Below are 57,671 nucleotides of genomic sequence, written 5' to 3'. Positions count from 1 at the left end.
TAGTACCCAACATTGTCTTCTATTCTTTGTTTATAGGACTTATTGCCATTCTTATGGCTACCAAGATCTACACGGTTCCCGAAAAAGCACCTATTTTCGCCACTGCATTTAGTACGTTGCTCGTACTTGTTGGTAGCACGTTGATGAGCTCCGGTGACATCGATAGCAACACTCTTATACGCATATTCCAATTAGTGTTAATTGGCATATATATGATTTTGGCTTCTCTATTCCTAGAAACACGGAATTGGAAGTTTCTACAAAATCAGCCTTAATTTTGTCTAACAAGGACGTCTCATGAAGTTAACCGATGATTTTTCAAAACAGGCGATAGACGCTGCCATCAAGATCGCAGCGATTGCCATGCTCGTGTATTGGTGTTTTTCGATTTTGCGCCCATTCATTCTTTTGGTGATATGGGGTGCGATCATTGCGACTGCGTTGTATCCAGTGGCGGTCGCAATTTCAAATAAAACCGGGGTGTCGAAAGGTAAAGCCAGTGCATTGCTGAGCTTTATTGGTGTGATTCTTCTATTTATTCCTTTGGCGGCGCTTTCTTCTGGTATCTACACCAGCGCGACTGACCTGATGACAGGGCTTCAAGATGGCACATTGTCATTGCCTAAACCGAAGGAGTCTTTGCAAGATATTCCATTAATAGGGGAAAAGGTTTATTCAACCTTGGTTGCAGCCTCCAACAATATTGAAGGCACTTTCATAAAGTATGCAGATGAAGTTAAACAGTTCGCGACGAAAGCCGCTTCTGTTCTTGGCTCTCTAGGTGGCGGCTTTATTCAGTTCATTATCTCTACCATCATTGCTGGTGCATTCATGAGTAATGCCGATAAATGCAAAACTGGTGTGACTCACTTAGTGGCGCGTTTAACGGGCGGCAAAGGTGAAGAATTGGTAGAGCTCTCTAAATCGACCGTGCGAAGTGTTGTGCAAGGTGTGATTGGTGTGGCTGTGATTCAATCCATGATGTCGGCAATCGGTTTGGTGATTGCAGGCGTTCCTGCGGCTGCGTTTTGGGCGCTAGCTGTGCTGCTCATTGCGATAATCCAACTGCCACCGATTCTTGCTCTATTACCTGCGATCATCTACATGTTCAGCGTTGAATCGACACTGGCGGCGAGCTTGTTCTTAGTGTGGTGTATTTTGGTGAGCGGCAGTGACGCTATCTTAAAGCCAGTATTGCTGAGCCGTGGCTCTCACATTCCAATGTTGGTAATTCTATTGGGTGCACTGGGCGGAATGGCGATGTCAGGCATCGTCGGTCTGTTTGTCGGTGCTGTGATACTGAGTTTAAGCTATGAGCTGACGATGGCGTGGCTTGGACTTGAAGAGAAAAACCAACAAGAAACTGAGAAAAAACCTGCAGAGGTCGAGGGAAAATAGATGAAGCCAGTCTCTAAAGACGACAACTTCTACTTCTTATTCTATGCACTGTTGGTGTTGTTTTTTGGTTGCGCGGTGATGCAGCAGTTTTATCCGCAAGGCCAGAAAACAATCCTATTTCTTATCATTATTACGTTGGCGAGTTCAATTGCCGGTATTCATAAAGAGCGAGCCTTGTATCGCTCTTGGTATGGGCTGTTATTGATTACGGCGCTCGTGTCTGGCGTGTTTTCATTTTTGGAAGGCTATAACCTGTCGATAGTGACGCTATCGGCGTTGGCTGTGTTCTTGTTTTCACACATTTACTCGGCGTTGAAGCAGGTGATGAAAGCCAAAACGGTGACACCCAATCACATCATCGGCTCCATCTGTATTTACTTGTTGCTAGGGTTTGCTTGGTCGACCATCTACTTGTTAATTTTAGAGATCTTTCCTAATGCCTTTAACGGGTTAGAAGAGCAAGTCTGGCTGACGAACTTGTTTAATGCGATGTACTTTAGCTTTATCACCTTGACTACGGTTGGTTACGGCGACATATCACCAGCTCTGCCTATTGCTCAATTCTTTGTGTTTATGGAATCCATTATCGGCAGCTTTTACTTAGCTATCATGGTGGCGAGTTTGGTGAGCATTCGACTTGCACAGTCTCAGTCCCAATAGAGTATTTACAAATAATAGAGCACATACAAACAAGCCCGGCAATCGCCGGGCTTGTTCTATTTTATGAGCTCAAAAGTCTCTTTAAGTTTGAACTCTGTGTGGGCGATGAACCTTAAGCTTCAGTGCCTTGAATCTTCTCTAATTCAGCGATAGTTGTTTGCGATACAAGCTGACCATCCATGTAATAGGTAACGTTTTGACCGTCTTTGATGCCCGTTAGAGTCGCTGTTTCACCAGATGTATAGATGATGTCCATTTGAATCGTGTTTTCGTCGATCTTAATCATCTCACCCGTTTCAATGGTGCGATTGTTAGAAATTGGGCCGACAGGGGCTTCTTTCAGGCTTGGGTCCAGCTCATCGTTCACTTTGAAGTGCGTGTCTGTTTTTGTATCAAATACGTGTGGTGAACCGCTGATAGGGTTTTTACCTGTCCAGAATTCAAGTGAGTTGAATACCACATAGTCTGCTGCGGTAGTAATACCGTATACAGGCGCTAATAAGAAGTTTACACCTGCACGGGCATAGCGGTTATCGACAACTTCAACGTTAAATTTCATCACTTTCCCTGTTACGGCGTTGCTGCCGATACAACCAGTTAGCGCAGAAGCCAAAACCGTTAGTCCTACAATTTTAAGTGCAATCTTTTTCATTTTAGTACCTGTATAAGTTAGAAGTCTGTTTTGTTGGAACAGGTGTAGTATGGTTTTTATTCGATGGTCAGTTTTACCATTTAGCGCCACTGACGATATAAAATGCACTCGGACTTTTGGCATCAAGCTAGGTATAAAACTGGGCACAAAAAAAGCGCGACCTAATAGGGCGCGCTTTGGGGTATTTAGATAAGTCGTAATGAAAATAACGACTCCCATATAGAATTACTTCATCACGTAGGTATAAGCCGATACGACAAGCCAGCGGAAAAATCGAAATAAAAGGGTAGTGGCTTTAAAGGCAAACTTGGCAATGGATACCATTGCTTCTGAACCAATGCTCACGCACTTATGCCAATCGGATTCTTTGTATTCTGAATAGGTCATCTGTTTTCTCATTTCTCGCGCTTGTCTTTCATATGTAAGTAACGACTCCTGTCTGGCGATATCCCCTGAGCGCGTAATGTACGAACTTTCTCCGATAGAGATTTACCATTTTATGCCAAGTGGGTTAATAACTAGCCAAAAGAGAAAGGGCTGAGAGAATTTAACGGCATAGCGAGGTGTAACTGTTCAAGTTACCGAAAAAACGAGGGTAATAGTGGTATGATCGCGGGCTCAGCACCATAAGTGATAAAGAATAGGAAACAGAATGACTCACCTTACCGAACAGCAAGAAGCTGCAATGGCGACGTTTAAAGAAAACTTACACCTTCCAAATGGTGGTTTTCATAAACTGATTATCGAGCTAAGTAAGGAGTATCAGCTGCCTTTCCAAAAGGTGCGTGCGGTTTTAAAGAAAGCTCAAAAAGATGTTGAACGACAAATACGAGAAGATTTTACCAGCGTTGATGACACAGTACTGAGCCAAGCGAATTGGGTAAACATCATTAAGTCGAAGCTTGTTGACTTAGCGGAAGAAAACCAAACGGTCATGGATAAGCTGCAACAAAACCTGAAGTATCAAAAAGTGTTGTCGGCAACCGAGGGTTCAATCGCAAGCGAAGACGAACGTGACGAGTTGATTGAAGAGTTGATTCAAGCTTATGAGCAAGAGGTGTTCAAACCGTTACTGGCGATGTTGCATACAACGAAGCTGTATTGGAAGTTAATGCTGGTGGATGAGACATGTAAGATGAATGAGGAGAATCGTGAGAAGTTCAGTGATTACCCTCAACACATGCAAGCTGCAGAACACTTATATACTCTTGATCAGAAGTTAAGGTCGATGCCGTTAACTTATTAGTCCATGAATGCACTGATAATGACTCAATGGTGATTTAGAGTTTGATATAAGTTGGTTTCAATAGAAGTACGATAACCTAGCTAGCGTTAGCCGCGTGTGAAATGCAAAAAGGGCTAGGTTTCAGATCTGTTTTACTTCTACTCTATTTTGTTCTGCTAGAGCGAATTGAGGGTGACATCTTTTACATCTTTGGGACTAGATGGTGTTTCTTTTGTAGCCTTTGGGAAATGCTATAGGAGTGTGAAATGTCCTAGGGTGTTTCCGTTGCCTGAAACGATAGTTCCGATGCTTTCTCGTTCATTAAATTCAAAGTCGATGAGATAGCTGTGATGTTGTAGCTTGGGCAATATGTGGCGGTGGAGTATATCGCTATTGAGCTGTCGAATCTCGGTGACCCATGAAATCTCTTCTTTGTGTAAATCTATTTTAATCTTGAGCATTTATTACCTTTTAGTTTATTGACTGTTTTTTCGCGTGATAGTTGGTACCAATGGGTTTGTCGTGTTGTTCTGCGTGACATAACTGTGCCTTGTGTTTATTACATTTGTATTTAAGTGCTCGATCTATTCTGACTTCGCTGACAAAAGAGCAAATGACGATAGATCGGTAGTAGGATCGAATTTAAAAGCTATTGAATGACTATCTGGGTGAAAGCTGACGCAGAGATGGTGTAACGAGGGAATCGAGAACTGTCTATGTGGAACTTGGACTTACTTTAGCATTAACAGCTCTATAGATTAGAGCCAGGTGGCGAACTATACGCCTAGTTTTCAAAATTACAACCCTATTTTCAATTAAATTCAAAAATATTTTTGGGTGATTTACCATCGGTTACTGAAGGTTAAATGAGCGAAGGTCAGGGATTTGACCATGATATCTGACTGAGTCTTGGCTTTTCAGCTGTTCGTATTCGTTGTCATTAGTGGGTTTAATTGATCAGCTAATTTGGTGATGATTAAGTCTCTGTTGTATATGATCTTTACATTGTAAATTACAATTCTTGACTCTGAGGTTGAGCGTTGTGATTCTGGGGTTCAGAGTTTTAATTGCAGGGTTTTCGGGCACTTTCCCCATCAGTTTATTCTTCAGATTGATGATCACTTTCCTCTTCGCGTCTTTTTGATATTTCTGATTCCTAATACCTCTCCTGACTACGCAAAATATGAATACTCACTTTTACATTTCTGAATAATAAAGTTGTTGTATCGCCAATTTAGTGCAAATATAATTGATAATAGTTCTCACTTGCGTTACAAGTTTGTTGTCAATCCAATGACAGACTTTAAATTATCGTTATTTAGCAGTTGTGTACGCCCCATGCTCGTCTATGAGTAATGTGACTTTCATTGTCATGAGTGGTGGTTTGTATCAATGGCAAAGGAAGAAACATGAAGAAAACAATCAATTCAGTTCGCCAGTTATTGAGCGGGCTTGCCATCGTTCTAGCATCATCATTCATGATGACCGCGCATGCGGAAACCGTCACCATTGAGCATGTGAAAGGCACAGCGCAGTTTACTGAAGTACCACAGCGAGTGGTGGTTCTAGGCCACGGTAGCTTAGACGTGCTCGATAAAATTGGTGTACAGCCAGTTGGCGCGCCTCATAGCTTGCTGCCTGATTACCTAGCTTCGTACAAAGATACGACGGCAAATACAGGCTCTTTAAGCGAACCTGATTTTGAAGCTATCTACATGTTGAAGCCTGACATCATCATCGCGGAAAACCGCATGCTTAAGGTTTACGACAAACTGGCACAAATTGCTCCTACTGTCATGTTTTCTATTGAAGGCGACAAGTACTGGGCTGATGCTCAGCAAAACTGGCGTGTGCTAGGCGACATCTTTGGTAAGCAAGCTGAAGTCGAAGCGATCATTAAAGAGACTCAAGCTTCTATCACAGCGGTAAACGACAAAGTAGCGTCTGACGAAACTTCAGCAATGATGCTAATGAACAACGGTAACAACATTGCGATGTTCAACAAAGGCAGCCGTTTCTCAATCATCTTTGATGACTTTGGTTTCGTGGAATCAAAGAGTGCAACCGTGGCTCCGATTAAAGGAACACACGGCAACCTAATCTCTTTTGAATACATAGCTGATGCAAAACCTGAAGTGCTTTACGTGCTTGACCGCGAAAAAGCGATTGGTAAATCAGAAGGACGCGCACAACAACTGTTTGATAACCCACTGGTTGCGGCAACACCTGCAGCGCAGCACGGCAATATCGTTTACCTTGATTCAAGTGCTTGGTATTTGGCTGGTGGCGGTGTGACGGCGATTCACAGAATGATTAGTGACATTGAACGTACGATTCAATAGTTACTAACCATCAGATTTTCGGGCTTATAAGAGTGTTCTTATAAGCCCTTTTTCACTTTTTTATACGGGCTACCCGAGACCTACCTTTAGTATTATTTCTATGTTGAAACCCATTGCAGCTGCTGTATTTCTTGTTGTGTTATGCGTTGCGTCATTGATGATTGGAGTCGCTGAAATCAGTTTTAGCGAGTTCTTCAATGGCAACCAACACGCCAATTCTATTTATATTGTTAGTCGGATTCCTCGACTACTCGCGATCGTGCTTGCCGGAGCGGGATTGAGTGTTTCTGGCTTGATCATGCAGCAAATCGTACAGAACAAGTTTGCCGCGCCTTCGACGATGGGCACCATTGACTGTGCGATGTTGGGTTACATTGTCGGCATTCTAGTGCTAGGCAATGCTGCGCAATGGAGCTACTTAGGCTTTATCTTCGCGTTTGCAGTGTTTGGCACCATGCTATTGGTTCGCTTCCTACAACACCTCAAGTTTAAGAACGCGGTATTGGTGCCTTTGATTGGCATTATGTATGGCAACGTTGTTTCGTCTCTAACAACCTTTATTGCTTATAAGTACGACTTAGTACAAACCATGTCGGCATGGACTATGGCGAACTTTGCGAGCGTGTTGCAGGGCAGCTATGAAATCCTTTATCTCGCGGTGCCTGCTTGTGTATTGGCTTACTATTTCGCGAGCCAGTTCAGTGCGGCGAGCATCGGTGAGAGCTTCGCGAAAAACATCGGTTTGAATTATCAGAAGATCGTCTTCATTGGTGTTGCGTTAGTGGCTATCAGTGCCTCCTCTGTGGTGATGATCGTTGGTGTTATCCCATTCCTTGGCCTTATCGTGCCGAATATCGTGTCGCTGATGATGGGCGATAACATGAAGAAGATTCTGCCTTGGACTGCCTACTGGGGGGTGATCTTGGTGTTGGCTTGTGACCTGCTAGCTCGAATCGTCATCTTCCCTTATGAGATTCCAATCTCGATGGTAATCAGCATCTTTGGTGGCATGATTTTTATTTACCTAATCATGAGAGACAAGTCGAATGCGTGATTCAGTAAAAATTGCGATTCTGGCTATCGCGTCTTTGGGTATGACAGCGCTATTCATCGGGCAGGGGCTGACGTGGGATAACTACGAGTTCTTCTTGTCTCTGCGCCTACCAAAATTGCTGTCGATTGTGTTGGCGGCGGTAGCGATCTCGGCGTCGTCATTGGTTTTCCAAACCATTACTAATAACCGAATTCTAACCCCCTCCATCTTGGGCTTTGACAGCTTGTATATGCTGGTACAAACGGTACTTCTGTTTGTGTTTGGCAGTGCTAGCTTCTGGGTGATTGACTCGATCGCAAACTTTTCGATGTCTGTGACTGTGATGATCTTGTTCTCGTTTGCTCTGTTCCATTTCTACTTTAAGAGCAAGCGAAACAACGTATTCACACTGCTGTTGATAGGCATCGTATGTGGCAGCGTATTCTCGAGTTTGTCTAACTTCTTGGCGATGTTGATTGACCCGAACGAGTTCGCGGTGCTGCAGAATGTGATGTTCGCAAGTTTCAATAACGTGAAAGGCGAGTTGGTTTACCTCTGCCTTATTCCTTTGGGTTTGAGCTTGCTTGGCCTTTGGTTGTTGGCGCCTAAGCTTGATGTACTTTGGCTTGGTGTTGATAACGCGACAAGCCTGGGTGTGAACACCAAGCGATTGACTCAGATTACCTTGGTGATTGTGTCAGTGATGGTCGCGGTGTCTACGGCTCTGGTTGGCCCTGTGCTGTTCTTTGGCTTGATCACCGTAAGCTTAGCTCGCCAGATATTCCGATCTTATCAGCATCGTGTGCTTATCATCGCAAGCAGCTTACTAGCGATCGTGCTATTGGTTTCTGGCCAATGGTTTATCGAAAAAGTGATGGCGTTTGAAACCACTGTGAGTGTGATTATTAACTTGGTCGGCGGTTTGTATTTTATGTTCTTGTTGTTACGCACCAGAATTCAGTAAAGGTAGTAAGTAGTGATTAAATTAACAGGTTTAACTAAGAAGTATGGCAAGTCACTCGTGGTGGATGATGCCAGTGCTATGTTCCCGAAAGGCGAAGTGACTTCTATCATTGGCCCAAATGGTGCGGGTAAAAGTACACTGCTTTCAATGGCGAGCCGCTTAACAGACAGCGACGCGGGTGAAGTGGTCATTGGCGATAAGTTACTGGCTGAGTGGGATACCAAAGAGCTAGCGAAGCACCTTGCCGTGTTAAGACAATCAAACAACATCAATATGCGATTTACGATTCGTGAGTTGGTCTGTTTTGGTCGCTTCCCACACTCTCAAGGTCGCTTGAAAGACGAAGATCATAAAATCGTCGATACAGCACTAGAACACCTTGGCATTACTGACATCCAAAATAAATACCTTGATGAGTTGAGTGGCGGTCAGCGTCAAATGGCGTTTATCGCGATGGTTGTGTCGCAAGATACGGATTATGTGTTCTTAGATGAGCCTCTGAATAACCTTGATATTAAACACTCGGTTGAAATCATGCAGACGTTGCGTCGTTTGGCGCATGAGTTCAATAAAGCGGTCGTTATCGTGATTCACGACATCAACTTCGCTTCTTGTTACTCAGATAACATTGTTGCGATGAAGAAAGGCAAAGTGGTTAAGTCGGGTAAGGTTTCGGAAGTGGTTGAAAAATCAGTGATGGAGTCTATCTACGAGATCCCATTTGAGATTCGTGAGTTCGATGGTGTTCGAATCTGTATGTATTATTCTGGTCGTTAGATTACTGAATAACTCGGTTGTTTTGCTTTCTAGCCGTTGAACGAAAAGAGCTCCCATATGAGGAGCTCTTTTTGTTTTCGGATAGTATCTGTGTTGTTAGTGAAATGTTGCAATGCAAAGGTAATTCCCCTTGTATAATAATAACTTAACTGACGTAATATTGACTGGTCGTACTTCTAATAACGCCAGTTTGAAGTCACTCGCAGATCTACTCTTCATTTTTGAAAATCAATTGCTTTTTTTTCTACTTAACCTCTGGAAACCGTTCTACACTAGGGTTATAACTGTTTGATTTGTATACGAGGTATCAATGAGTCGGAAACCCATAGTGTTAGTCGTGGATGACACCCCAAGTAACTTGGATGTGTTAACGGCAATACTCAAAGATACTTATCAAGTGAAAGTAGCGATTAACGGCACAATTGGTATCAAAATTGCGAAGATGGTGCCGCAGCCAGACCTTATCCTCCTTGATATCATGATGCCTGACATCGATGGTTACGAGGTGTGCCGCCAACTTAAAGCTCAGCCGAATACGGCTCACATTCCTATCATTTTCGTGACCGCCACAATTGGTCCAGAAGCCGAAGTAAAAGGACTCTCCTTGGGGGCTGTCGATTACCTAACCAAGCCGATAACCCCTGCAATTGCACTCCAGCGTGTGAAAACGCATATCGCACTTTATGACCAACAACGCGCGTTGTTTAGTCAGGTAAAAGAGAAAACTCAAGAGATCAATCTCGGTAAGCTAGAAACACTGAACATACTGGGTAGAGCTGCTGAATTTAAAGACAATGAAACAGGCATGCACGTTAAGCGTATGAGTCACTACTGTGAAGTGCTAGCTAAAGCCTTGGGAATGACTGACGAAGATGCCGAGACGTTGCGTGATGCAGCACCAATGCATGATATTGGCAAGATCGGTATTCCTGATAGCGTATTACTCAAGCCGGGTAAATTGGACGCCGACGAGTGGACAATTATGCAAAAGCATGTCGAATATGGTGTTGATATACTTGGTAGGCAGAGTGATTCCAAACTGATGCGTATGGCTATTCAGGTGGCGCAATATCATCACGAAAAATGGGATGGCAGTGGTTATCCAAACCAGATAGCTGGTGAAGGTATCCCATTGGTTGGAAGAATTGCGGCCGTTGCTGACGTATTTGATGCCCTGACCGCAGAGCGCCCTTATAAAAAAGCTTGGAGTATTGATGAGGCGCTGAACTTGTTTGAAGAACAGAAAGGCAAACATTTTGATCCAACTATCGTTGATGTGTTTTTTCTGAAGTTACCTGAGATTCTAGCAATTAAAGAGAAATTTAGAGATGAGTGATGGCTTGATGTTGTCGCTAAATCGTTTGGTTGTTTTTCTGGTCATTACACTTGTGGTGTGGCCGCTGCTAATGCGATCTACGAATGCTGCTGAGGTAACAGATACTGAGTTAAATCAGTGGTTGGGAAACCAACCAACGGTAACTTTTGTTGTCTTGGCCAACCATTATCCTTACTCATTCATCGATGATGATGGGCAGGTTTCTGGGATCATCAAAGATTGGACATTAGATCTTGAACAGCGTTTTGGTGTTCATGTTCGGTTTGTCACAGTTAACTCGCGTGTCGAGGCTAAAGCCGCGTTAGTCGACGGGCGAGGCGATGTATTTCCATTCCAACAGTTCGACCCAAGTGAAGGTGGCCGTTTTCTTGCGAGTGCTCCCTATATTCCTTATCAGGTCGCAGTGATTGTTCCCATCGACAACAAACTCGATGGAAACCTAGATCAAAATAATAAACGCCGTATTGCGATGGTTAATGAAAATATCGATTTGGAGCGAGCCGGTGTCAAATTGAGTTCTATTGAGCGAGTGGATTTTGATAACGTTATTGATGCAGTACGTGCGTTAGGGGCCGGGGATGTCGAAGGCATGGTCGGTGAACCTATCACCACTATGGATCTTGCGGAAAAGATTGGCGTTCATGATTTAGCGGTAAATTATGTTCTGGAGCATTGGAAAAGGTTTGAAGCATCAATGGTGATTCGAACCGATGAACCAGAACTGCTGACGCTAATCAACAAACAGATTGAAACCTTCGACGTTGATAACAAGAACCAGATTTTATCGAAGTGGCTAGACAGTTCCCCCTATCGAGTGCCGCTAAAAGGCGTGTTTGGCTTTGGTAACCCTCCGTATTTTTACCCAGACAGCACCGCAGTCGGGCTAGAGCACGACATTCTTCAGCGTGCACTGAATGACATGGGATATAAACTAGGTGACGTTGTCACACTTCCACCTAGCGCCGCTAAAAAAGCCATCGATAACAATAATTCTATAGCCTTTGTTTCTGGTGTTCAGTTTGATGATCCTAATGCGCACTTTTTAAGTGATAACGTTCTTAATATTGCGTTTGTTCCTGTTTCACTAACTCGCCGCAAACTCCAACTTCAATCCCAAAAAGACCTATCATTAGGGGCGTTATTGTTCGACGAAACATCCTCAATTAAAAACTCTGTTGAAGTTCTGAAGAGTAAGTTAGACATTGATCGTGTTGAAGATTACGAAGATCTTGAATCAGCATTCTCGCAGTTGAGGGCTCAAAATGTTGACTTGCTAATGGTTGAACGAAGAGTGCTAGAGTGGTTTATCACCAATACTCGTTTTATTGAAATGGCAGAGCTAACGCTACATGACGAGTATAAAGTTGAGTATCCGATCTATGTGGACTTTAAGAGTGAAGAAATCAGAGATAGCTTCAATGCCGCAATTAAAAGGCTTAAACAGGAGGATGACGGCTTAAACCAAATTATCGAGATGCAGGTTCAGAGTGATTTAAGCCTAGTCCTTAAAAAAGCGAATATTATCGCGCAAATATCTGCGTATTTTATCGTCAACGACCGCTTTGAAGAGTTGACGGAAGTGTTTGAAATTTTCGACACGGACAGTTCTTTTCAGGTGATCACCGCACAAGCGGATAACAATAGTCGCCCGATCAAATCTTGGTACATAGGCAACCTAGTTGATCAATATGGAGAGAAGAAAAATACCTCTCACTTTTCATCAGTCACCAAGGTGGCGAATTATAGGACCAAGGGAGGGAGTATCAACTCTGGTTCGATGACTTTCTACTTTGATGTTAATTCGTTAGTGCGGAACCATGTTTATTTTCCATCTGTCGAACAATTTAGTTCATTCGGAGATGCGGCGAAACGCTATATTACGGATGTTTATCAAGCGAGTAACTTGACTGGAGAGATCCTAAATCTAAGCCAAAAAGAGAGGGCGTGGATTAAAGATAATCCGGATGTACGTATAGGTATCGATCCGAATTCGTTACCTTATGAAGCGGTATCCAATACCGGTGAATACATCGGGATGATTGATGATTATCTAACGCTGATTGAACAAAAAACAGGGCTAAGTATTCAGCATGTTGACGTGGCGAATTGGTCTGAGACCCGAAGCTTGGTTGATCATCATGAAGTGGAACTGGTCTCAGCAGCTCAAGAGAATCGTTCGTTAGGAGATAACGTCAAAGCAGCTAAAAGCTTGTTTTCAAGTCGTTTGGCCATTGCATCGAGAAGAGACGTTAGTAGCTTGGTACTTGAAGAAGCTGATGGTTGGAAAATCGGTATATTGAAGAATGCGGCAAATACTAACGCGATTTTAGATAAGTACCCGAACGTTGAGTGGGTAGAGGTAGAATCCACGGCCGATGGGCTCAACCGATTGGATGATAAAACCTTAGACGGCATGGTCGACACTGTTGATGTCCTCAATTATCTCATTGATTCATTTGGTCATCGAGAGATTGGAATTGTCGGACGACTTGATTTTTTCCTTTCACCCACCTTACATGTCATCAAATCTGAGCCTTTGCTTTATTCGATTGTGAATAAGGCGATTGAGAGTATTTCTGCTGAAGAACATCAAAAGATATCGGCGAAGTGGGCGGCGCCAAAAGCGATAGAAAGAGTTAATTATCAATTGGTTTACACCATTTCGGTGTTCTCTCTGGTGATCCTTCTTCTTATTATTTTCTGGAATCGTAAATTAGCGAAGCAGATCAGTATTGCTAAGGAAGCGACCGAAGCTCTGGAAAAGGCGCAGAACCAACTCTACAACATGCTAAATAGCTCTCCAATTGCAGCTAGTGTGGTATTTGAAGAAGAGGTTCGTTACGCGAACGATACGGCAAAACGTTTGTTTGGCGTGGAAGATCAGGCGTTGTCTTCTATCGACGTTGCCGCTATCCATGACTCGCTGAGCGTTCATGATGGCGTGCATGAAGAGCTCGACCTTAACGGTAAAGTTGAAAATAGGGAGTTAGTACTCAGAAAGTCTGATGGAACCCGATTTGTTGCTTTGGTCAGTTACTATCTTTTTGAGATTGATGGTGAAGTCGCCACACTATTTTGGGCATTCGATATTTCAGAAATGAAGCGCCTTAACGAACAATTGGAAGAAGAGAAACAGAGAGCCGATTTGGCGAGCCAAGCTAAATCGGAATTCTTAGCCAATATGAGCCATGAGATAAGAACCCCAATGAACGCCATTATTGGCTTGTCTTATCTGGCGATTGGCGAAATATCTAATCCTGTCGCTCGAAATTACATTGAGAAAGTGCACCGTTCTGGCCATTCGTTACTCGGTATCATCAATGACATCCTTGATTTCTCAAAGATAGAAGCTGGACAACTTGTTATTGATAACGTCCCGTTTGATCCCGTAACGACCTTTAAAGATGTGATTGAACTAATGGAGTCGAAAGCAGCTGAGAAACAACTCAATTTGTCGATGGTCATCGACCCAGAGTTAGACACGCCACTGCAAGGCGATCCCTTGAGGTTGTTCCAAGTCATACTCAACCTTGTGGGCAACGCGATTAAGTTTACGGAACAAGGCAGCGTAGCATTAACGGTGGAGCATGTTGACTCGAACGACAGCAGCCTAACCATGAGAGTGAGTGTGATGGATACCGGGATAGGCATTTCGGATGAGAACCGTCACAAGCTGTTTGAAGCCTTTAGCCAAGCGGATACCACAACGACACGTCGGTTTGGCGGCACAGGGCTTGGGCTCAACATTAGCCAGAAATTAGTTCATGCGATGGGCAGTCAAATTACGGTAGAGAGTGTTTACGGGCAAGGCAGTGAGTTCTCCTTTGTACTGACATTGCCACGCTCAAGCTCGGATGCGTTAGCCGACTTCAAAGCTCAAGAGTTGCAACTGGATTATCAGATAGAGTTCAAAGGGCAAAGAGTGCTATTGGTTGAAGACAATGAGCTGAACCAAGATCTCGCCTTAGCATTTTTCAGTCGCTCTAAATTAAATGCCGATCTTGCTGAAAACGGAAAGGAAGCGCTGGAGTTAGCTAAAAACAACGACTACGAAATAATCTTCATGGATCTTCAAATGCCGATTATGGACGGCTTTGAAGCTACCCGTTTGATTCGTGAATTCGATATAGATGTACCGATTATTGCAATGTCAGCCAATGTTTTTGATGATGCGAAACAACGAGCGAGGGAGTCGGGCATCACGGACTTCTTGGATAAGCCTATTGTTATTGATAAAGCGATGTCTTTGATTACTCGATACATTGTTCCTGAGGTCTTAGTTGAAGGTCGAGCGCCATCAGACACCTCTTCAGATGCGATCCAGACAGGTGATTCTGGTGAGAGTGCGGAATTGAACTCCGATCCCCAAATTGAGCCGCCTGTTTTCTCTCAGTCGAGGTTTGAGCAACTGACTTATCATGATGTGAAGCTGCAAGCCAAAATGCTTGATAGGTTCTGCCAAGGATCGCCAGACATTATGTCGGATGCTTTTGATAACTTAGTACAAGGCGACTGGGAGACGTTAGAGCGTAATCTACATACCTTAAAAAGCATGGCAGCTTCGATTGGTGGATTGCGATTGGCAGAGTTACTCAGTGATTTAGAAAGCAAAGCGCATAACAAGGCGTGTGATGAAGCAGATCTTAAGCAAGGCGAACTTGGGTTAATCGAACTGATTAAAGCAGTTGAGATCAGCTTTGATGTGTCTGGTGTTGGGGGATTCAATACGACAAGTACTGAAGAAGCCGATGCGAGTCTTGCTGATACCTCTGATTCACCGAGCATCACGTCAGAACAGCATGCTCAGTTGCTATCACTGCTGGATGCTTATGATAACGATGCAACTCAATATGTGACTGAGTTACTGGCACAGTATCCACATTCTGTTGTTCTCAAAGATGTTCGAAGTGCGTTAGATAATTATGACTTTGAACGAGCAAAAGAGGGGCTTGGCGCTTCTGAGTAGTTGTCTTTTATAAATATCACTTCAACATTAAAGCCTTTAGCTCTTATAGCGAAATACCGAGCTAGCTAAAGGCTTTAAATCTATCTATACCGAACTAACGACTCACGTTCTGTTTGATTAGCTCAACAACCGTATCGTATCGGTGCGGCAGTTTTCGGTTTCGTTTTTGAACCAGATACAGCGTTTCCTCTACTTCTACCTTTGGCGGCACAACGTGTAGCTTGTCTCTATCTGGGAAGTGTTCAACCGCGCCAGCCGGTAACACGGTAAAACCTAATCCTTTTGATACGGGTAGCAAGATCTGGTGAAGCTGATTGATGTAGCCAGATCTTGGTATCTCATTAACGTTGATGTTCGCTAAGTCTTTATCTCCGCAAAGGTCGAAATACAAAGACAGATAGTGTGCAGAATCTGGGTGGGCAATCAGGCCAATGTCATTCAATACTTGCGGCGTTATCTCTAAATCAGCAAGGCTGTGGTGAACAATAAGACACAGTGCTTCTTTGCCGATGACTTGGCTTTGGTAGTAGCTGTCGTTCGGGGAATGCCTAACAATGCCGATATCGGTAGTGCCTTCGCTTAGGTCATTCAATATCTTTTTGTTTGGAGCGGCTTCTAAGTTAATGCTGAGCTCTTGGTGTTGCTGTTGAAGTTCAAGAAGCTTGGGATACAGACGCAAAGAGAGTGAGCCAGAGCAAGACAAGTGACATTGCCCAGCATAAGGGTTATCAAAACTCAGAGACTCAAAAAGATCTTCTTGGTCTTTCTCTAGTTTGATCGCATAGCGATACATAATCCGACCCTGTTCGGTCAGTTCGAAGCTCTTGTTTTCTCGAGATAGCAGGTCACAATTACAAGCTTGTTCAAGCTTCTTGATGTGTTGGCTGACTCCAGGTTGTGTCATATACAACTTTTCTGCCGTTTGGGTGAAATGGCCAACTTCAACCAGAGTCTTAAACGTATTGAGCCAAAGTGGATTAATCATACTCACCTTCAAATACTAAAGCCTATAAATAACAAAGCCAATAAATAACAGAAAATTATTATTATCTTAAGTAATGATAATTTCAACTCTAGCGTCTTAAGTAACGCTAATCAAAGTCATGTGGTGGTAGTACTTTATATTGGTCTATTGGTCTATTGGTCTATTGGTCGCTTTGTAGAGTTGCTATGAGTAACAAAGTGTTGCGACTTTGTTGAATTTTTGGTCTATTGACCAACTGTGCTCATATTTAGGAACGAAGATGAATAGAAATGTTTGGCTGCTTTCACTGTGTCAGGCCTTGTTGATGACGGGTAACATATTACTGATCTCTGTGATTGGTTTGATCGGTAAGCAGATTGCACCCAGTGTCAGCATGATCACCTTGCCGGTTGCACTGCAGTTTTTGGGTTTAATGGCAGCCACTATTCCAGCATCTTTAATTTCAGGCAAGTTAGGGAGAAAGAGAGGATTTAGCATTGGTAATGTGGTTGGCATTACAGGAGCTAGTCTTGCCACCTACGCACTGTCTCAGCAAAATTTCTATCTGTTTTGTTTCGCTACGTTCTTACTTGGGATAGGCATAGGTTTTGGCACGCTTTATCGTTTTGCTGCAATCGAGGTGTGTGATGAAAATGCCCGTCACCGAGCGATCTCTATCTCGATGGCTGGTGGCGTTTTAGCCGCGGTATTAGGGCCAAATTTGGCGATTATGTCGCAACAGTGGTCGCAAGATGGCTTGTACATTGGTGCTTTTGCTTCTTTGATTGGATTGAACATTCTTGCGTTACTCATCTTACAAACAATTCAGTTTCCAAAAGTCTCTTTTAATAGTCAGGCACCTAAATCCGATCCTCTCTGTGTGATAGTAAAAGCGCCTAACTTTATTGGCGCAGTGTTTGCTGCCATGGTCGCTTATGCGGTGATGAATATCCTGATGACAGCAACGCCATTGGCAATGATTGGTTGTGGCTTTGACTTTACCAAAGCAGCGGGCGTCATTGAGTGGCACGTATTGGGGATGTTTGTTCCTGCATTCTTTACTGGTTCACTTATCGAGAAGTTTGGCTCAAGAATGATGATCTTAGCGGGTGGGGTGCTGTTCGTTGTCTGTATCGCGATTAACATTCATGGCGAATCTATTTGGCACTTCAGAGCGGCTCTAGTTGTGCTTGGTGTCGGTTGGAACTTCATGTTTATCGCGGCAACAGGTTTGTTTAGTCAGTCCTACCAATCGCAGAATAAAGCTAAGGCACAAGCGTTTAATGAATTTATTGTCTTTGGCTGTGTGACGATTACCGCCATGCTCTCTGGCTGGCTAGAATCGACAGCAGGGTGGCAGAACCTCAATATCTACGTATTACCATTCGTGTTAGCTGTTATCTTGCTGTTCGCATTCAGTGCTCGTAAATCGCGTATTCAAAAGCAGCCTGTGTAATGGCTCATCGAATGGTGGTTCAGTAAATTTGTTACTGTGATTAAAACCCTAGTATCTCGAACTGCGACCAATAAAAAGCCCTACCAAATCGGTAGGGCTTTTGCTTACGGCTTAAATAATAACGTTTTCTTAAAACTGCTGTCGTGGCTTATATCCTGTGACAACAGTACTTAAGCTTGTGTTGTAAATACGCATGACAGAGCCAGCGATGATTTACAGGTCGACCAAAATTGTCTTAGTGGTAATCCCACCTTGGTCATCGATTATCTTCAGTGTCACCTCGTGCTTTCCGTATGAAGGGAAGATTGACGTGAATGTGCGACCTCGTTTCACCTTTCCGTTTGGAAGTGTCCACTCGGTATCAACAATACGACCATCGCTGTCTGAACTTGTAGACCACATGGTTACCCAGCGGCCCAAGTGAATGTACTTCGCGCTCGCTTCTGGAAGGGCGTTTGGAGATTCAACACTCACTACGGAGCTAAATGAAGCGGTAGCGCCTTTGTCGTCGACAACAGTCAAGTTCACCGTGTATTCGCCCGCTTGCTCGTAAGACCAAGTTGGTGCCACTTCGTTACTTGTTGTGCCGTTCCCAAAGTCCCATAGGTAACGGGCGATCTCACCGTCTTGGTCTGAGCTGAAGTTGTTTGCAGAAACAGTCAGACCAGTCACATTAAGCTCGAAGTTCGCAGTAGGAACGATGTTGTGTTGGCTTACTTTAGATAAGCGAACCACACCGTATTCGTTGTTATCACTCTGATTCACAATATCGACCGCTAAACCAAACTCCGTCAGGATGCGTCCTGAATCAGGCGCTTGAGGCGATGTGTAATCTTGGTCATCCGAGAAGCTAGCATTGCCAACCAAACTGGTATCTTCGAGTACATCGTTGTCGCTGTTTACAAGACGCATTGGAGTATGATCTTTGAGTGAAAACGCTGCGTCTCGAACTTGGTAGCGTGTTTGAGCCGCTTCACCAGAGTTTGCCCACACCATGGCATTTTGGTCTGCATCGACCACGCCTAACCAACCTTCACCAGGGTGTTTACCTACCCAGTTGTCGGTTAGTGATTCGTCGACGTACCAAATGATCAAGCCAGGGTCGAATGACATCAGTTGTCCCATGCGTTTGATGTTCGCTAGGCCTTCATCAACATCCATGTGGCTGCGCCATTGCAATAGATAGTAGTGCTGCGCTTGATGGAATCCATTACTCAGCTTGTAACCATTAAGGGCGAAGGTGGAGTTGCTTTCACCATCGTCTATTGAGGTCACTTCACCATCGACAACAACAGCAAGGTTATCTAAATAGAAGCCTTCCATTGCTAAGCCGCCATCGGTGATGTATTCAAAAGACAGTTCCACTTCTTGGCCTGCCCATTGTGAAACGTCGAACTCAGCGTCGACCCATCCGCCAGATTCGCCGCCAATAGCAGGAACGAGGTCCGTGTTGTATGGATCGTCCATTGAGGTAATGTTTCCTGCAATGGCTTGTCCGTTGATTAGCACGCGCGCAAAGTCGTAGTCTTTTTCAATCTCATACCAAGTTTTGAAAGACAGCAGTGCAGAATCACCCGCTGGGATCATCAACTTGCGAGTCATACTGTTTTTCAGATCATCGCCTTTTTGAGAGTGGAATGAATACTCGCCCTCAAAGGGTTTCAGACTTTCAATCTGCTTTTCAGGAAGATCCACTTTGATCATGTTAGGACGACTGTTATCCGTTGTTTGGAACAGCGTATACACTTGTGGATTGTCTTCTAGGTCATCAATCGAGAGCTGATCATCGTTAACCCAACGTCCGCCAATCGATTTCTGTAGGAAGTGTTTTGCCCAAGAGCTGAATGCCGTTGGTTGTGTACCACCAATTTGACCAGCCCAACTGCCCGAAGACATGATTGACCAGTAAGAAACCGGTTCGCCTCTGCCTGTGTATTGCGTGTCATACTCGTCTGGTAAGCCTAAATCATGACCATATTCGTGGGCACAAACACCTGCAGCCGCATCAATCGGTTGAATGGTGTAATCGAACGCCGCGTATTGGCCACCAAATCGATCTGGAAGCGAGCTAGAAGTACCTTCCAGTACATGAGTGCGACCAAGGTTGAATCGGTGAGACCAAATCGCATCAGGGCCTAACACGCCACCACCGGCTTCTTCGCCTACAGATGCATGAAACACCATCAGGTGGTCAATCACACCATCGGGTTCGCGGAAATTTCCGTCACCGTCGTAATCGTAACGATCTTCGATGTCGTAATCGGCAAGGTTGATACTCGGATCTTGAGCCAGTTGATTCAGCGCTTCACGAACCAGTTCTTGGGCGTTTAGGTCGTTGTCGGTGGTAGGGGAGTTGCCACCATAGAATGACGCAGGCTTAGAGGCGCGATACCAACCTGCCGCTTGACCTGAAACGCTGTAACTGTCGCCTGATTCGCTTTGGTAATATTGGCGCATCGAGATTAGGTTTTCGCCATTTGGCCCTGTGTAGCCAGAATTTGAAAACAACAACTCTTGATAATGTTCAGGGTTGTAGCTCTCGTAGAGCATCTGCGTGTGCTCTTCGGTCAACTTGTTGTCATCCCAGTTCAAATCAGGGAAATCGACCAATAGAGCGAGTACTTTATCGGTGCGCTTGGTGCCGACTTCTAAAGCAAAGACACTCGCTTTTTTAACGCCAGACCCTTTTTCTATGGCTTTGAGTATTTTTGCGCGTTGCTCAAGTGCTTTTTTTCCGAATTGAGCATCGCCTTTGAAACCGGAATTGATTTTATTTTTCAAGTAACGGTCAAGCGCATCGCGCTTTGCCGCATCGGTTGCATCTTGGTCGACTAAGCCTTGTCTAACTAGCATTTCAATGAGTTTGTCTTCATTAACTACGCCTAAATCAATAGGTGTTTTTGCATAACCACTGACGCTAAATAGAGTAAGCATTGCTGAAGCCAACAATGTTTTTCTCATCATTTTCATTATATTTCCTTTTTGTATTTCCATGTCGATATCAGTATCAACTTGCCTTATTCAGATCTGTTGTCCGAGTTTGGCCTAATACACTCTTGTGGTGCCTTATTTAACTGACGTGTGTTTGTTGTATGTTTTTTACTTTCTATCTCTTTTGTATTGGTTGTCTCTTTTCTATTTTTTGAATCAAACGGAGTGCTCTTCACTTTTTTAGCGTTGAGATAGATACGCAAAGCTTCTTGATTTTCCTCATAGGTTAAGCCTGAACAGATAACACCTCGTTTAATCAATGACTTCAGTAATAGTTCGTCGTTCTCAATAGTGGAAGCCTGTGACAGTGAGGAAAAAATTAGACCCATTAAAGCCATTGTTTTGTGTGACATTATTATATCAAGCCATCAGTTTTGATTATGTAACAAAATATATTTATAAATTTTACCAATCAAATGGATAATTATTACAATTAATTATTCGTTCCGGTTTCAACATTTAGAGTTAATATAAAATAAGGAGTGTTATTTATTCTATTGTCAGTTATTTAATGGGTTTTGTTGAATGAATAGTTGATAGTTTGGATGTTTAATAACATTGATTAGGTCGTGGTTATTATTCTGGAGGGCGCTTTATACAAGGCGTTGGGTTCTAACTAATAAGATGATTTTTTATTATCGGTGTTTTAAAATACGCATGTAATAACTGAGTCATTAGTAAATACCCATGCTCAAATTATTTTTACTCAAAATATCAATAATTAGGGTATTGAGAGTAACTTTCAGTGTTTAAATGACGTGAAATTTAACAATAGCAGAGCTGGTCGGGTTGTCACCGCCTGCTTGCTTAAAGCGAGTGAAACGGCTGAGAGAAGAGGGCGTGATTGTCGGTGGTGTGTCCATCATTAATCCAGAACTGACCGGCAGTAAGATGACTTTGGTTGTGTCCGTGGAAATGGAGCGTGATCGAGGGGATATTTACCAAATCTTTCGCCATCCTATTTCAAAGGCAGAAGAGGTCACGCAGTGCTATCAGATATCAGGCAGCTTTGATTTCATGCTGATTGTGACGGTCAAAGACATTCAAGCCTACGAAGACTTTGTGGAGCGAGTACTACGCAAAGATCTGAATATTCGTAAATTCCATACCTCTGTCTCAATGAGAACCGTGAAATTTACCACTGCCGTAAACTTAGATGAGTCGTGACTGTTGGCATGAGAAGATAGTGAAGTTATTAGCTTTGTGAGGTACTTAGCTAATATTTGTATAAATAGCAGGCATTTACACAAAATGTGACGTTCACATTTTGTCATAACTTTAATAATTGTATATATTCCTCGCCTAAAATAATAATTAACCTAAGTTAATATAATGACTGTCAGCTCATCTACTCAATCTCGTGAAACGCTCCTCAGCGAAAACGAACAACTTGTCTCTACCACTGATTTAAAAGGCGTGATTACGTACAGTAATGATGCTTTTTGTCGCATAGCGGAATACAGCCAACAAGAATTGCTAGGGCAACACCACAATATCGTAAGGCATAACGATATGCCGAAAGCCGCTTTTGCTGATATGTGGGTTAACCTAAAGCAAGGTAAAGCTTGGCGTGGCATCGTAAAAAACAAAACCAAATCTGGTGGGTTTTACTGGGTCGATGCTTATGTAACTCCAATTTACGACAATGGTAAGGTGAGTGGCTACCAATCTGTTCGTGTTAAGCCAAAGAATGAATGGATACAAGTTGCAGATAAGGCTTACCAAGGCCTCTTGAAGGCTGAAAAGTCGGGTCGCCAATGGTCATTAAAGATCAGTGACAGTGTTCGTTACGCCGTGTTGCTAGGCTCTTTGGCTGCGCCGTTAATTTCAAATCTCATTGAAGTAGGGCAAGTATCACAATGGTTGTTGAGCCTACTTCCTGTTTCAGCATTAGCACTGCTTTTCCGACAAGAGCTGATTGATACTCCACTGCAGTTGAAAAAGCTGCAATCTAAATTCGATAGTGTTAGTCGTCTTGTTTATTCAGGTAATAGTCAGTTCTCTATTGCCGATTTTCACTTAAAACTATTGTCTGCAAGAATCCACACCGTATTAGGTCGCATGACAGACTCAGCCAAGCCGTTACAAGATTTGGCTGACAACCTAAATGCGACGTCATTTGAAGTATCAGAAGCCTTAGATCAACAAACAAAAGACATTCTTCAAGTACGAGAGGCGACTGAAGAGGTTGAAGTCACCGCCAATGAGGTCTCTTCTCGCACAGAAGAAGCGCACCAGATTGTTGATGTGACTTTGCAAACCTGTGCTGGCGCTAAAGAAAGCATTAATCAAACTCATCAAAACTTAGAGAGCCTAGCTTCTCAGGCTGAAAAGGCGACTCAAACGACTTACCAACTGAGCGATCAAGCGCAGAGCGTAAGCAAGATAATGGAAGAGATTGGTGGAATCGCCGAACAAACCAACTTGTTGGCCCTGAACGCTGCGATTGAAGCGGCGAGAGCGGGCGAGCAAGGACGAGGCTTTGCCGTTGTTGCCGACGAAGTCCGTGCATTGTCGGGTCGAACCTCAAAGGCTACGGTTCAGATCAAAGAGAGCATCGATACCATGCTAACGACGATTGAAGGGTGGCAAAAAGATATTCTGGCGAACCGTAAGCAAACGGACGCATGTGGTGATGTTGCGAAGGTGAGTGCAGAGCGCTTGTCGGAAGTCGAAAACCTAATGCAATCCATGAATGAACTCATGCAGTCTGTTGAAAGTTCTGCTCATAAGCAACGTGAGCTGTCGAGTGAAGTCAATCTGCATATGCAGTCTATCGCCTCGACCGCAGAACAAAACTTAGTGGCAACGCATTCTGTGAAAGACCACTCCACAGAGCTAAAAGAACGAGTCAATGAGTTCTACCAACTGGCAAAGCGTTTCGAAGAAAAATAGCCGTTAGATTTAATCCGAATGAGAGAAAAGACAAAAAAAGCCCCGTATTTTCATGCGGGGCTTTCTGTATGCATCAACCCATTGAAGGGCGAGACAATGTATTCAAGATTAAGCTAGAAGCTCTTTCGCTGTGTTTACTACGTTTTCAGTAGTGAAACCGAACATCTTGAATAGCTCACCTGCAGGTGCAGACTCGCCGAACGTTGTCATACCGATGATCTTGCCACCGAAACCAACGTACTTGTACCAGAAGTCAGCGATGCCAGCTTCTACAGCGATACGTGCCGTTACGTCAGATGGAAGTACAGACTCACGGTACTGCGCGTCTTGTTTGTCGAACGCATCAGTAGCAGGCATAGAAACTACGCGTACTTTCTTACCTTCAGCCGTTAGCTCAGCAGCAGCGTTAACCGCTAGCTCAACTTCAGAACCCGTTGCGATAAGGATAAGCTCTGGCTTGCCTTCACAATCTTTCAGGATGTAACCACCCTTAGCGATGTTTGCTACTTGCTCAGCGTCACGATCTTGTTGTGCAAGGTTTTGACGAGAGAAGATAAGTGCAGAAGGACCATCTTTACGCTCGATTGCTAGTTTCCAAGCAACAGCAGACTCAACTTGGTCACATGGACGCCATGTGCTCATGTTTGGAGTTAGACGTAGAGAAGCGATCTGCTCAACTGGTTGGTGAGTTGGACCATCTTCGCCAAGACCGATAGAGTCATGCGTGTAAACTTGGATGTTCTGAGTTTTCATCAGAGCAGCCATACGCATAGCGTTACGCGCGTATTCCATGAACATTAGGAACGTTGCGCCGTATGGTACGAAACCACCGTGCAGAGCGATACCGTTCATGATAGCCGTCATACCGAATTCACGTACACCGTAGTGGATGTAGTTACCAGAGAAGTCGTTTGCTTCAAGAGACTTAGAACCAGACCACATAGTCAGGTTAGAAGGCGCAAGGTCAGCAGAGCCGCCCATGAATTCTGGTAGCATAGCACCGAACGCTTCTAGAGCATTTTGAGATGCTTTACGTGATGCGATGTTTGCTGGGTTAGCTTGAAGATCAGCGATGATTGCCGATGCTTTCTCTTCCCACTCAGCTGGTAGGTCACCGTTTACGCGGCGTTTGAATTCAGCTGCCAGCTCAGGGTATGCTGCTTCATAAGCTGCAAGTTTCTCGTTCCACGCTGCTTCCTTAGCTGCGCCTGCTTCTTTCGCATCCCACTCTGAGTAAACTTCCGACGGAATTTCAAAAGGACCGTGCTCCCAACCTAATTCTTTACGTGTTGCTGCAATTTCGTCAGCGCCTAGTGGTGCACCGTGACAGTCGTGTGTACCTGCTTTGTTTGGAGAACCAAAGCCAATCACTGTTTTAGTACAGATTAGAGTCGGACGAGGATCCGCTTTAGCTGCTTTGATAGCCGCGTTGATAGCGTCAGAATCGTGACCATCTACCGCTGGGATTACGTGCCAGCCGTAAGCTTCGAAACGCTTAGGTGTATCGTCAGAGAACCAACCTTCAACTTCGCCATCGATAGAGATACCGTTGTCATCCCAGAAAGCAACCAGCTTACCAAGACCAAGCGTACCTGCTAGAGAACATGCTTCGTGAGAAATACCTTCCATCAGACAGCCATCACCCATGAATGCATAAGTGTAGTGGTCTACGATGTCGTGGCCTTCTTTGTTGAACTGGGCAGCAAGCGCTTTCTCAGCCATTGCCATACCAACAGCGTTAGTGATGCCTTGACCTAGAGGACCAGTCGTTGTCTCGATACCAGGAGCGTAACCGTACTCTGGGTGACCTGGAGTCTTAGAATGCAGTTGACGGAAGTTTTTCAGGTCTTCAATTGAAAGCTCGTAACCTGCTAGGTGTAGCAGAGAGTAAATCAGCATTGAGCCGTGGCCGTTAGACAGGATAAAACGGTCGCGGTCAGCCCACTCTGGGTTTGCTGGGTTGTGGTTTAGGTGAGAACGCCAAAGTACTTCAGCGATGTCAGCCATACCCATAGGTGCGCCTGGGTGACCAGAGTTTGCTTGTTGTACGCCGTCCATGCTTAGAGCACGAATAGCGTTAGCTAGATGCTTTCTGTTTTGAGGAGATTGATTCATAAGAACTTCCGAATAAAAATTAAGAAAAACAAAATTGATAAAAGTAGGGGAACTGAACGTTCCCCTATTTGAATTTGGTAAGAGTGATTACAGCTTAGCTGCGATCATGTCTTCTAGTTTGCCTTGGTCAACGGCGAAGTTGCGGATGCCTTCAGCCAGTTTCTCAACAGCCATTGCATCTTGGTTGTGGTCCCATAGGAACTCAGCGTGAGTCATCGCTGCTGGACGCTCTTTAGTACCGTTAGAGTCGATAAGCTTCTCTACTACTTCGCCTTCTGCTGCTTCTAGGTCTGCTAGAAGTTGAGGAGCGATAGTTAGACGGTCACAACCAGCAAGTTCAAGGATCTCGCCGATGTTACGGAAGCTTGCGCCCATAACAACAGTTTTGTAGCCGTGGTCTTTGTAGTAGTTGTAGATATCTGAAACAGAGATTACGCCTGGATCTTCTGAAGCTTCGAAATCACGACCTTCTTTCGCTTTGTACCAGTCCATGATGCGACCAACGAAAGGAGAGATTAGGAATACGCCAGCTTCAGCACAAGCGCGAGCTTGAGCGAAAGAGAATAGAAGCGTTAGGTTACAGTTGATGCCTTCTTTCTCTAGGATTTCAGCAGCACGGATGCCTTCCCAAGTAGAAGCCAGTTTGATAAGGATGCGGTCATTAGTGATGCCAGCGTCGTTGTACATTTTGATAAGTTGACGAGCTTTAGCAACGCTGCCTTCCATGTCGTAAGAAAGACGAGCATCTACTTCAGTAGAGATACGGCCAGGTACAACTTTTAGGATTTCTTTACCGATGTTCACGTTAAGCATGTCGCAAGTATCTTGAACTTGCTGTGCTTTATCACCGCTTTGCGCTTTTGCGTATTCGATAGAAGCATCGATTAGAGGAGCGTACTCAGAAATTTGAGCAGCTTTAAGAATTAGAGATGGGTTAGTTGTTGCATCTTCAGGAGTGTACTTGCTGATAGCTTCGATATCGCCAGTGTCAGCTACAACAGTTGTTAGTTTACGAAGTTGCTCTAATTTATTGCTCATTTTGATCATCCTATGTATCGCATAACACCTCATTAATGGGAGAGGTGTGGGCATTTGCAAGCTAACTAATGAAGTTCTCAATGGTTGTACCAGTGAGCCAAACTTACATTAATTTAAATTTTTCTCCGAACGAACATTTGCACAGAACATTTGATCGCTCGATGAGTAAATGATGTAGCCATATTTATCCGATCTAGCCCCAAAGTCAACGGTAAATAGTACTGTATGGTGACTTCAGTCAAATATATTTCGCTCTAGTAATCATGGGCTATGCAAGCAAACGTTTAACGAGCAAAGTGAGGTGAATTAATCAACAACAAAACCATGGTTATGACTATGAGCAAATGTACCTTGCCGTTACATATGTTCGGGGTGTAAACTTGTGTATCACTTGCTTAAGCATCGAACATTTGTTCTTCAAGCAGGTAAAATAATTGTTAAATATTGGTTGAGTGGTATATGAGTAAGAATATCCAAGATGTTTCCGAAGAAAACACTGATCTCCTCACTGAAGTAGCGGTTGCTTATTATCAAGATGGTGCTACGCAAGAAGAGATATCTAAAAAGTACTCTATCTCCCGTGCAAAGGTTGGTCGAATGCTCAAGCAAGCCCGAGATGAGGGCATTGTTGAGATCACCGTGAAATATCACCCCGTCTTTAGTGCGAAGATCGAGCAACGTTTGATCGAACGATTTGGTGTAAAGCGTGCGCTTGTGGCACTAGACCAACCAAATGAGGAGAAGCAGCGATTACAGGTTGCTGGTTTAGTGTCTAACTACCTTACCAGTACACTGAAAAACGGCATGGTAGTGACAGTAGGACAAGGTCGAAACGTATCGTCTGTTGCTCATCACACTGGCGTCATTACGCCACGAGACTGCAAATTCGTGTGTGGTATCGGCGGTATTCACCCAAGAGGCGGTATGTTTAATGCCGACCATATATGCAGGCAGTTAGCCAAAAAGTACGGTGGATCTTCTGAAACCTTATACGCGCCCGCTTATGCCGAGAATAAAGCGCAAAAAACCGCATTCATGGAAAACAGCACCGTTAAGCAGACCCTCGATCTCGCTCGAAAAGCCGATGTCGCTTTGGTCGGTATCGGTGATATGAGCGAAAACAGCTATATGGTCGACTTAGGCTGGTTTACCGCAGGTGAGGTCGTTCAATCTCGTTTATTACAAGGTGTCGTCGGTGACTTTGCGGGTTATGACTTTTTCGATGTTCACGGTAAAACAGCAAACACAGTAATGAGTGACCGTGTGATTGGTTTGGCCTTGGAAGAATTTCGCCCAATAGCGGAAGTCATTGCCATTGCAGCGGAGAACAGTAAGCCATTAGCTCTATTAGGCGCACTAAGAACCGGTGTGGTCGATGTGATAGCGACCAGCGTAAGTAATGCTTTGACGGTACTTAACTTGGACGAACAACTTAGCGTGAATAAACCAAACAGCAGTGAATCGTAAGATACTTAAGCTTCGTTGAATTCACTATTTGAGTAATCATGGAAATTCCCCTGATGAAACCAGTGCAATAAGGGGGATAACTATTAGACATGACTCGAATAGTGAATTTGTTCAGCGGTTGAAAGAATTATCACTCTTTAATGTTAAGCCACACTAAAGGAGATAATTATGAAACTGTCATTTATCACACGCGCTATTTCTAGCAACAGTGACCAATCAAGTTCTATCTTTAAATCTAATTCCGTCATTGCGCTTAGCTTAATCACCACGGCTTGTATGCTCACACCTGAGGCACATGCCGATGATAAAGTCGTCGCAGGGTATTTTGCGGATTGGCAATATCTGAATAAAGACAACCCTTATACCGTTGACGACATACCTGCAGACAAGCTCTCACATATTATTTACGCCTTCTTGAGCATGTGTGGTCCTCATAGCGGTGCTGGTGAGCCCGTCCAAAAACAAATTCAGCAGCAATGTGCAGACAAACAACCATATACCGCGATTATTGTGGATAAAGAAGCTGCGTTAGAAGTCGATTTCGGAGACGTGGGTGTTGATGCCGCCTATAAAGGTCACTTTGCCCAGTTAGCTCAACTGAAGGCCGACAATCAAAATATCAAAATTTTGCCCTCATTTGGAGGGTGGACAATGTCTGAACCTTTCCATGTGATGGCGAAAGATCCTCAAGCCATTGCGCACTTTTCAAAAACTGCTGTTGAATTGATCCAAAAATACGACTTCTTTGATGGTATTGATCTTGATTGGGAATACCCAGGAGGCGGCGGCTTAACCACTTCGCCTTGGAACCCAGAGACGAAACTAACGGATGAGCAAAAAGCGCTAGAGCGTGAAGCTTTTACTCTTTTAGTAAAAACAATCAGAAGTGATTTGGACGCTCTATCAAAGACGACTCAAAGAGATTACGAGCTTTCAACGGCTGTCGGTGTTGGTGCTAAGGCAGCTCAAATTGACTGGAACGCAGCTAGCCCATATCTGACGAACATGTTTGCGATGACGTATGACTTCCTCGGAGGCTGGGGAACTCAAACAGGTCACACAACAAACTTACATGCCACCGAGCGTAGTTGGTGGGGAATGGGAGCTGATGTCTTCATTAATCAGATGATAGAGCAAGGTATTCCTAGCGAGAAGCTCGTGATCGGGGCGGCTTTTTATGGTCGAGGTTGGCAAGGGACAAAAGACTTTGCTGGAGAGCTGCCTAAAGGTGACCTAGTTTCTGAACAAGGGGCGCAGTTTGGTACCGGTGAAAACGGTTACTTCATGTTTTGGGATCTTATGAATAACTACAGCAGTAAACAAGGTTATGAGTATAAGTATGATGAGCAAGCTCAAGCACCTTATTTGTGGAACCCAGATAAAAAAGTATTCATATCTTTTGAAGATCAGCGTTCTATTAAAGCAAAGGCAGAATGGGCGAAGAAATCAGACCTAGGCGGCATTTTTACTTGGGAATTATCAGGAGATCCTTCCGGGCAGTTGATCGATGTTATGCATAGTGAAATGAATAAATAACTGAACAGAAAATACCTAGAAAATAAGGTAGGTGTTTAGCCGCCTACCTTATTTAGCTCGTCTATTTAACTCACGTTCTTAAACAGAACATTCCGCGTGCTCGGTCACTTTCTTGTTTAGGTGAGTAGCCAGCTCATCATAAGGAATAGGGCGAGAGAAGTAATAGCCTTGCATTAAGTCACATCCACATGCCTTTAGAATTGCGAAGTGTTCGTTTGATTCTACGCCTTCTGCTAATACCACCATGCCGAAGTTCTTACCGATTGCGATGATGTTTTGCACCATGGTGAGTGACTGCTGATCGACAGCAATGTTCTCAATAAAGCTCTTATCGATTTTAAGTTCATCGATAGGCAGTGCTTTCAACATACTTAGTGATGAATAACCTGTCCCGAAATCATCTAAAGAGATCTTTATATTTTTCTCTTTGAGGGCTTCAAAAGTCGGTTTCACCAAAGTCACATCTTCAATGAACAAGCTCTCGGTAATTTCTAGCGTTACACAGCTAGGAGAGAGTTGATACTTTTCTAGTGTCGCGAACAAGTGCTCAGAGAAGGATTGATGAGAAAACTGACGCACTGATATGTTGATCGACAGCCCGATTTTTTGTTCTGTTTTTCGGTGCAAGTGGGCGATCTGCATAATGCTGGACTCAATAATAAAAGTCCCCAGTTTTTGCATTAAACCCGTGTTCTCTGCTATCGGTATAAAGACATCTGGCGGAACAAAACCCAATTCCTCATCAATCCAGCGCACGAGTGCTTCTACACCATGAATACTTTCATTTGCACGAACCAGCGGTTGGAAAACCATGAACAGCGTTTGTTTCTCGATAGCGATGCGTAGCCTTTGTTCTACTTTCATTTTGTAGAGATGAGCATCTTGCATTTCCGTTGTGAAAATACTGTACGAGTTTTGCTGCTGTTTCGCTTTGTACATTGAAATATCGGCAGAACGTAACAGGCTATCCAGATCTTTTCCGTGTTCTGGGAAACGCGCTACGCCGATGCTGCAACCTAACAAAAACTGAGCGCTTTCAACTTCATAAGGTTGAGAAAGCACTTCAATAATGCGCTTGGCGAGTCGTTTAATTTCAGCTTCATTCGACAAGGGCGTCAAGAACAAAAACTCATCACTGGATTCACGTACCAATAGGCTGAGGCGAGATCGGAACCTCATCAAACGCAAAGCGATATGTTTGAGAACCTTATCTCCAAAGTCATGCCCGTGGGTGTCATTGACGCATTTAAAGTTATCGATATCGATAAACAACAGCGAAAACGGCTCTGACTCATCGTCAATCCATTTACCAATGTTTCTACGCATGTACAAACGGTTTGGCAGAGAGGTTAAAGGGTCATGGTTCGCCTGATAAATGAGTTGGCTACGAGTCCGTTGTTCATTCTTGGCAATCGACTTAACCAAAAAGTAGAAACCAAACTGAAGAAAAATAAAGGCAACGAAAAGAATGCTGAACTCTTGTATGAATATACTATCGACGTGAGTTAGATCCGTACGTCCTACCACCCATAATTTGTAGTTTGGGATGTACTTCGCGCTCATCAAAGAGTGGTACTCTTCATCGTCGACGACAAAAGAATAGGTTTCTTGCCCATTCATCGCTTCTTGTACGCTAATTCCGAAGTGGTCGGTAAAGATACTTGCAATACGCTGTATGACATCTTTGCCGACTGGAGAGGAATAGGCACTCTCAGATTCAATATCACTTGAATAAAACTGGCGATAGCTGTCTTTTCTGATCAGGCTTAGTGTATTGAAACTTCCGGCGTGAGCATTATTTTCAAATACGATCGTTGCGTCTAATCGTAGCCCTGCGGTCATTACTGCATCGGTTTTCTTGCCATCGATTGAAATGGATTTTCTCAGCGGGATGACTAAGCTATTCAACGAATCTTGAAAATAGGTACGGCCAAGCACCATGCTACTGCTTGATAGGGCGTCTAGGAAGGAGCCTCTGGTTGGCGCGTATTGCAGCAAGTTCCTTTGATTCGCAAGTTCGAGATTTGAGCTAATCGAGAGGTAATCACCGTCGGTGTTCAACAAGCCAAACGCTGCTATCGCAGGGTGGGTCTCAAGTAGCTTGTCTAATATTGGCCTAATCTGGATAGATGCAGTACGTGTGAAATCAGACTGTTGAGCCAGTTGATGGCCAACCACTTCTAACAAGGCTTCTTGACTGGTCAGCAGCGAGTTGACGGAGCTAGAAAAAAGCTCAACCTGAATGTGTTGCTGCTCTATGAAGTCGTCTCTGTTTGCTTTCCAGTTTGTTATTGCCAACGCGGCGAAAAGTATCAGGGTCAGTAGTACGACAAACGCGTACAGCGACCAGATATTTTGCTTAAATAGAGCCATGAGATGCCTTTGTTGGTTACTACTTTTAACAGACTGCAAGTGACAAACTATTGGGTTGTCAGCGCGATTCATGCAACGAAAAATACAAACATCAATGATGAAAGTATTAATGATTAAATAGTGTAACGACTACGAGCAGAGATTCTTGAGTGAAAAATTAGTATTCATAACGTCGATAACGATTAGTTTATGATTAATCACGAATTATGGTTAGCAAGTTGATGTGGGTTACAAATCAAACGGCGTGAATCGAGTCTTGGTCTCAAATGAACATAGCGTTAACTGCGACATAGAGGCTTACTTCATGAGACGTGGGGCCATCATTATCAGTAAGCTCTTTATGCATGCGCAGTATATTCTAATAGTTGCATTAAGCGAAGTTGAATTACTTTTTAGTCACGGCGATAGGGAGTTTGTCGTTAGCACCCCATTCCGTCCATGAACCATCGTAAACACCCATTTCACCGTTATAGCCAGCGAGTTTAGCGGCTAATAATATGATGCAAGCTGTTACGCCAGAGCCACAGCTAAAGAACATAGGTTGAGAAGGCGTTAATTCTAGCGTTGAAAAGATATCAATAAGCTCTTCTTGGGACTTTAACTTGCCGTTTTTGAGTACTTGGGCAAATGGTAGGCAAATAGAATTCGGTATATGGCCACTACGCAAGCCTTCACGTGGTTCAGGAACTTCTGAATCGAAACGAGCTTGAGAACGAGCATCTACAATGTTTGCGCTCTTGTCAGTTGAGTAACCTTCAATCTGCTGAGCACTGACAAAGTAGTTGTCTTGAATATGGCCTTCAAAATTGCCCGCTTTTACTTCGGTGCGATAGTCAGTCTCGGTCGCGTAACCGGCTTCGATCCAAGCTGGCAAACCGCCATCTAAGATGAATACGTCGTTGTGTCCCATTGCCATAAACATCCACCACGCACGAGGAGAAGCGAAGGTTCCGGAGTTATCGTAAACCACAATCGTACTGTCTTGATTGATGCCAATTTCTTTTGCGCGAGTGTTGAAGTGTTTTTCGCTCGGAAACATGTGAGGAAGCAGAGTGTGCTTGTTACAAAAGTCTTTGTCGTAGTCAAAACGAATAGCACCAGGAATCATTTGTCCTTTGATCTTTTCTGACTCGCTTGGAATTTGAAACTCGATGCTGGCGTCGAGGATGATGATATTGTCTTCTGCTAGCAAACGTTGTTGAAGTTGTTGTGGTGAGATGAGTGGCTGATTCATTATTGTTATATCCATTCTTGTTGTTTTAGCGATTCTTACTGTTTTAGCGAATACAGTGGTAGAGCGATTACTGTTGCTTTTGCGAATACAGTTGCTTTACGAATACCGTTGTTGCATCGATGGCTACTGTGCAGCTCGACAGTGGATGAACTGATAACTGCTTTGTCCGGTTATTTGATTGTTTAATGTATCAAGCGCGACCACAGAATCAATAGGGCAGTCTGTGGTAGGAGCAATAGAGAGCCGAAATACGTCATTATCTTTTGTCTGAACCGTCAGATAACGCCTGTGCCCATCTAAGGATTGAGTAAGCGTGTTCGAAATTACTTTGGCTTGAATACGTTGCCCCGTCTCTGATGTTAGCGGGAAATAGGCAAGGGCAACTAACACGCCTACGCCACACATTAAGATAAATAGACCTATTTTTAACTGTTTCATGAGAGTAAGTCTTTGAAGGTTATGTTGAAAATATAAGTGAGGTTGGTGGTAAAGTGAATGCTACTCGCTAAGAAAGCTGAATTAACTGCTCTTCGACGAAAATAAAAAAGTGAGCATTTCTGCTCACTTCCTACTTACAAACAATCCATTTTGACTCTGTTTCGTCAGAGATCTCGCTAACGACAAGTTACCTGCTGTTAAACAATTTACTGCCAGACAATCTGAGAGTCGCCGCTAGAAACCACTTGTTGTAATGGAGGTTGACCATCGTAAAACCAAATCTCTATCAAGAGTGCGTCATGGTTTACTGGTGCTGCAAAGTTGGAGGCGAACACACCGTTATCTAGTGGGCCCGCAATGACCTTGCTGGAGTAATCCGGCTTCAAGGTTGAGTCATCTCTTGTACTAAAGCGGCTATAAACGGTCACAAAAGAACGGTCTGTCGAAATGCTGCTGATGTCAATGTTGAGATCAAACTGTTCAACAGAGTTGTAGTCAAATCCATCAGGTACCACCAAATCACTCATCGTATAGCTCTGCGCTGCTACCGCACTTGTCGCGGGAGACGGCGAAGGCGTTGCTGTTACCGGAGTCGTTGCTGTTACCGGATTCGACGGAGTTGCAGGTGTCGAGGGTGTAGATGGTGATGCCGTAGATGTACTTCCGCCCCCACCGCCGCCTCCACAGCCGGCTAATACTAATGGCGCTGCAGCTAAAATAACGGCTAGTGACTTCTTGATGTTCCAAGTGCTTTGTACAGACATACGTTTTTCCTCAAAGAGATTGCGACTTGAATCAACGCAATGATTGTCTCGATATTGTTTAGTGTGAATAGTCATAACGTCTCTCCTTATGGTTCGTAACGTTGGTTGTCTGCAGGTGATTGGTACCATGTTTGGTTCGTTTCACCGCCGGATTCTGCGTATTCTTTAAACTCTGGGTAAGCGGTAACAATATCGACGTACTCTAAAGGCCACTCCCATTCGTCATCCGAAGTCACTATTAGTGCCCAAGGGTGGTTTTCTACTGTTTTGAAGTATTTACCTGTTGATGGATTACTGTCATCGACGCCTAAACCAGCTTCAAAGAGGTTAGTGGTATCAAATGCTTCGGTTGGAGCTTGGTCTGGCAAGTGAACCTCCCAGCTGCGTCCTGGATGTAGAGGTAGGTTTTCACCGTGATAATAACCAGGCGTTGCGAAAATGAACGGGTCGTAAGGCATATCGGTCCAGCTGCCAGTACTCACACCGTCACCGGCTAAAGTAATACCAATTTGGAACGAGAACTGCTCATCTTCTTTACATCCATTACTGGTGCGGTAGAAGGTACAGCCAGTGCTGATTTTTTCTGTCAGGTCATTGGCGATAACAAAGATTGCTTCGCTACGTCCATCTTCTAGGTCAAGGTCAGTGAATACGCCGTTGTGTTTCATGTAAGAGCTACCACTACTCACCAAGCTCGGGTCGAGGTTAGGAAGTCGAACAGCAAAACCATTTCTGTACGATGCCCCGACAGCAGCTAGGCGGCCGTCGATAGTTGATTTAACGACTTTTCCATCTTTAAGGATTTCAGTAATACGATACATAAGAACAGCATCGTTCATGTCGTAGTCAGCTTTATAAGGCCAGTTATCTTCGTACGCGAGCGTTGCGTAACCAGAAGCACTTGGGAAGTAACGAGCAGTGGCACCATCGTTAAGAACATCGACTTGAATATCGACCACCTCACCAGAGGTTGAACCGCCAAAGTAACTTAGGTTGGTTTGTTGACTGAATCTAAAGCGAGCCCACGTCGTACCGGTCAGAGCGTTGATATCGACATTTAGGAACAGATCGTTTTCACCCGCATCTAACAGGTAATCGGTAAATACTTGCTCGTTGGCGCCATCGAAACTGCCATCTTGGTTCCAATCTATCCAAGCCGAAAGGTAACCGGTTGTTGAAGCCTCAATCACCACTTTTGAATCAAGACCAGCTTCAAGTGCGGTTACAAAACCGATACCACCGTTCGCCCACTCATCATCAATACCCACGCTTTCATCCGATTGCGGTGTTACGTAGCCGTCAAGATCGGCGTCGGGCGCGTCTGTACCTAACCAAGTCACGCCATCTAGTTCATGTCGAGGACCGTTACTTGCTAATAACGTTAGATAGGTATCTGGAGCGTCACCGAAGTCGATGTTGGAATCTTCATCTACGACAGGCGCATTCGCACAGCGAGCACCATCATTTTGATTCGAAGAAGGGCCATTCGATACGAACTCTACAGCAGGAACGACACCTGCAGCGATGTTTGCAGCGTTATCTGGGGATAGGTTGATACGGTAGATCTTACCGTCTTGATTTCGAGATACGTAATAGTAGCCGTTTACATCAAAATAACCTGCGCCAAACGTCCCTGTTTCTCCGGTATCACCAATATAGGTTTCTGCACCTGTAGTTGGGTTGAAGCTGTACAAGCCACCCGAGTTATTGTCGATACCATATAAAGAGCCATCACTTGGATGAAAGGCGAAATCAGTCAGTTTTACAGTTGCAGGGCTGCCCGCGATTTTGTTGACCGTGACGGTCGCATTCGGATCAGAGTCTAAAGGAGAGAGGTCAACAGTAAATAGTCCCTTACCTGTACGATACAAGTAGTAAACATGGTCATAGACGTCGCCGACATAGAAAGTGTGATCGGTTGGTAAGCCACTGGTATTGATAACTTCAGCTTGGAAATCCTGTCCAAGGCGCACCAAGCGTTTGTTGGTGGTGTCATAGCCATAAATATATCTGTCTTGAAAGTCGAAACCAACACCATTGATATTGGCATTCATACCCGTATCGTCTTCTAACAGAGTGGTTGAGCCGGTCACTAGGTTAACCCCCCAAACTTGCACTGGGGTGGATTGAAAAAGGTATGCCTTACTAGGGCAGGTATCGAATGGCGCTGCGTTGGCGACCAATGGCGCACTTATTAGCAAACTTAACGTTGTGATTCTCATATCTACATCCTTGTGATGGAAGGTACAAATATAGTTACAAGTTATGTGCCAAATTTAACGCGTTGATTTTTAACGATTATATTTTGTGGTGCTGATTTTTTTATTGTATTCTCAAAATGAGAACTCAAATGAAACTAATCTCTCATAGAGTATTTCAAATTGATAAAGCGAGTTGAGATGCTGACGTTGAGATATAAAAAAGCCCCAACATATAGTCAAGGCTTAAGTTTTCGATAAGAGGGGATATGATTTAGCTTATCCACACACCGAACAATTAGGCATCTTCATTAAATTCATTTCACGCCAGCTGTGAGACATGGCATCGAGAATCAAAAGCTTGCCTTGCTTTGGTTGTCCAAACCCGGCAATAACCTTGATAGCTTCCAAAGCCTGAGCCGCGCCAACCATGCCAACAACAGGTGCCATCACACCGGCTTCAACACAGCTTAGAGCAGCGTTGCCGAATAGAGCGCTCAAGCACTGGTAGCAAGGTGCATTTTCATCTTGATAAGTGAATACGCTAATCTGACCTTCCATGCGAATCGCAGCGCCCGATACTAGAGGCGTTTTTGATGCGTAACATAAGCGGTTCAACTGATTGCGCGTTTCGACGTTGTCACTGGCATCAAGAACAAGCGAGTGTGCTTCAATTAACTTGCCAAGTGCCTCGTCATCAAGCCTGTGTTCGACAGTTTCAATCGTCAGATGCGGGTTCAATACCTGCAAAGATTCAGCGGCAGAATCGACCTTCTTCTTACCAATATCAGTATCGGTGTGAAGTACTTGTCGCTGCAAATTTGAAAGCTCGACAACATCGTCGTCGATCAGCATTAGTTTACCAATGCCCGCAGTCGCAAGGTATTGAGCAGAGGCACAGCCTAAACCACCCGCACCTAACACTAAGATTGAACTCTGTTTCAGCGCTTCTTGACCTTCAAAATCAAACTGTTTGAGAATGATCTGGCGATTGTAACGAAGCATCTCTGCGTCAGACAGTATTTCCATCAGCAAGCCTCGTTAGTAAAGCGTGGAGTTAAACAGTTGAATCTGAACCGTTTCACCGACTTCAACACGGCCACGTTCGCGCTCTAGTACCACAAAGCAGTTTGCTAAGCTCATTGAGCGGAAAGCGCCAGAGCTTTGGTTACCTGTTGTTTCTACTACAAACTTACCGTTTTCAATCGAGTAGATGCCACGTTGGTAATCAGTACGGCCTGGGCCTTTTTTGAATGCAGATTTAGTGATAGCAGGAATCGACTCTGGTGCTGTCCATGCTGTGTGACCAGCTAATTTAGCCAGCATAGGCTGAACTAACACATACATAGTCATCATTGCAGACACTGGGTTACCCGGTAGGCCACAGAACCAAGCGTTGTCTAGCTCACCAAATGCGAATGGTTTACCTGGTTTGATTGCTAGTTTCCAAAAGCCGATTTCGCCAAGCTCTTCAAGAATGTCTTTGGTGTAATCAGCTTCGCCGACACTTACGCCACCAGAAGTGACAACTACGTCTGCCAGTTCTTGCGCTTTTACAAAGGTTTCTTTAAGCGTTGCAGGGCAATCAGGAATAATACCTAGGTCAATTGCTTCGCAACCAAACGCTTCAATCAGTGGTTTGATACCGTAGCGGTTGCTGTCGTAGATCTGACCATCTTCAAGAGGCTGACCTAATGGCTTGAGCTCATCGCCAGTAGAGAAGAAAGCGACTTTAGGTTTGTGTGCCACAGTTACATGACTCACACCGAGCGAAGCAATCATTGGAATGTCACGAGGTGTTAAACGTTCGCCACGGCTAAGAACGATATCGCCTTGCTTGATGTCGTCACCGGTAGGGCGAATGTTATTGTTCAGCTTGATGTCGTCTTGCTGAATCTCAATGCCAGCGTCAGTTTCAGCCGTGTTTTCTTGCATGATTACGACGTCACAACCTTCCGGGATCTTTGCGCCAGTCATAATGCGAATACAGGTGTTTGCTGGCCATTCACCTTCAAAAGGTTGACCTGCAAAGGACTTGCCCGCTAAAGGCAGCACTTTACTGTTCTCTAGGTCTGCTAAGCGCAGTGCATAGCCGTCCATTGCTGAGTTATCAAAAGGAGGGACGAAAATAGGGGATAGAATATCTTCAGCAAGTACGTAACCCAATGCTTCTGCTAATGGCAGTGATAAGGTCGTTTGAATAGGTTGAATTGGTGATAGCAGCTTATCTAGTGCTTCTTCAATTGGCATCAAGCCCGGAGCGTCGCAACAGCCCATAATTGAAATCCTTTGATCGTTATTATTTTGATTTGGCGGTTGGCAATAGGGATTCAATAGTTATCAAATCATGATGGTTCGCCAACGAAATTCTAGCCACTCTAGCACAGTTTAAGCCCCGTAAATAATGACCTCCCTTAAAATATGGGTGTATTTATTCAAAATTCCGAGTATCCTTGTTTGCCATCCAGAAGGGGTAATAAAAGAGGAAGTTCAATGTCAGGTCTTAGCGAATCAGCGAAGTTGGTTAAAGATGCGCTAGCAAGCCGTGGTTTAGAGACACCAATGAGTCCAAACCAGGTTAGCCGAGAAGAGAAAAAGGAACGAATCGAACACCATATGCGTGAGATTCTCACTCTCCTTGAACTTGATCTTACGGACGATAGTCTGGAAGAAACACCGCAACGTATTGCTAAAATGTACGTGGATGAAATTTTCTCTGGTTTGGATTACGCCAATTTCCCTAAAATTACGGTAATCGAAAACAAGATGGGCGTTCGTGAGATGGTACGAGTAAAAGACATTACCGTGACCAGTACTTGTGAGCACCACTTAGTGACGATTGATGGTAAGACTGCGGTCGCTTATATCCCTCGTGGGAAAATCATCGGCCTTTCAAAGATTAACCGTATTGTTCGATTCTTTGCTCAGCGTCCACAAGTTCAAGAGCGTATGACTCAGCAGATCCTTGTTGCATTGCAAACGCTACTCGAAACCGATGACGTTGCTGTCACCATGGATGCGGTTCACTACTGCGTGAAATCTCGCGGTGTAATGGATGCAACCAGCGAAACGACAACAACAGCTCTAGGCGGTATCTTCAGATCAAACCCAGCAACGCGCCACGAGTTCTTACACGGCCTGCGTTGATTCACTGCATTATTAGATGAATTCAATTTAGCCTCTGTAAATTGATGTTCATTGAAATATATTCTAAGCCTCGCTTTATGCGGGGCTTTTTTACGCCTGTAATGAAGTCAACTGTAATGGCTGAGAATGCTGTTATTCCCTAAAGTGAAGAATGAACGTAATAGGGAATCTGTTGCGGCCAAGCAGAAAAAGCACGCTCTATATCTTAACGTTTGTTGAAAGCATATAGAGCGTAACTAGAATCAGTCGCTGGTGGGAGTGCTTAAGAAAGGTTAAACAAACGCTTTAAGTGGTGAACAATACCTGATGGCTTGTTCTCGGCTTGATAGATGTTCAAACCATCGTAAAAACTGGCCATGAACTCTACGCGAATCTCATCATCACTGCTTCTCGATATACGAGACAATAGCGTAGCGGCTACAGCTGCGTGATCATTGGCTAGGCTGTAATCCATTCCTAGTCGTCCTTGAATGAACAACCACAAATGCGTGACTAGTTTTAACTGTTGAGCGTTAGAGTTTTGAAACTTGTCACTGTGCTCAGTGCCAACAGTATTATCGAATACATTTTGCATCGTCTCATTCGCTTCTTTATAGCTTTCAAAGCGATAGCTTGCATCGATATGTTCCTTGGTTAGCAAGCCAAGCAACGTCTGACGTGCAGAGTTCTCCGGCTTGTTCTCGCAAGCGTGTTTAAACAAAGCGTGGTTTTCATCAATAAATGACGACAGCTCTTTCTCGTAGCCTGTCGAGAGCGCTTTGACTGAACCTAAACCTGCTTCTTTTAAACACTGGTGAAGCTTGGTTCTAGCTTGTTGTTTGGCTTTGATTTCTTGCTGCGCGTCGGCTTGCTGCTTGGCTTCTTCTTGCAGGCTAGCTTCTGTTTGCGAACTATTCGGGGTTGGACGCTCAGTCATTACTCTGTAGCTCTTCCCACGTTACTTCTGCCGATTGAGTATCGCTGTTAATGAAAGCAGAGTTACCCGTCAGCATGACTGAAAGATCCATCGTACGTTGTGTCATCGCTGCTAGCTGCTCAATACCATCGTTGTCTAGACGAACGATCTGAGCTTTTAGGTAGCCGAATTTACCTTTGTTCTGCTCCCACCAAACGTTTGATTTAGTGTTGAAGCTGAATACGCGTACTGATTTAGATAGGCGAGTTGCCTTCTTAACACGCTCTGGATCAGGTTCGCCTACATCAACCCATTCTAGGATTTGATCGTCTAACGACTTCTGCCATAAATCGGGTTCTTCAATGCTAGACAACCCTTTAGTGAACTCAAGTTCAGGAGATGCATTGATACAGAAAGCCATGATTCGAGCCATCATTCGCTGTTCTGTTTCAGAAGGGTGTTGTGCAACCGTTAGATTGAAAGAGTCGTAATAGTCGCGATTCATATCGGTTAAAGAGATACGAAACTTGTAGATTGTCGGTTTAAGAGCCATTGAGAGGGTGTCTTAGGTAGAAATAGTGAAGGGGAATATTACCTTAAATCTCTGAATAGCGGGTAAAAAAATAGCCAGCAGAGGCTGGCTATTTTTAGAAAGCTTTAAAATACCAGATTAAAGTACTTTGATGCTGTCAGCTTGTGGGCCTTTTTGACCTTGAGATACTACGAACTCAACTTTTTGGCCTTCAGCAAGAGTTTTGAAACCGTCGCCAGTGATAGCAGAGAAGTGTGCGAATACGTCTGGGCCGTTTTCTTGTTGAATGAAGCCGAAGCCTTTAGTTTCGTTGAACCATTTTACTGTACCAGTAACTGTGTTAGACATGATGATATCCTAAAATTAAATTTTTATTTTGAGCCAATTGTGGCACTGATAGCGCGGAAAAGTTTATTGCTATTGCGTACAACACAACGGGGTTACTAGTAATCCAACGAAATGTTTATATACAAAGAACTTTCTTTCTAGCCGGAGTGAAGTCTAAATCAAATCAGGGGATAGTCAATCGAATCCATAGTGAAAGGTTGCAGAAACTTGGGGGTAGTCAAACTTTGCATTCCTTAAATATCATGGAGTTACAGTTGTATGGTGATTTGTTGTAGTTTTTGTGAAAAAGGTGGTCGAAATTGATGACGAATTTGGAGTAATTGCACTGTTTTAGCGCATTCATTTTTGAAAATTTAAAGCCGCTAACCGGGCGTTGAGCACACTTTTAACGGCTTATATTTATAAATGTCGTTGTAACGTAAATGCCTTTAATTGAACGATGTATCGGCTACTTTTTCAAGCGGTACAGGTTGCCATTATCGGTGCTGAAGAAGATGTCGCCGTTTGGTGAAGCTTCGATGTCTCTTATCCTTTCGCCCAAGTCCTCTAAAATGCGTTCTTCCTCGATTGCCTCACCTTGTTCATTGACTGTCACAATATTGATGTGAGTAAGTTTTAGTGCGCCAGCCAGCAGCTTACCTTTCAGTTCTGGGTATTTGTCTCCTTGGTAAACAATCAAGCTGCCCGGCGCGATCGAAGGGACATAGACTTTTGTAGGCGTTTCAATACCATCTTTGGTTTCAAATTCGCCAACGCTGATAGGGCCCCAATACTCTTTTCCGTGTGAGGTGACAGGCCACCCATAGTTGGCACCCGCTTTTATTAGGTTAATTTCATCACCACCGCGAGGGCCGTGTTCAATCGACCAAAGCTTTTGAGTCGGGAAATCGTAATACAGACCTTGTGGATTACGATGGCCAAAGCTCCAAATTTCATTGAGCACTTTGTTGTTATCCGTGAATGGGTTATCGCTTGGTGTGCTTCCATCGGCATTCAGTCGTAATATTGATCCGGCGTGAGTCATGGTGTCTTGGCCGTTGTCTCGATCACCACGGTCGCCGATTGAAAAATACAGGTGGCTATCATCAAAGGTGATACGGCTACCAAAGTGACGTCCGGTGTCCGTTCTAGATTTAGATACAAACACATCTGTCCAATTGGTGACTTCATTATTGCTGTAATTAGCAGAAGCCAGTGTCGTTACGCCTTCACTATCGACGTCTTTACTGTAAGTGACGTAGAACTTTCCGTTTTCAAAAGGGGAGAGTGCGATATCCAATAATCCACCTTGGCCTTTCGCCCATACATTGGGCAGCCTGAACAGTGTGTTTTGATCGCCTGTTTTTAAATCGACATGTTTAATGACGCCTGATTTTTCTGTGACTAACATGGACTTATCGTTGACATAAGCCAGTCCCCAAGGGATCACGAGTCCGTCGGTGATCTTCTCTGCCTGCCATGCAAAGGCTGACGTTATAGGACCAGAGGCAAGCAGCGCCAAAGCACATGAAAAAATACGGTGATGAGTGTTCATTGAAATCCCTTGATTATGAGCATCTAGTGTTAGTCTAGCGCTTGTGACCGATTGGCGGAAAGCCGAGGTTGCTGAAAAGTGACTATTCACATATTTAGTTGAACGCCTATTGTATGATTATACAAGCTCACGTATGTTTACTGTGCCTTTCTCTATTTGATCCCGTCGGAGCATTATGAACAACTCACCAGCAGCATTTTCGCTATTTTCTCAGTTTTTATGTTGTGAGTTAGATACGCACGATTTTTCTTCGAACGGACCTATTAAACGATGAGTCGTGGATTTGATTTTAAATCGATCTTACTTGCGTGCTTGGTCATCAGTATCGGCCAGCTCAGTATGGGCTTGGTGTTTCCTTCTTTGCCTTGGATCGCAAAAGATTTTGATGTCTCGCTAGAGCAAGCCCAGCTTTTGGTGAGTGTGTATTTATTAGGCTTTGGCCCTTCCCAGTTTATTTATGGCCCTATTTCCGATGCTTTAGGACGCAAGAAGGTACTGCTAAGCGGTTTGTTGATTGCCATGCTTGGGTTATTGATGATCATCTTCTTCAGCCATTCGTTTACTAGCATGGTGATGGGGCGATTCCTGCAAGGCTTAGGAACCGGTTGTTGCGCGGTACTTGCTCGTGCTTCTACGCGAGACAGATTCAGTGGGGCAGACTTGCCTTTGGCGATGTCTTACATTGCTATGGTTGCGTCTATAACACCTTTGATCGCGCCCGTTATCGGTGGATTCATTAACTTCCACTTCGGTTGGAGCATGGTGTTCATCTCACTACTTGGCTATGTCTCATTGGCTTGGGGTGTATTGGCGTTCAAGTTTAAAGAAACTGTCACTCAGGTTTCGACGATCCCTTCACCGAATAAAATGGTTTCTCAATATAAAGAGCTACTCACTTCTCGTTATTTTATGAGCTTTGCGAGTATCGGTTGGCTTAACTTTAGCTTGATGATCACCACTGTGTCGGTGATGCCATTTATCATGCAAAACCAGATTGGTATGACGTCAGATGAATACGCGATGTGGGCGGTGATTCCAGCATTAGGCATGCTTGGCGGAACAGGCTTATGTAACCGTATTCGCCCTATGCTGGGTAACAAGAAAACTCTGTTATGCACACCTGTATTACATGTGGCTGCGGCGTTGTGGCTTTTCTTTTGTCCACTTGAGCCACTTTATTTAATGCTTGGCCAGTTCTTGATGATTCTTGGCAATGGTATAGCGTTACCTTGTGCTCAGGCGTTGGTGATGTTGCCTTATAAGAAGAACGCTGGCGCGGCTGCTGCGATGTCTGGCGGAGGGCAGATGGTGGTGTCTTCAATGGTGAGCATGGGGCTGGTTCAGTTAGGACTAGGAGAAGCGTGGCATCTATCGCTTGTCATCATGTTGTTCACACTGATTACCCTGTTTAATATTTTACGTGGTTTCAGTAGTCGAGAAGCGAGAGAGTCCCAGCTCAGTTAGTTGCTTAGGTAATTAGCTAGCTGCCTGGCTAGTAGGAACGAGAAGGCCATTGAAATGATGAATTTCAATGGCCTTTTTAATGTTCAGCGCTTTGGTTTAAGTTACCAGAATATATGCTATTTTCTGACTGCTTAGGGCAAGTGGTAGTGTTCCGAGCGCAGCTTGCGGCAGGGACGTTAGTTTCCATTATTGCTGGCAGCTACTTTATCTTCTTGCTACTGAAATCTCGAAGAACATAGGTTTTGCTCATGACCGAAAGCCATTGCTAATCAAAGCTACTGGCAATCAAAGCCATTGGCGATAAAAGCTACGGATGAAAAGCAGTGAATGGAGCGATCCATCACTGCTTTTTTGTTGATGTCGTTTGTGTAAAGGGAAAGACGTTAAGCAACACAGGTCTCGCTTCTTAATGTGCAAGTTTGGCATATGTTAATAAAATGTATAACCTAAAGGTCTGACCACTGATAAGGTAGCCACCATGCCAAACCTCGATCGTATTACTTGTTCTATCGATGAAAACCAAATTGCGACGGTTGTGTTGAATCGACCCGATAAGCTCAATGCTATTGATATGGCAATGTTTCAAGGCGTGAATAACATGGTGACTCAGCTGAAAAAGAACACCGAGATTCGTGCCGTAATAGTAAAAGGTGAGGGTTCTGATTTTTGTTCAGGGCTTGATGTTAAGTCCCTATTAACCAGTAAATCTGGGGCGATGAAGCTCTTGTTTAAATGGCTACCGACATTGCCTAACGCTGCACAACGCTTTTCATTGGGTTGGCGAGATATTCCATGCCCTGTCATTTTTGCGATTCATGGTCGTTGTTGGGGAGGCGGCCTGCAATTGGTCAGTGGGGGTGATTTTAGAATTGCTAGCCCGGATGCGAACTTCTCTATATTGGAAGCAAAGTGGGGTCTGATTCCAGACATGGGAGGCGCTATCGCTTTTAGAGAGCTGATGCGTAAAGATCACACCCTTGAAATGGCGATGACGGCCAAAGTGATCGACTGTGAAACCGCTAAAGAATATGGGTTGGTGACCAAGATTGCCGAAGATCCTTACGCTGAAGCCTATGCGTTGGCACTTGAGTGTGCGAATCGGTCGCCAGATGTCGTCGCTGCTAATAAGAAACTCTACAACAAGATTTGGTGGTCAAGCCCCGGAATGGCTGTGTTCTACGAAACTTGGTATCAGATCAAAGTAGGGTTAGGTAAGAACCGAGCGATAGCAGCACAGCGTGAAATTCATCCTGACAAGCCACGCTCTTACTTAGCAAGAAAGTTCAAATAATGTTTGTACAGGAATAATCGATATTCCCTTTGTTTATGGGGCTTTGCGGTAACCTTAGAGCAATTTAATGTCTAAGGCTAAATGAGCGCTCTGATGAACAAAACTTTTACTTACTCTCTAGCTGCCACTGCAATTTTTACGAGCTCAAATGCATTCGCAAGTGGCCTGTTTTTGCAAGAAGCTGTCGTTGCCAACGCTGGTACTACTGGTGCTGGCGACGGTGTTTACACTCGATCTGCAGCGGCGATGTGGACAAACCCTGCCACTATGTCTCACATGGGCGAAAGCAAAACGACCATCAACACCATGGCATTCGATCTTGAAATGAAGTATCAAGATAACGGTGGTAATCCAGATGGTAAAGCTCATTCCGTAATGCCGTCATTTGGTGCCTTCCACGCTCATCAAGTCACAGACAAATTACACCTTGGTATCGCGCTTGGCGCTGTTGGCGGCTCTAGCCTTGATTACGGCAGTGATTGGGCGGGTGCTGCACTTCTAGAAGATATCACTCTTACTGCAATGCAAGTGAACCCATCACTGAGTTATAAGCTGAATGACCAATGGTCAGTAGGCGCGGGTGTGCAATTCAGTTGGGCTGCATTCCAACAAACAACGTCAATGCTTACTGCGAAGCAAGATACTGACTGGGCATACGGCTATAACCTTGGCGTAATGTACACACCGACAGATAAACTTAAGCTGGGCGCAAGTTACCGTTCTAAGCTAGAGCATAAGTTTAACAATGATGTAAATGGTGTTATTAACCAAGGCGTATTGAATTCATTATCAACTGATATTGCTTTACCTGAAATCATCGATGTCAGTGCGAGCTATGCTTTGAACTCTCAACTTGACCTGCTTGCTAGTATTCAGTTCCATCGTTGGAGTGAATGGGATACAACCGTTCTTGATTTTGGAATAGCAGGAAGTCCAATTAATGGTGTTCCGATTGAGCGTGACTGGGATGACGTTTGGAAATTTGCGGTAGGTGCGGATTATCAATTGAATTCAGACTGGCGTTTGAAAGCTGGCTTCTCTTACGAAACTTCTCCGCAAGACGATCCGTCAATGCAATGGGTTGACCTTCCTGTGGGTGAACAGTACCGCTACTCAGTTGGCGCATCTACCTACTGGGACGACATCTTAATTGATGTGTTCTATGAATACGCTGATATGGGTTCAGTTGAGATGGATCGATATGGTCGATTTGGTCAAGTTAATCTGTTGAATGGTTCGTTCGATGGCCGTATCCACTTTGTTGGTGTTAGCGCGACCTTCTAATGACATTACGTAATCTACTAATCATTACTTTAGTGTCTTTATTTTCAACGGGTGCTTTTGCTGAAGAGAAGCACCCTGATGATCCGACTAAAATCGTAACCAAAGCTGGCGTTGCTTATAACGAAGATCTGCAGTTCTCTGGGTCTATTGGGCTTGATGAAGCACGAATGATCAATGCTCGTGTTAACGCAGATGGCGAAGAATGGCGAATAGGCGGCTCATGGCTGTTGCCTATGGGTATTGTTAACTTCAACTTTAGCCGTTCTGAATATGACAACGATGCTTATAAGAACAACTACAGTATTGGCACATTTATACCACTGAGCTATTTCGATATTGAGCCGTTCGGTTGGCAAATCTTCCCTATGGCTGGTTACAGCTATAATGACGGCGAAGTAGCGGTTTTCGATGATGATAATGTTGGTTCTGACTATGTATTGATGTCGAGCTCAACACACGGTGGCTACATTGGTGCGTTTGGTTTAAAAACGATTACTGATGAATGGTCTATCATGGGCTTCGGTGGCGGTTCAATGGGGTCTGATGATTATTCAGGGTATTGGGCAGGCGTCGGTGCTAGCTACATGTTGAGTGACGCTCAATCATTCAACTTCTTCACTATTTTTGCTGAGGACGATTTCGGTGAAAATAACAGTGTTGGCGCGTCTTACACCTATGAGTTCAAATAACTGTTAGCAGGCAGAAATTCGCAGGTGGACACCTCTCGTAAGAACCATTGACTTAGTCCAGATTAAATTGAACAAAGTCGCTTATTAAAACTTAGCGACTTTCTTTTGTTACCATTTCTCCAATCTTTTTTATCTCTTTTTGATGCTTTCTATATCTTTCTCACATGAGAGTGCCGCTCTCTTAATCTAGATTAAGTTTTCGCTGCCTTATTCTCTGTAGTATCCGCCTGAATCAGTGCCCATGCTTAATGGGTAACTTGCGTAACACGATTTTGAGAGGAAGACACTTGAGCACTTTGTTTACAGAAACCCACATTGGCAAGATGACACTAAAGAATCGCTTCATGAGAAGTGCAACGTGGGAAAATATGGCCACCGAAGATGGGCATATGACAGATAAACTGTACGCTATCTATGAAGAGTTGGCTCAAGGTGAAGTCGGCCTGATCGTGACGGGCTACGCGAACATTGTTGAAGAAGAAAAGCCGAATGCGGGCATGATGGGCATGTATAACGACTCATTCATTGAAGAGTATCAGAAGCTGACTCAATTGGTTCATGACAATGACTCTAAAATCGTCATGCAATTGGCATACGGTGGCACAAAGACCACGCATGATCTTGGCGAGCGAGTGATCTACGCACCAAGTGAGGTTCCAGAAAAAGGAACTCAAACACTAGGCAAAGCGATGACCAAAGACGAGATCGACTACATTGTTGATGCCTTTGCTCAAGCGTCATTAAGAGCACAGAAGTCAGGTTTTGATGGCGTTGAAATTCATGCCGCTCACACTTACCTGATTAACCAATTTCTAAGCCCTTATTACAACCAACGTGAAGATGAATACGGCGGTAGCTTAGAAAACCGCATGAGATTCTTGTTAGAGATCTATACCGCGACGCGCAAGCTGGTGGGTGATGATTTCCCTATCTTAGTTAAACTCACTGCATCTGAGTTTTTTGAAGGTGGTGTCACCTTTGACGAAACACGTATTGTTTGTAAAAAGCTTGAACAAATGGGCGTGGATGGCATTGTCGTGTCAGGTAATATTCATGGTAAAGCAGACACTATGATTGGCGAGTCGCACGATGGCTTTACCATTCAAGCTGAAGGCTATTTCCATGAGTATGGTCACGCGATCAGCCAAGACGTTAATATCCCAGTGATCACGGTAGGTGGTCTAACGGATTTTGATGCTATCGAAGCGATTGCAAACAACACGGGCATTGAGTACTTCGCGCTTTCAAGACCGCTGCTTTCTGAACCCCATTTAGTTAAGCGTTGGAAGGAAGGGGATAGAAGCCCTGTTGAATGCGAACGGTGCTCTAAGTGTCGTACTAAGCGCGGTAACTTCTGCGTGGTGAATAAAGATAGAAAAGTACAGCTTGCACGCATGTAGTCGCTGAGCCCAGCTCCAAGCGAGCTCCGAAGTTTATAGCTGAGTCTAAGTTTGAGCCTGTGTAATCGCGCAGGCTCTTGTTCATGCCGTATTCCACGAAACGATATTTGAAACCTTATTAATCACATCTTCCTGTCAAATTGGTGCGACTAAACAGATACACTACGCCTGTAAATTATCCAACCAAGTTATCGATAAAAACTAGACAAACTTTGAAATTACTTCCTCTTCTTAAGCAACCTCGAATCCACTGACACCTCTTTAGTTTTAGCGACTTTGCTATGATTTAAGCGTGATACTTATTATTCATCCCAGTGAACCGTGTGTTTATAGGGCATTAGTTTGTGCACCTTGTTGCATCGTCGAGCATTTTGATAGTTAACGAATAAAACTTAATAGATCATTCAGAGGTAAAAATGCAAAAGAAGCATTGGTCCAAATTCGAGTTGCTGCATGAAGTCGTAACCAACCCCAATATTCATGTAAAAGGTCAACACAGTTATTACAGCGATTGCTGGGATAATGGTTTTGAACAATCGGTAGTGCGTTATTTACACGGCGACGACGTCAGCCGCCAGTGGGAGCCTCGATGGAAAATCGACGAACTCTATATCGGCGATTATGTCTGTATTGGCGCAGAGGTTGTGATTTTAATGGGTGGCAACCATACCCACAGAGTTGATTGGTTTTTACTGTATCCATTTATGGATGTTATCGACGACGCCTACATTGGCAAAGGTGATACTCACATTGAAGATGGAGCTTGGTTAGGCATGCGAGCGATGGTGATGCCCGGTGTGACGATTGGCGAAGGCGCCGTAGTTGCAGCGAATAGTGTGGTGACAAAAGACGTCGCTCCCTACAGCATTGTCGGTGGTTCTCCAGCTAAAGTCGTTAAACACCGCTTTGGTGAGTCCGTTATTGACGAACTCATTTCATTCAAAATATACGAGTGGCCAGAAGAGATGTTTGAAGCGTTGAGACCGTATTTATGTAACTCAGACTTTTCAAAGTTAAAGCAGGCGATAACGGATTACGACGATTGTTTGTAAGGAGCGCTTGTAAGGAGCGTTTTTAAGGTACGGGTATAGCCATAGATTTGTGTAGAAAGATCTGTGTCATATTTATATTGAAAAACACGTTAAATCAGTTCGTTACCTTGCAATACTCAACATGGTGTACCAATCTTATTTCATAAGCATGGATAAGGATTGTGTATGCCCGCAAGTTCAATGAAAAACAAAGGGGTGGTGGGGAAAGTCCTACTGCCTTCTTTACTCATAAATCTTCTCTCTCTCGCCGTTCCGTTAACGGTTTTACAAATTTACGATCGTATTTTACCTAACCAAAGTTACGGTACTGCCACTTTGTTGTTGGCGGGTGCAGCGTTGGCTGTTGCCATGGAAGCATTAATCCGGTTTGTGCGTACTTGGCTTTTGTCAGCCGCGGCCAGCAATACCGAGAAAGCGACCTATCAAACTTTGGTTGAAAGAGTAACAACGGCTTCATCAGGCCATCTCCGCAACATTGGTGTTGGCGGCGTGGAAGAGGGGCTTGGTTCTGTATCCAAAGTCAAAGATTGGTATTCCGGTGGTGTGATTGCAGGCTTTATTGATTTGCCTTTTGCCTTGATCTTCTTGGGCTTGGTGGCTTACATCGGCGGTGAGCTGGTGGCGATACCTTTGGCAGTTTGGCTGATTACTCTTGGAATCGTTTGGTTATCTTCTATTCGCGTAAAAAGCTTAAGTGAAGAGGCTTCCCAAGATGAGCAGGAGCGAAAAGCGTTCTTGATTTTACTGAGCCAAACCATTCAGGGAATCAAACGCCAGGCCGTTGAGTCTCGAATCTTCAATCAGTTTAAATCCCTCAATAATGTTCGCTCTCAGTCTAAAGCGAGAGAAGAAGAACAGAACGCCTTCGCCCAAGAATGTATTCAGCTTGCTGCATTAGCCACGTCAGTTTTACTCGTGATTACGGGGAGCTTGTGGGTGTTGGATGGTCAGTTAACTACTGGTGGCTTGGCGGCATGTTCTATCTTATCGGGCAGAGCCGTCGCACCTTTAAGTGCTTTGGTGGGAGTTCGAATTAAGCTTAATTCAATACACAGTGCTAATCAGGCAATAGAAAAATTGAGTGACTTGTCACTATCGGACTCTTCAGATTCTGAGCAAGCTGAGAACCACTTATCTGACTTTGAGACGTTGGAAATCAAGCAAGCGACCGTTGAAAGATACGGTGAACTCTCTCATGCAGATGTCACACTGAATAAAGGTGAGTTGGTATTGTTAGAGAGTGAGGATCGCCACACTAACAGTCATTTATTGTCGTCGATTGCAGGTATTGATGATCTAAAAGCGGGTGAGTGTTTCATTAACGGAGCTGCAGTTTCAATCGCATCCGTAACCAATATTGTGGCCTACTGTGGCGTTAAAGGGCAGTTGGTGTCGGGTACTATTCTCGACAACTTGTGCGGGTTTGACCCTGAGAAAACGCAAAGCGCCAGTGACTATGCAAAGCGTTTGGGTTTAACCAAAGAGATTACTCGATTACCCGATGGACTAGAGACACAAATTGGCCATACGAGTGCTTCTTTGTTGAGTATGGGTAACGTGAAAATGCTCAATATCGCGGCTCAATTGGCAAGTGATAAACCCATAATCATGTTGGAAAGGCCGGATTCTTCACTTGATTTAGACGCCCTTGGGAATCTAGCTAAGGTGTTGGAAGAAGAAGTAACGGCAGGACGCACGATACTGATGGTGAGCTACCATTCGAAGCTTCGCGAATTGGCTAATCGAATCATTACAGTGGAAAGTCGAGCTATTACGGTCGACAGCGAGAGCAATCAGGAGGCCGTCGTATGAATCGTTTAGATATTGGTAACCCTTCAGGTACGAACAACCGTGCAGATACCAGCGGTCGACAAGAGGTGATGAACCATTTAGAAACCGAGAGCCTTTCCGTTCTTAAGCAGTTGGAAGTTAATGCTAATATCCAGTTGTTCGCACATCAATGGGTCGATGAAAATGGCATTGAATCAATCGACGATATGTTTGCCTTGTTCGACAGGCTTGCACTGCCTTATCGCTTGGTTGCCAACCTAGATGACGTTGGTGAACATAAATTGGTCTTGCTGGTGCTTGGTGAAAATGAGCTTGTCTCTGGTCATTTAGAATCCAAACAATTTGTTGCCTTTAATGCCAATGACGACATCACCGATGTCCCTCAGTTTTGCATCGTTATCGAAGGTCCACCACTAGAGAAGGCTTCTCCTGATTGGGTTGGCGAACGGCTACATGCGTTTCGCCCCATTATTCCTAAATTGCTGCTAGTCAGTTTTATCACTAACTTATTTGCGCTTGCCGTTCCTTTCATCACGATGTCGATTTATGACCATGTGATTGGCGGTGATGCAGGGCATGAGCTGCAAGGTATCGCCATTGGCGCAGCGTTGTTGTTTGTGATGATGGGTTGGTTGAGAACATTACGTAGCCGAGTGTTTGCTTCAGTTTCCAACCGAGTAAGTCGTGAGATCTCTCAATCCCTCGTGCAGCGTCTGCTTCGTAATAGCTATGCTCAAAATCAGCAAACAGCTTCTTCTAGTCAGCAAAACCAAGTGATGTTGTCAGAGCGTATTTCAGGTGTGCTATCGGGGCCATTAGGAAATGCGTTATTTGACCTACCATTCATTCTTATTTTTGTACTTGCGATAGGTGTTTTAGGCGGATGGTTGGTACTGGTTCCAGTCGTCTCTTTAATCCTTTATTACTTGCTAGCAAAGCGTTCGATACGCTCTAGCAGCAAGCGCTCGATGCAATCGACAGTGGCAGGTACGAATCGTCAAAACATGACTAATGAGCTGTCATCCAAGCTTGCCTTTATTCGCAGTGCTGGATTCTCAGAGCACTGGATTCAACGTTTCAAAAAAGCCAATCTTCTTGCTTCAACAGTGACCTTTAATCAATCGGTTCTCCAGAGTCGGTACACCTCGATTTACTATTTCATTGGTGTGGGTTCGACACTCGCCGTGATGGGGTTAGGTATAGGACTTATTTTTGAACAAGTGATGACCCCTGGTGGTTTGATTGCTTCAATGATGTTGATATCTAAGGTGACGGGTCCTGCTCAGGTGTTGGCAAACAGTGCGATGCGTTTTAATAGCTTTAATCAATCCAAGCTGCAAGTGAACCGCATTTTGTCTCAGCCGTCTGAGCGTGAATTCAGTTACCAGCATCACCCGTTACCTGTGGTAGCGCCTAACTTGAAATTAGACCAAGTGACGCTGCGCTATCCCAAACAGAGTCGCCCGGCCTTGAATGGTGTGAGTTTTGATATTGAAGCCGGTGAAATTGTCGCGATTACCGGCCCTTCTGGGAGCGGTAAATCAACATTAATTGAAGTGCTGTCTGGCTTGCAGCCTATCCAAAACGGGATGGTCGAGCTTGAAGGCGTTAACCTCGTTCAATACGATCCGCAGCTTTATCGCCACTGGTGTTTCATTCGAGCCGCATATCCTGATTTGCTTACGCTGAGTATTCGAGAGTGGCTAAACGACGGTCACAAAGTCGAAGATAAGAAAATGATCTCTGCAATTGAAATGGTGGGCGGAAAGCGTTGGTTCGAGACATTATCAGGTGGGCTCGATACTTCCATCAGCAGTATTCAGCCGGACAGCCTTTTTGACATGTTGTCTGGCAGCGTCGCGCAGATCCTCATTGACGCGAAAGCGCTGGTTTATGACTACCCAATGTTCTTAATGGATAATCCTGTGCCTGATGCTCACCCAAATGCTAAACGTATCTTTGGTGAGTTTGTGCAGTCGAAAAAAGGAAAAGCAACGGTGATTTACACGTCCCACGATCCGGATTTAATCAAGCTTGCCGATAAAGTGGTGGTATTAAATGAAGGTGCAGTGGTTTATGCCGGTCCATTAGAGCCGGAGCAGTCTTCGAAGCAGGAACAGCCTTCAGAGCCTCAAGCTTCTCAAGAACCGCAGTTATCTGAGCAACCGTTATCTCAAGAGCTACAGCCGTCAACTCAAGAGGCGTCTGCTCAACAAAATGCAGCCCAACAAGAACAATCAGAGTCTAAGCAAGGAGTCGCTAATGACTAAACAATCTATCGAGAAGGGCAAGCGCTACGGTGAGCTTGTTGAATCACAAAATACGGCTCGTACATTGGCGCTGGCCACATGGTCGGTTGCCTTATGTGTTATTGCTTTTGCCACTTGGTCTGTAGTCACTCAAGTTGATGAAATCGCCAAAGCCAAAGGTGCTGTGATTCCGGAAGGCGAGAAGCAAGTATTACAAAGTGCGATTGGCGGTAAGTTAAAGCAAATTTTTGTTAAAGAAGGCCAGTTGGTAGAGAAAGGCCAGCCGCTTGTTGAGTTTGATGCCACTTTCCAGCGTACCGCCCTTGAAGAGCTAAAGTCCCAACAAGTGACGCTTCTAGCCAGTGTGGAACGTATGAATGCGCTGCTTGAGCAACGTGAGCCTAACCTTGCTGAGTTTGAGGTCGATTACCCAGAGATCGTCAGCCAGCAAAAAGCGCAGCTGAACGCGCAAAAAGCCCTCTACTTCCAAAAGCGTGTGGTGCTTGAGAAAGAGAGCGAGCAAATTGCAGAGCAGCTTCGTAGCGTAGAAAAGGCCTTGCCGAGTTATGAGAAAGAGTTAAATGCGACTAAGCAAGAGTTGAACATACTGGAGAAGGGTTATAAAGCGGGTAACATTTCACGTTTACGTGTGCTTGAAATGCGACAAAAATTGGCCAGTATCGAACAGAAAATCGAAGAAGCTCGTGGTAAGAAGTCGGTATTGATTAGACAAGCTGACAGTAATGACCAAAAAATCATACAGCTTCTGGCGGAAGCGAAAGCTAAAGTGAGCGATGATCGTTCTAAAGCCGTATCTGACTTATCAGCATTGAATGCTAGAGTTCGTTCAAGCCAAGCTAAATTGACGAACACTATGTTAGTGTCACCGCTACAAGGCTTGGTGCAAAGCATACCAAGCACGCAGGATGGTGGTGTTATTCAGCCGGGTGGCACGGTAGTTGAAATTGTGCCTGTCGGAGGGAACGCTGACTTCAAAGCACGTTTGTCCCCAAGAGATATTGGTTTTGTGAGTGTTGGGCAGCCCACTCGAGTCAAGATTGATGCGTTTGATTACAGCCGCTTTGGGGCTTTAAAAGGGGCGGTAGAGAGTATTTCACCGACCACAAGTCAAAGCGAACGTGGCGAGATCTATTATGAAGTTGTAGTGTCGGTTGATACGCCTTACTTCCGTGATAACCCTGAAAGCTTTTCCATACTGCCGGGTATGACGGGTGAAGTAGACATCACAACTGGCGAGAAGTCGGTGTTCCAATACTTATGGAAACCGATTTATACCAATGTTAGCGTGGCGTTTGGAGAGAGGTAAAGTCCTCCACTCTGGCTTGCATAAAAAAGGAGCACATGCCGTGCTCCTTTTTTTATCTAACCGAAGGGGTGATGTTCTAGTTATTTGGGTCTATGTCAGGCAGTCCGTCAACGTCATTATGATGGTGTAAAGAATCATCAATAGATGGGTTATCGGTATGGTGAGACAGCCCATCACTCATACCATCGTCAGTTTGCTCAGCCCCATAAGCACTCTCGGCATCACTGAAAATGATATCGATATCATGCGCTACTGGTACATTGTGTGACGGTGAATCTATAGACGGCGAGTCAGCATTAATACCCAGAGCGTCTAGGTAAGCATGGGCACCAGAACGCTGTTCGTGTTCGCCTATCGCTGTATGTTCTAGGTTTGCCGTCACCTCATCAAAATTAAGAGTAACTTCATCAGGGGTGCTGAAAGAGGCATCCGGTTCATCCGCTTGGCTCATGCCGGGTGCTGGAGGAGGTGATGGAGCGATTGGCGATAAATCCATGCCAGTTAGTGTGGTTTGGTCAATGTGATGTCCGCTGTTTCCATGGACGGATTGCGAGTGCAAATGTAGGTGCACCGCGACTTGTGAGTTTTGATCGCCTCCTAGGGTTAAAACAAACGAGTCGGTTTCGTCTGTACCACTACCGTAAGAGCCTCCTGTATGTGTCTTAACGACGCCTGATGAAGTTTGTTGGTAATCGTAACTCAACTCTCCGGTTGCAGGATTGACATGCAAAGTACCAAATTGACCGTGTAATGCAGTGAGAGAGTGTCCGTGGTGATCTGAGATTCCCCAGCCTGTCATTGGCGTAGGCGTTCCTTGGTGAATAATTGGAGGAATTCCGATTGAGGCATGCAGGTCCTGATTGCCTGCACTGCCGGTAATTTTTGCAGGGGCAACTAGGGTTGGCATTGGTGGAACATCGCTGTGTCCATCAATGCGCATTTCAACTTCTTGAGTTGTAATGCCCCCGTGTCCATCATCGACTAATAGAGAAAACTTATCGGTCAATTGTTCACCATTATTTAAAGCATTAACATGGCTATTGCTGTTATTAAGTGTGTAGACCCAAGTTTGTGTATTGCTATTATAGGTAACAGAACCATACTGTGGCTGATGTTGGCTATCAATACTGACAGAATGTTGATCGCTATGATCAACATCGCTGATAATAATTTGCCCAGAGGTCGCATTTGCAGCATCTTCATCAATGTTATGTGCACCTGCGATAGCTTCAGAAACTGTTGGTTTATCATTAGTGCCATGCACATTGATGGTAATAATTTGTTTATCACCACCAGCGGTCGTTACTTCATATTGAACCTGCTCGACTTGCCCTGCCGCTAAGTGCTGAATATTGGCATTGGGAACCGAATAAGCCCAATCACCGGCTTTTCCAATGGTCAGATGACCGCCATAGGGATCACTGACCGCATGGGCATTACGAGTGGCGTAAAAATGATCTTCACTGGCATCAGGATCGATAACATTCAACACGCCAGTGACAAATATCGTATGTTGAGCATCACCTTGTACATGGCGATCTTCTGTAATTTGACCGCTTTTATCTCCGGTGAAGATCGCAGCATCGCCAGCTGCCGAGAGCGTCGTTGATGCGCCAGTGTGGGTCACACCACCGTGAGCATCTTTAACGTCATAGCTGAAGTGTACATCGCCGTTATAGTCTTTTTCTGGGGTAAAGGTAAATGTGCCATCGGCATTTAACGCAATAGCACCATGGTCAGCCTGTAGGTTTTCAATGGATAATTTGCCAATATCGTTGTCATCAACATCGCTAGTATTAGCCAGTAGCTGTGCTGGGGTAAGGACAATTTTATTATCTTCTAAGCC

The 57,671-nt window shown here is 44.4% G+C and carries 43 protein-coding genes and 3 pseudogenes (1 of these 46 running past the window's edge); 26 read left to right on the top strand and 20 right to left on the bottom strand.

Annotation, left to right across the window (positions count from 1 at the left end):
- The 3 genes and pseudogenes from F0229_RS22070 to F0229_RS14500 form a co-directional block, all read left to right on the top strand.
- A pseudogene (locus tag F0229_RS22070) lies at positions 1–275 on the top strand (hypothetical protein) (its annotated part extends 292 nt beyond the left edge of the window); the annotation flags it as partial.
- 22 nt (positions 276–297) lie between these two features.
- Positions 298–1,398, top strand: coding sequence for an AI-2E family transporter (locus F0229_RS14505; protein WP_171733113.1), 1,101 nt, complete (start codon positions 298–300; stop codon positions 1,396–1,398).
- Positions 1,399–2,058, top strand: a complete 660-nt coding sequence (locus tag F0229_RS14500) for a potassium channel family protein (protein ID WP_017064414.1) — start codon at positions 1,399–1,401, stop codon at positions 2,056–2,058. It abuts the gene before it with no gap.
- Positions 2,059–2,170: 112 nt separating this feature from the next.
- On the opposite strand, the gene F0229_RS14495 is transcribed toward F0229_RS14500, so the two are convergent.
- The gene (locus tag F0229_RS14495) at positions 2,171–2,710 is read right to left on the bottom strand and encodes a DUF3332 domain-containing protein (RefSeq protein ID WP_171733112.1); all 540 of its coding nucleotides are present in this window, start codon (positions 2,708–2,710) and stop codon (positions 2,171–2,173) included.
- Positions 2,711–2,935: 225 nt separating this feature from the next.
- Positions 2,936–3,097, bottom strand: coding sequence for a hypothetical protein (locus F0229_RS14490; RefSeq protein WP_171733111.1), 162 nt, complete (start codon positions 3,095–3,097; stop codon positions 2,936–2,938).
- A 265-nt stretch (positions 3,098–3,362) separates the two neighbouring features.
- Here F0229_RS14490 and F0229_RS14485 point away from each other — a divergent pair, with 265 nt between their 5' ends.
- The gene (locus F0229_RS14485) at positions 3,363–3,956 is read left to right on the top strand and encodes a hypothetical protein (RefSeq protein WP_171733110.1); all 594 of its coding nucleotides are present in this window, start codon (positions 3,363–3,365) and stop codon (positions 3,954–3,956) included.
- 230 nt (positions 3,957–4,186) lie between these two features.
- Here the strand turns inward: F0229_RS14485 and F0229_RS14480 are convergent, their stop codons facing one another.
- Entirely contained in the window at positions 4,187–4,396 is a 210-nt protein-coding gene (locus F0229_RS14480; protein WP_004731601.1) for a hypothetical protein, read from the bottom strand.
- 948 nt (positions 4,397–5,344) lie between these two features.
- Here F0229_RS14480 and F0229_RS14475 point away from each other — a divergent pair.
- The 6 genes from F0229_RS14475 to F0229_RS14450 all read left to right on the top strand — a co-directional run bounded on the left by F0229_RS14475 (position 5,345) and on the right by F0229_RS14450 (position 15,353).
- Positions 5,345–6,277, top strand: coding sequence for a siderophore ABC transporter substrate-binding protein (locus F0229_RS14475; RefSeq protein WP_017066720.1), 933 nt, complete (start codon positions 5,345–5,347; stop codon positions 6,275–6,277).
- Positions 6,278–6,377: 100 nt separating this feature from the next.
- Positions 6,378–7,331 carry an ABC transporter permease gene (locus F0229_RS14470; RefSeq protein ID WP_171733109.1) on the top strand — a complete coding sequence of 318 codons (954 nt, stop codon included), beginning with the start codon at positions 6,378–6,380 and terminating at the stop codon, positions 7,329–7,331.
- Positions 7,324–8,274: an iron chelate uptake ABC transporter family permease subunit gene (locus F0229_RS14465; protein WP_171733108.1), complete on the top strand. Its 951-nt coding sequence runs from the start codon at positions 7,324–7,326 to the stop codon at positions 8,272–8,274. Before F0229_RS14470 ends, F0229_RS14465 begins: the two co-directional genes overlap by 8 nt.
- A gap of 12 nt (positions 8,275–8,286) precedes the next feature.
- Positions 8,287–9,051 carry an ABC transporter ATP-binding protein gene (locus F0229_RS14460; protein WP_065585089.1) on the top strand — a complete coding sequence of 255 codons (765 nt, stop codon included), beginning with the start codon at positions 8,287–8,289 and terminating at the stop codon, positions 9,049–9,051.
- A gap of 310 nt (positions 9,052–9,361) precedes the next feature.
- Positions 9,362–10,387, top strand: a complete 1,026-nt coding sequence (locus F0229_RS14455; protein WP_029235511.1) for an HD-GYP domain-containing protein — start codon at positions 9,362–9,364, stop codon at positions 10,385–10,387.
- Positions 10,380–15,353 carry a transporter substrate-binding domain-containing protein gene (locus tag F0229_RS14450; protein WP_171733107.1) on the top strand — a complete coding sequence of 1,658 codons (4,974 nt, stop codon included), beginning with the start codon at positions 10,380–10,382 and terminating at the stop codon, positions 15,351–15,353. The genes F0229_RS14455 and F0229_RS14450 overlap by 8 nt, the downstream gene beginning before the upstream one ends.
- Before the next feature lie 94 nt (positions 15,354–15,447).
- On the opposite strand, the gene F0229_RS14445 is transcribed toward F0229_RS14450, so the two are convergent.
- Positions 15,448–16,338, bottom strand: coding sequence for a LysR family transcriptional regulator (locus F0229_RS14445; protein ID WP_017061891.1), 891 nt, complete (start codon positions 16,336–16,338; stop codon positions 15,448–15,450).
- A gap of 259 nt (positions 16,339–16,597) precedes the next feature.
- On the opposite strand from F0229_RS14445, the gene F0229_RS14440 reads away from it, so the two are divergent.
- Positions 16,598–17,773: an MFS transporter gene (locus tag F0229_RS14440; protein ID WP_171733106.1), complete on the top strand. Its 1,176-nt coding sequence runs from the start codon at positions 16,598–16,600 to the stop codon at positions 17,771–17,773.
- A 213-nt stretch (positions 17,774–17,986) separates the two neighbouring features.
- On the opposite strand, the gene F0229_RS14435 is transcribed toward F0229_RS14440, so the two are convergent.
- Both F0229_RS14435 and F0229_RS14430 read right to left on the bottom strand, forming a co-directional pair.
- Positions 17,987–20,743, bottom strand: a complete 2,757-nt coding sequence (locus F0229_RS14435) for an immune inhibitor A domain-containing protein (protein ID WP_171733105.1) — start codon at positions 20,741–20,743, stop codon at positions 17,987–17,989.
- A 47-nt stretch (positions 20,744–20,790) separates the two neighbouring features.
- Entirely contained in the window at positions 20,791–21,117 is a 327-nt protein-coding gene (locus F0229_RS14430; RefSeq protein ID WP_029235426.1) for a hypothetical protein, read from the bottom strand.
- Between the two features lie 409 nt (positions 21,118–21,526).
- On the opposite strand from F0229_RS14430, the pseudogene F0229_RS14425 reads away from it, so the two are divergent.
- Both F0229_RS14425 and F0229_RS14420 read left to right on the top strand, forming a co-directional pair.
- Positions 21,527–21,931, top strand: a pseudogene (locus F0229_RS14425) (Lrp/AsnC family transcriptional regulator); the annotation flags it as partial.
- A gap of 165 nt (positions 21,932–22,096) precedes the next feature.
- The gene (locus F0229_RS14420) at positions 22,097–23,659 is read left to right on the top strand and encodes a PAS domain-containing methyl-accepting chemotaxis protein (protein ID WP_017071362.1); all 1,563 of its coding nucleotides are present in this window, start codon (positions 22,097–22,099) and stop codon (positions 23,657–23,659) included.
- 108 nt (positions 23,660–23,767) lie between these two features.
- Here the strand turns inward: F0229_RS14420 and tkt are convergent, their stop codons facing one another.
- Together tkt and tal are read right to left on the bottom strand one after the other, a co-directional pair.
- The gene (gene tkt / locus F0229_RS14415; protein ID WP_171733104.1) at positions 23,768–25,774 is read right to left on the bottom strand and encodes a transketolase; all 2,007 of its coding nucleotides are present in this window, start codon (positions 25,772–25,774) and stop codon (positions 23,768–23,770) included.
- Between the two features lie 87 nt (positions 25,775–25,861).
- The gene (tal, locus tag F0229_RS14410) at positions 25,862–26,812 is read right to left on the bottom strand and encodes a transaldolase (RefSeq protein ID WP_171733103.1); all 951 of its coding nucleotides are present in this window, start codon (positions 26,810–26,812) and stop codon (positions 25,862–25,864) included.
- Positions 26,813–27,271: 459 nt separating this feature from the next.
- Between tal and F0229_RS14405 the strand changes: the two genes are divergently transcribed.
- Both F0229_RS14405 and F0229_RS14400 read left to right on the top strand, forming a co-directional pair.
- On the top strand, positions 27,272–28,279 hold the full coding sequence (locus F0229_RS14405; protein ID WP_017061711.1) for a sugar-binding transcriptional regulator: 1,008 nt from the start codon (positions 27,272–27,274) through the stop codon (positions 28,277–28,279).
- Between the two features lie 168 nt (positions 28,280–28,447).
- Positions 28,448–29,815: a glycoside hydrolase family 18 protein gene (locus F0229_RS14400; RefSeq protein ID WP_171733102.1), complete on the top strand. Its 1,368-nt coding sequence runs from the start codon at positions 28,448–28,450 to the stop codon at positions 29,813–29,815.
- Positions 29,816–29,893: 78 nt separating this feature from the next.
- Here F0229_RS14400 and F0229_RS14395 read toward each other — a convergent pair whose 3' ends face one another.
- From F0229_RS14395 to moeA, 7 genes are all read right to left on the bottom strand, one after another.
- Entirely contained in the window at positions 29,894–32,188 is a 2,295-nt protein-coding gene (locus tag F0229_RS14395; protein ID WP_171733101.1) for a bifunctional diguanylate cyclase/phosphodiesterase, read from the bottom strand.
- A gap of 385 nt (positions 32,189–32,573) precedes the next feature.
- On the bottom strand, positions 32,574–33,422 hold the full coding sequence (locus F0229_RS14390; RefSeq protein WP_017065718.1) for a sulfurtransferase: 849 nt from the start codon (positions 33,420–33,422) through the stop codon (positions 32,574–32,576).
- A gap of 123 nt (positions 33,423–33,545) precedes the next feature.
- On the bottom strand, positions 33,546–33,860 hold the full coding sequence (locus tag F0229_RS14385; protein ID WP_017061706.1) for a hypothetical protein: 315 nt from the start codon (positions 33,858–33,860) through the stop codon (positions 33,546–33,548).
- A 206-nt stretch (positions 33,861–34,066) separates the two neighbouring features.
- Positions 34,067–34,699: a hypothetical protein gene (locus F0229_RS14380; RefSeq protein WP_017071461.1), complete on the bottom strand. Its 633-nt coding sequence runs from the start codon at positions 34,697–34,699 to the stop codon at positions 34,067–34,069.
- Between the two features lie 11 nt (positions 34,700–34,710).
- Complete coding sequence (locus tag F0229_RS14375; protein WP_171733100.1) at positions 34,711–36,846, bottom strand: LruC domain-containing protein; 2,136 nt, start codon at positions 36,844–36,846, stop codon at positions 34,711–34,713.
- Positions 36,847–37,101: 255 nt separating this feature from the next.
- Positions 37,102–37,851 (bottom strand): molybdopterin-synthase adenylyltransferase MoeB, encoded by a 750-nt coding sequence (gene moeB, locus F0229_RS14370; protein ID WP_171733099.1) that lies wholly within the window; start codon positions 37,849–37,851, stop codon positions 37,102–37,104.
- A gap of 12 nt (positions 37,852–37,863) precedes the next feature.
- Complete coding sequence (gene moeA, locus F0229_RS14365; RefSeq protein ID WP_102393097.1) at positions 37,864–39,099, bottom strand: molybdopterin molybdotransferase MoeA; 1,236 nt, start codon at positions 39,097–39,099, stop codon at positions 37,864–37,866.
- A 216-nt stretch (positions 39,100–39,315) separates the two neighbouring features.
- Between moeA and folE the strand changes: the two genes are divergently transcribed.
- A complete protein-coding gene (gene folE / locus F0229_RS14360; protein ID WP_017061725.1) occupies positions 39,316–39,969 on the top strand; it encodes a GTP cyclohydrolase I FolE in 654 nt (217 codons plus the stop codon).
- A gap of 262 nt (positions 39,970–40,231) precedes the next feature.
- Here the strand turns inward: folE and F0229_RS14355 are convergent, their stop codons facing one another.
- The 4 genes from F0229_RS14355 to F0229_RS14340 all read right to left on the bottom strand — a co-directional run bounded on the left by F0229_RS14355 (position 40,232) and on the right by F0229_RS14340 (position 43,278).
- Positions 40,232–40,885, bottom strand: a complete 654-nt coding sequence (locus F0229_RS14355) for a hypothetical protein (RefSeq protein WP_240698139.1) — start codon at positions 40,883–40,885, stop codon at positions 40,232–40,234.
- Positions 40,878–41,417, bottom strand: coding sequence for a YaeQ family protein (locus F0229_RS14350; RefSeq protein WP_017061727.1), 540 nt, complete (start codon positions 41,415–41,417; stop codon positions 40,878–40,880). Before F0229_RS14350 ends, F0229_RS14355 begins: the two co-directional genes overlap by 8 nt.
- 117 nt (positions 41,418–41,534) lie before the next feature.
- Complete coding sequence (locus F0229_RS14345; protein ID WP_010430417.1) at positions 41,535–41,744, bottom strand: cold-shock protein; 210 nt, start codon at positions 41,742–41,744, stop codon at positions 41,535–41,537.
- 448 nt (positions 41,745–42,192) lie between these two features.
- Positions 42,193–43,278: a PQQ-dependent sugar dehydrogenase gene (locus F0229_RS14340; RefSeq protein WP_171733098.1), complete on the bottom strand. Its 1,086-nt coding sequence runs from the start codon at positions 43,276–43,278 to the stop codon at positions 42,193–42,195.
- Between the two features lie 270 nt (positions 43,279–43,548).
- Here F0229_RS14340 and F0229_RS14335 point away from each other — a divergent pair, with 270 nt between their 5' ends.
- The 10 genes and pseudogenes from F0229_RS14335 (at position 43,549) to F0229_RS14295 (ending at position 55,825) form a co-directional block, all read left to right on the top strand.
- Positions 43,549–44,742 (top strand): multidrug effflux MFS transporter, encoded by a 1,194-nt coding sequence (locus F0229_RS14335; protein WP_171733097.1) that lies wholly within the window; start codon positions 43,549–43,551, stop codon positions 44,740–44,742.
- 16 nt (positions 44,743–44,758) lie between these two features.
- Positions 44,759–44,981: pseudogene (locus F0229_RS21895) on the top strand (hypothetical protein); the annotation flags it as partial.
- 239 nt (positions 44,982–45,220) lie between these two features.
- The gene (locus F0229_RS14330; RefSeq protein ID WP_017066674.1) at positions 45,221–46,033 is read left to right on the top strand and encodes a crotonase/enoyl-CoA hydratase family protein; all 813 of its coding nucleotides are present in this window, start codon (positions 45,221–45,223) and stop codon (positions 46,031–46,033) included.
- Between the two features lie 93 nt (positions 46,034–46,126).
- Positions 46,127–47,317 carry an OmpP1/FadL family transporter gene (locus tag F0229_RS14325; protein ID WP_171733096.1) on the top strand — a complete coding sequence of 397 codons (1,191 nt, stop codon included), beginning with the start codon at positions 46,127–46,129 and terminating at the stop codon, positions 47,315–47,317.
- On the top strand, positions 47,317–48,006 hold the full coding sequence (locus F0229_RS14320; protein ID WP_171733095.1) for a hypothetical protein: 690 nt from the start codon (positions 47,317–47,319) through the stop codon (positions 48,004–48,006). The genes F0229_RS14325 and F0229_RS14320 overlap by 1 nt, the downstream gene beginning before the upstream one ends.
- A gap of 287 nt (positions 48,007–48,293) precedes the next feature.
- Positions 48,294–49,406, top strand: a complete 1,113-nt coding sequence (locus F0229_RS14315) for an NADH:flavin oxidoreductase (RefSeq protein ID WP_108208384.1) — start codon at positions 48,294–48,296, stop codon at positions 49,404–49,406.
- A gap of 416 nt (positions 49,407–49,822) precedes the next feature.
- Positions 49,823–50,458, top strand: a complete 636-nt coding sequence (locus tag F0229_RS14310) for a CatB-related O-acetyltransferase (RefSeq protein ID WP_171733094.1) — start codon at positions 49,823–49,825, stop codon at positions 50,456–50,458.
- Positions 50,459–50,623: 165 nt separating this feature from the next.
- Positions 50,624–52,270 (top strand): ABC transporter ATP-binding protein, encoded by a 1,647-nt coding sequence (locus F0229_RS14305; RefSeq protein ID WP_171733093.1) that lies wholly within the window; start codon positions 50,624–50,626, stop codon positions 52,268–52,270.
- Positions 52,267–54,519: an ABC transporter transmembrane domain-containing protein gene (locus F0229_RS14300; RefSeq protein ID WP_171733092.1), complete on the top strand. Its 2,253-nt coding sequence runs from the start codon at positions 52,267–52,269 to the stop codon at positions 54,517–54,519. The genes F0229_RS14305 and F0229_RS14300 overlap by 4 nt, the downstream gene beginning before the upstream one ends.
- Complete coding sequence (locus F0229_RS14295; RefSeq protein WP_171733091.1) at positions 54,512–55,825, top strand: HlyD family type I secretion periplasmic adaptor subunit; 1,314 nt, start codon at positions 54,512–54,514, stop codon at positions 55,823–55,825. Before F0229_RS14300 ends, F0229_RS14295 begins: the two co-directional genes overlap by 8 nt.
- Positions 55,826–55,901: 76 nt before the next feature.
- Here F0229_RS14295 and F0229_RS14290 read toward each other — a convergent pair.
- On the bottom strand, positions 55,902–57,671 hold a 1,770-nt coding region (locus tag F0229_RS14290), incomplete at its 5' end, for a VCBS domain-containing protein (RefSeq protein WP_171733090.1).

The organism is Vibrio sp. AIC-3, assembly GCF_013114515.1.
In the GTDB taxonomy this organism is placed as follows: Bacteria; Pseudomonadota; Gammaproteobacteria; order Enterobacterales; family Vibrionaceae; genus Vibrio; species Vibrio crassostreae_C.
This window is presented reverse-complemented; position numbering and strand designations above follow the sequence as displayed.

What these genes read in the sequence shown, in the direction of transcription:
- F0229_RS14505 (WP_171733113.1), top strand. Translation starts at nt 298, where the DNA reads ATGAAGTTAACCGATGATTTTTCAAAACAGGCGATAGACGCTGCCATC.
- F0229_RS14500 (WP_017064414.1), top strand. Translation starts at nt 1,399, where the DNA reads ATGAAGCCAGTCTCTAAAGACGACAACTTCTACTTCTTATTCTATGCA.
- F0229_RS14495 (WP_171733112.1), bottom strand. Translation starts at nt 2,710, where the DNA reads ATGAAAAAGATTGCACTTAAAATTGTAGGACTAACGGTTTTGGCTTCT.
- F0229_RS14490 (WP_171733111.1), bottom strand. Translation starts at nt 3,097, where the DNA reads ATGACCTATTCAGAATACAAAGAATCCGATTGGCATAAGTGCGTGAGC.
- F0229_RS14485 (WP_171733110.1), top strand. Translation starts at nt 3,363, where the DNA reads ATGACTCACCTTACCGAACAGCAAGAAGCTGCAATGGCGACGTTTAAA.
- F0229_RS14480 (WP_004731601.1), bottom strand. Translation starts at nt 4,396, where the DNA reads ATGCTCAAGATTAAAATAGATTTACACAAAGAAGAGATTTCATGGGTC.
- F0229_RS14475 (WP_017066720.1), top strand. Translation starts at nt 5,345, where the DNA reads ATGAAGAAAACAATCAATTCAGTTCGCCAGTTATTGAGCGGGCTTGCC.
- F0229_RS14470 (WP_171733109.1), top strand. Translation starts at nt 6,378, where the DNA reads ATGTTGAAACCCATTGCAGCTGCTGTATTTCTTGTTGTGTTATGCGTT.
- F0229_RS14465 (WP_171733108.1), top strand. Translation starts at nt 7,324, where the DNA reads ATGCGTGATTCAGTAAAAATTGCGATTCTGGCTATCGCGTCTTTGGGT.
- F0229_RS14455 (WP_029235511.1), top strand. Translation starts at nt 9,362, where the DNA reads ATGAGTCGGAAACCCATAGTGTTAGTCGTGGATGACACCCCAAGTAAC.
- F0229_RS14450 (WP_171733107.1), top strand. Translation starts at nt 10,380, where the DNA reads ATGAGTGATGGCTTGATGTTGTCGCTAAATCGTTTGGTTGTTTTTCTG.
- F0229_RS14445 (WP_017061891.1), bottom strand. Translation starts at nt 16,338, where the DNA reads ATGATTAATCCACTTTGGCTCAATACGTTTAAGACTCTGGTTGAAGTT.
- F0229_RS14440 (WP_171733106.1), top strand. Translation starts at nt 16,598, where the DNA reads ATGAATAGAAATGTTTGGCTGCTTTCACTGTGTCAGGCCTTGTTGATG.
- F0229_RS14435 (WP_171733105.1), bottom strand. Translation starts at nt 20,743, where the DNA reads ATGAAAATGATGAGAAAAACATTGTTGGCTTCAGCAATGCTTACTCTA.
- F0229_RS14430 (WP_029235426.1), bottom strand. Translation starts at nt 21,117, where the DNA reads ATGTCACACAAAACAATGGCTTTAATGGGTCTAATTTTTTCCTCACTG.
- F0229_RS14420 (WP_017071362.1), top strand. Translation starts at nt 22,097, where the DNA reads ATGACTGTCAGCTCATCTACTCAATCTCGTGAAACGCTCCTCAGCGAA.
- tkt (WP_171733104.1), bottom strand. Translation starts at nt 25,774, where the DNA reads ATGAATCAATCTCCTCAAAACAGAAAGCATCTAGCTAACGCTATTCGT.
- tal (WP_171733103.1), bottom strand. Translation starts at nt 26,812, where the DNA reads ATGAGCAATAAATTAGAGCAACTTCGTAAACTAACAACTGTTGTAGCT.
- F0229_RS14405 (WP_017061711.1), top strand. Translation starts at nt 27,272, where the DNA reads ATGAGTAAGAATATCCAAGATGTTTCCGAAGAAAACACTGATCTCCTC.
- F0229_RS14400 (WP_171733102.1), top strand. Translation starts at nt 28,448, where the DNA reads ATGAAACTGTCATTTATCACACGCGCTATTTCTAGCAACAGTGACCAA.
- F0229_RS14395 (WP_171733101.1), bottom strand. Translation starts at nt 32,188, where the DNA reads ATGGCTCTATTTAAGCAAAATATCTGGTCGCTGTACGCGTTTGTCGTA.
- F0229_RS14390 (WP_017065718.1), bottom strand. Translation starts at nt 33,422, where the DNA reads ATGAATCAGCCACTCATCTCACCACAACAACTTCAACAACGTTTGCTA.
- F0229_RS14385 (WP_017061706.1), bottom strand. Translation starts at nt 33,860, where the DNA reads ATGAAACAGTTAAAAATAGGTCTATTTATCTTAATGTGTGGCGTAGGC.
- F0229_RS14380 (WP_017071461.1), bottom strand. Translation starts at nt 34,699, where the DNA reads ATGACTATTCACACTAAACAATATCGAGACAATCATTGCGTTGATTCA.
- F0229_RS14375 (WP_171733100.1), bottom strand. Translation starts at nt 36,846, where the DNA reads ATGAGAATCACAACGTTAAGTTTGCTAATAAGTGCGCCATTGGTCGCC.
- moeB (WP_171733099.1), bottom strand. Translation starts at nt 37,851, where the DNA reads ATGGAAATACTGTCTGACGCAGAGATGCTTCGTTACAATCGCCAGATC.
- moeA (WP_102393097.1), bottom strand. Translation starts at nt 39,099, where the DNA reads ATGGGCTGTTGCGACGCTCCGGGCTTGATGCCAATTGAAGAAGCACTA.
- folE (WP_017061725.1), top strand. Translation starts at nt 39,316, where the DNA reads ATGTCAGGTCTTAGCGAATCAGCGAAGTTGGTTAAAGATGCGCTAGCA.
- F0229_RS14355 (WP_240698139.1), bottom strand. Translation starts at nt 40,885, where the DNA reads ATGACTGAGCGTCCAACCCCGAATAGTTCGCAAACAGAAGCTAGCCTG.
- F0229_RS14350 (WP_017061727.1), bottom strand. Translation starts at nt 41,417, where the DNA reads ATGGCTCTTAAACCGACAATCTACAAGTTTCGTATCTCTTTAACCGAT.
- F0229_RS14345 (WP_010430417.1), bottom strand. Translation starts at nt 41,744, where the DNA reads ATGTCTAACACAGTTACTGGTACAGTAAAATGGTTCAACGAAACTAAA.
- F0229_RS14340 (WP_171733098.1), bottom strand. Translation starts at nt 43,278, where the DNA reads ATGAACACTCATCACCGTATTTTTTCATGTGCTTTGGCGCTGCTTGCC.
- F0229_RS14335 (WP_171733097.1), top strand. Translation starts at nt 43,549, where the DNA reads ATGAGTCGTGGATTTGATTTTAAATCGATCTTACTTGCGTGCTTGGTC.
- F0229_RS14330 (WP_017066674.1), top strand. Translation starts at nt 45,221, where the DNA reads ATGCCAAACCTCGATCGTATTACTTGTTCTATCGATGAAAACCAAATT.
- F0229_RS14325 (WP_171733096.1), top strand. Translation starts at nt 46,127, where the DNA reads ATGAACAAAACTTTTACTTACTCTCTAGCTGCCACTGCAATTTTTACG.
- F0229_RS14320 (WP_171733095.1), top strand. Translation starts at nt 47,317, where the DNA reads ATGACATTACGTAATCTACTAATCATTACTTTAGTGTCTTTATTTTCA.
- F0229_RS14310 (WP_171733094.1), top strand. Translation starts at nt 49,823, where the DNA reads ATGCAAAAGAAGCATTGGTCCAAATTCGAGTTGCTGCATGAAGTCGTA.
- F0229_RS14305 (WP_171733093.1), top strand. Translation starts at nt 50,624, where the DNA reads ATGCCCGCAAGTTCAATGAAAAACAAAGGGGTGGTGGGGAAAGTCCTA.
- F0229_RS14300 (WP_171733092.1), top strand. Translation starts at nt 52,267, where the DNA reads ATGAATCGTTTAGATATTGGTAACCCTTCAGGTACGAACAACCGTGCA.
- F0229_RS14295 (WP_171733091.1), top strand. Translation starts at nt 54,512, where the DNA reads ATGACTAAACAATCTATCGAGAAGGGCAAGCGCTACGGTGAGCTTGTT.